The sequence below is a fragment of the Bradyrhizobium genomosp. III genome, assembly GCF_000261705.1.
GTDB lineage: Bacteria > Pseudomonadota > Alphaproteobacteria > Rhizobiales > Xanthobacteraceae > Bradyrhizobium > Bradyrhizobium ottawaense.
Genome location: NZ_AJQF01000063.1, coordinates 1 through 52,666 on the forward strand (window position 1 = coordinate 1; position 52,666 = coordinate 52,666).

Annotated in this window: 45 protein-coding genes; 34 read left to right on the forward strand and 11 right to left on the reverse strand. The window is 64.3% G+C overall.

Translation table 11 applies throughout. The features are described 5' to 3' along the window. The 10 genes from ntrB to IC66_RS0106120 all read left to right on the forward strand — a co-directional run. A partial coding sequence (gene ntrB, locus IC66_RS0106075) for a nitrate ABC transporter permease (protein ID WP_038947010.1) occupies positions 1–653 on the forward strand: 653 nt, incomplete at its 5' end. A 13-nt stretch (positions 654–666) separates the two neighbouring features. Then, positions 667–1,461 (forward strand): ABC transporter ATP-binding protein, encoded by a 795-nt coding sequence (locus IC66_RS0106080; protein ID WP_028144312.1) that lies wholly within the window; start codon positions 667–669, stop codon positions 1,459–1,461. Positions 1,462–1,797: 336 nt separating this feature from the next. Next, a complete protein-coding gene (locus IC66_RS0106085; protein WP_038947011.1) occupies positions 1,798–3,177 on the forward strand; it encodes an MFS transporter in 1,380 nt (459 codons plus the stop codon). Between the two features lie 122 nt (positions 3,178–3,299). Continuing rightward, positions 3,300–3,728 carry a globin family protein gene (locus tag IC66_RS0106090; RefSeq protein ID WP_038947012.1) on the forward strand — a complete coding sequence of 143 codons (429 nt, stop codon included), beginning with the start codon at positions 3,300–3,302 and terminating at the stop codon, positions 3,726–3,728. 10 nt (positions 3,729–3,738) lie between these two features. Further along, complete coding sequence (locus tag IC66_RS0106095; RefSeq protein WP_081494327.1) at positions 3,739–4,956, forward strand: NAD(P)/FAD-dependent oxidoreductase; 1,218 nt, start codon at positions 3,739–3,741, stop codon at positions 4,954–4,956. Positions 4,957–4,984: 28 nt separating this feature from the next. Beyond that, positions 4,985–7,690: a nitrate reductase gene (locus tag IC66_RS0106100; RefSeq protein ID WP_038947014.1), complete on the forward strand. Its 2,706-nt coding sequence runs from the start codon at positions 4,985–4,987 to the stop codon at positions 7,688–7,690. Positions 7,691–7,925: 235 nt separating this feature from the next. Further along, a complete protein-coding gene (locus IC66_RS0106105; RefSeq protein WP_049806468.1) occupies positions 7,926–8,822 on the forward strand; it encodes an SMP-30/gluconolactonase/LRE family protein in 897 nt (298 codons plus the stop codon). Positions 8,823–8,830: 8 nt separating this feature from the next. Beyond that, positions 8,831–9,670: an aldo/keto reductase gene (locus IC66_RS0106110; RefSeq protein ID WP_028144307.1), complete on the forward strand. Its 840-nt coding sequence runs from the start codon at positions 8,831–8,833 to the stop codon at positions 9,668–9,670. A 187-nt stretch (positions 9,671–9,857) separates the two neighbouring features. Then, a complete protein-coding gene (locus IC66_RS0106115; RefSeq protein ID WP_028144306.1) occupies positions 9,858–10,799 on the forward strand; it encodes a DMT family transporter in 942 nt (313 codons plus the stop codon). Positions 10,800–10,933: 134 nt separating this feature from the next. Next, entirely contained in the window at positions 10,934–11,938 is a 1,005-nt protein-coding gene (locus tag IC66_RS0106120) for a zinc-binding dehydrogenase (RefSeq protein WP_157158022.1), read from the forward strand. A gap of 143 nt (positions 11,939–12,081) precedes the next feature. Here IC66_RS0106120 and ppk2 read toward each other — a convergent pair whose 3' ends face one another. Both ppk2 and IC66_RS0106130 read right to left on the reverse strand, forming a co-directional pair. Continuing rightward, positions 12,082–13,002, reverse strand: coding sequence for a polyphosphate kinase 2 (gene ppk2, locus IC66_RS0106125; protein WP_038947017.1), 921 nt, complete (start codon positions 13,000–13,002; stop codon positions 12,082–12,084). Positions 13,003–13,081: 79 nt separating this feature from the next. Continuing rightward, positions 13,082–13,543 (reverse strand): Lrp/AsnC family transcriptional regulator, encoded by a 462-nt coding sequence (locus IC66_RS0106130; protein WP_028144303.1) that lies wholly within the window; start codon positions 13,541–13,543, stop codon positions 13,082–13,084. 136 nt (positions 13,544–13,679) lie between these two features. Here IC66_RS0106130 and IC66_RS0106135 point away from each other — a divergent pair, with 136 nt between their 5' ends. Both IC66_RS0106135 and IC66_RS0106140 read left to right on the forward strand, forming a co-directional pair. Continuing rightward, positions 13,680–16,043, forward strand: a complete 2,364-nt coding sequence (locus tag IC66_RS0106135) for a transketolase (RefSeq protein ID WP_038947018.1) — start codon at positions 13,680–13,682, stop codon at positions 16,041–16,043. Positions 16,044–16,253: 210 nt separating this feature from the next. After that, positions 16,254–17,684: an aldehyde dehydrogenase family protein gene (locus IC66_RS0106140; protein ID WP_028144301.1), complete on the forward strand. Its 1,431-nt coding sequence runs from the start codon at positions 16,254–16,256 to the stop codon at positions 17,682–17,684. A gap of 186 nt (positions 17,685–17,870) precedes the next feature. On the opposite strand, the gene IC66_RS0106145 is transcribed toward IC66_RS0106140, so the two are convergent. After that, positions 17,871–18,848: an SMP-30/gluconolactonase/LRE family protein gene (locus IC66_RS0106145; RefSeq protein WP_038947019.1), complete on the reverse strand. Its 978-nt coding sequence runs from the start codon at positions 18,846–18,848 to the stop codon at positions 17,871–17,873. A gap of 89 nt (positions 18,849–18,937) precedes the next feature. Between IC66_RS0106145 and IC66_RS0106150 the strand changes: the two genes are divergently transcribed. Both IC66_RS0106150 and IC66_RS0106155 read left to right on the forward strand, forming a co-directional pair. After that, positions 18,938–19,762 carry an NAD-dependent epimerase/dehydratase family protein gene (locus IC66_RS0106150; RefSeq protein WP_038947020.1) on the forward strand — a complete coding sequence of 275 codons (825 nt, stop codon included), beginning with the start codon at positions 18,938–18,940 and terminating at the stop codon, positions 19,760–19,762. A gap of 315 nt (positions 19,763–20,077) precedes the next feature. After that, positions 20,078–20,491 carry a hypothetical protein gene (locus tag IC66_RS0106155; protein ID WP_038947021.1) on the forward strand — a complete coding sequence of 138 codons (414 nt, stop codon included), beginning with the start codon at positions 20,078–20,080 and terminating at the stop codon, positions 20,489–20,491. A 21-nt stretch (positions 20,492–20,512) separates the two neighbouring features. Here IC66_RS0106155 and IC66_RS0106160 read toward each other — a convergent pair whose 3' ends face one another. Then, on the reverse strand, positions 20,513–21,196 hold the full coding sequence (locus tag IC66_RS0106160) for a GntR family transcriptional regulator (RefSeq protein WP_038947022.1): 684 nt from the start codon (positions 21,194–21,196) through the stop codon (positions 20,513–20,515). A 174-nt stretch (positions 21,197–21,370) separates the two neighbouring features. Between IC66_RS0106160 and IC66_RS0106165 the strand changes: the two genes are divergently transcribed. The 4 genes from IC66_RS0106165 (at position 21,371) to IC66_RS0106180 (ending at position 26,321) form a co-directional block, all read left to right on the forward strand. Beyond that, positions 21,371–23,089 carry an IlvD/Edd family dehydratase gene (locus IC66_RS0106165; protein ID WP_049806469.1) on the forward strand — a complete coding sequence of 573 codons (1,719 nt, stop codon included), beginning with the start codon at positions 21,371–21,373 and terminating at the stop codon, positions 23,087–23,089. Between the two features lie 61 nt (positions 23,090–23,150). Then, positions 23,151–24,158: a TRAP transporter substrate-binding protein gene (locus tag IC66_RS0106170; protein ID WP_038947024.1), complete on the forward strand. Its 1,008-nt coding sequence runs from the start codon at positions 23,151–23,153 to the stop codon at positions 24,156–24,158. Between the two features lie 247 nt (positions 24,159–24,405). After that, positions 24,406–24,984, forward strand: coding sequence for a TRAP transporter small permease (locus IC66_RS0106175; protein ID WP_038947025.1), 579 nt, complete (start codon positions 24,406–24,408; stop codon positions 24,982–24,984). Then, positions 24,981–26,321, forward strand: a complete 1,341-nt coding sequence (locus tag IC66_RS0106180; RefSeq protein WP_038947027.1) for a TRAP transporter large permease — start codon at positions 24,981–24,983, stop codon at positions 26,319–26,321. The genes IC66_RS0106175 and IC66_RS0106180 overlap by 4 nt, the downstream gene beginning before the upstream one ends. Here the strand turns inward: IC66_RS0106180 and IC66_RS0106185 are convergent. Together IC66_RS0106185 and IC66_RS0106190 are read right to left on the reverse strand one after the other, a co-directional pair. Next, the gene (locus IC66_RS0106185) at positions 26,314–26,889 is read right to left on the reverse strand and encodes a histidine phosphatase family protein (protein ID WP_038947028.1); all 576 of its coding nucleotides are present in this window, start codon (positions 26,887–26,889) and stop codon (positions 26,314–26,316) included. The genes IC66_RS0106180 and IC66_RS0106185 overlap by 8 nt on opposite strands. Further along, on the reverse strand, positions 26,886–27,680 hold the full coding sequence (locus tag IC66_RS0106190; protein ID WP_038947029.1) for an enoyl-CoA hydratase/isomerase family protein: 795 nt from the start codon (positions 27,678–27,680) through the stop codon (positions 26,886–26,888). The genes IC66_RS0106185 and IC66_RS0106190 overlap by 4 nt, the downstream gene beginning before the upstream one ends. Before the next feature lie 227 nt (positions 27,681–27,907). Here IC66_RS0106190 and IC66_RS0106195 point away from each other — a divergent pair, with 227 nt between their 5' ends. Continuing rightward, a complete protein-coding gene (locus tag IC66_RS0106195) occupies positions 27,908–29,128 on the forward strand; it encodes an NAD(P)/FAD-dependent oxidoreductase (protein ID WP_038947031.1) in 1,221 nt (406 codons plus the stop codon). On the opposite strand, the gene rbsK is transcribed toward IC66_RS0106195, so the two are convergent. Beyond that, positions 29,129–30,043, reverse strand: coding sequence for a ribokinase (gene rbsK, locus IC66_RS0106200; protein WP_038947032.1), 915 nt, complete (start codon positions 30,041–30,043; stop codon positions 29,129–29,131). A 17-nt stretch (positions 30,044–30,060) separates the two neighbouring features. Next, positions 30,061–30,954 carry a sugar kinase gene (locus tag IC66_RS0106205; RefSeq protein WP_038947033.1) on the reverse strand — a complete coding sequence of 298 codons (894 nt, stop codon included), beginning with the start codon at positions 30,952–30,954 and terminating at the stop codon, positions 30,061–30,063. A gap of 222 nt (positions 30,955–31,176) precedes the next feature. Here IC66_RS0106205 and IC66_RS0106210 point away from each other — a divergent pair, with 222 nt between their 5' ends. The 10 genes from IC66_RS0106210 (at position 31,177) to IC66_RS47605 (ending at position 41,750) form a co-directional block, all read left to right on the forward strand. Continuing rightward, entirely contained in the window at positions 31,177–32,025 is an 849-nt protein-coding gene (locus IC66_RS0106210) for a VOC family protein (protein ID WP_038947034.1), read from the forward strand. A 214-nt stretch (positions 32,026–32,239) separates the two neighbouring features. Further along, positions 32,240–32,947, forward strand: a complete 708-nt coding sequence (locus tag IC66_RS0106215) for a TetR/AcrR family transcriptional regulator (RefSeq protein ID WP_193375303.1) — start codon at positions 32,240–32,242, stop codon at positions 32,945–32,947. Between the two features lie 310 nt (positions 32,948–33,257). After that, positions 33,258–34,067, forward strand: a complete 810-nt coding sequence (locus tag IC66_RS0106220; protein WP_028143463.1) for an ABC transporter permease — start codon at positions 33,258–33,260, stop codon at positions 34,065–34,067. 54 nt (positions 34,068–34,121) lie between these two features. Beyond that, positions 34,122–35,114 carry an ABC transporter substrate-binding protein gene (locus tag IC66_RS0106225; RefSeq protein ID WP_028143462.1) on the forward strand — a complete coding sequence of 331 codons (993 nt, stop codon included), beginning with the start codon at positions 34,122–34,124 and terminating at the stop codon, positions 35,112–35,114. A gap of 151 nt (positions 35,115–35,265) precedes the next feature. Continuing rightward, positions 35,266–36,108: an ABC transporter ATP-binding protein gene (locus tag IC66_RS0106230; RefSeq protein ID WP_028143461.1), complete on the forward strand. Its 843-nt coding sequence runs from the start codon at positions 35,266–35,268 to the stop codon at positions 36,106–36,108. Positions 36,109–36,238: 130 nt separating this feature from the next. Beyond that, complete coding sequence (locus tag IC66_RS0106235; protein WP_038947036.1) at positions 36,239–37,636, forward strand: hypothetical protein; 1,398 nt, start codon at positions 36,239–36,241, stop codon at positions 37,634–37,636. Next, positions 37,633–38,784 carry a Gfo/Idh/MocA family protein gene (locus IC66_RS0106240; RefSeq protein WP_038947037.1) on the forward strand — a complete coding sequence of 384 codons (1,152 nt, stop codon included), beginning with the start codon at positions 37,633–37,635 and terminating at the stop codon, positions 38,782–38,784. Before IC66_RS0106235 ends, IC66_RS0106240 begins: the two co-directional genes overlap by 4 nt. A 136-nt stretch (positions 38,785–38,920) precedes the next feature. Continuing rightward, positions 38,921–40,111 carry a dihydrodipicolinate synthase family protein gene (locus IC66_RS0106245; protein ID WP_028143458.1) on the forward strand — a complete coding sequence of 397 codons (1,191 nt, stop codon included), beginning with the start codon at positions 38,921–38,923 and terminating at the stop codon, positions 40,109–40,111. Beyond that, positions 40,111–40,974 (forward strand): sugar phosphate isomerase/epimerase family protein, encoded by an 864-nt coding sequence (locus IC66_RS0106250; protein ID WP_038947038.1) that lies wholly within the window; start codon positions 40,111–40,113, stop codon positions 40,972–40,974. The genes IC66_RS0106245 and IC66_RS0106250 overlap by 1 nt, the downstream gene beginning before the upstream one ends. 602 nt (positions 40,975–41,576) lie before the next feature. Beyond that, positions 41,577–41,750 (forward strand): hypothetical protein, encoded by a 174-nt coding sequence (locus IC66_RS47605; protein ID WP_193375304.1) that lies wholly within the window; start codon positions 41,577–41,579, stop codon positions 41,748–41,750. A gap of 184 nt (positions 41,751–41,934) precedes the next feature. Here IC66_RS47605 and IC66_RS0106255 read toward each other — a convergent pair whose 3' ends face one another. The 3 genes from IC66_RS0106255 to IC66_RS0106265 all read right to left on the reverse strand — a co-directional run bounded on the left by IC66_RS0106255 (position 41,935) and on the right by IC66_RS0106265 (position 46,520). Further along, the gene (locus IC66_RS0106255) at positions 41,935–43,305 is read right to left on the reverse strand and encodes a Spy/CpxP family protein refolding chaperone (RefSeq protein ID WP_244429086.1); all 1,371 of its coding nucleotides are present in this window, start codon (positions 43,303–43,305) and stop codon (positions 41,935–41,937) included. Positions 43,306–43,890: 585 nt separating this feature from the next. After that, positions 43,891–45,105, reverse strand: coding sequence for an ornithine--oxo-acid transaminase (gene rocD, locus IC66_RS0106260; RefSeq protein WP_038947040.1), 1,215 nt, complete (start codon positions 45,103–45,105; stop codon positions 43,891–43,893). Between the two features lie 194 nt (positions 45,106–45,299). Continuing rightward, on the reverse strand, positions 45,300–46,520 hold the full coding sequence (locus tag IC66_RS0106265) for a cytochrome P450 (protein WP_038947041.1): 1,221 nt from the start codon (positions 46,518–46,520) through the stop codon (positions 45,300–45,302). A gap of 105 nt (positions 46,521–46,625) precedes the next feature. Between IC66_RS0106265 and IC66_RS0106270 the strand changes: the two genes are divergently transcribed. The 5 genes from IC66_RS0106270 to IC66_RS0106290 all read left to right on the forward strand — a co-directional run. After that, the gene (locus IC66_RS0106270) at positions 46,626–47,168 is read left to right on the forward strand and encodes a phosphonopyruvate decarboxylase (protein WP_028143453.1); all 543 of its coding nucleotides are present in this window, start codon (positions 46,626–46,628) and stop codon (positions 47,166–47,168) included. Continuing rightward, positions 47,165–47,755: a thiamine pyrophosphate-dependent enzyme gene (locus tag IC66_RS0106275; protein WP_028143452.1), complete on the forward strand. Its 591-nt coding sequence runs from the start codon at positions 47,165–47,167 to the stop codon at positions 47,753–47,755. Before IC66_RS0106270 ends, IC66_RS0106275 begins: the two co-directional genes overlap by 4 nt. 161 nt (positions 47,756–47,916) lie before the next feature. Then, positions 47,917–48,603 carry a TetR/AcrR family transcriptional regulator gene (locus tag IC66_RS0106280; protein ID WP_028143451.1) on the forward strand — a complete coding sequence of 229 codons (687 nt, stop codon included), beginning with the start codon at positions 47,917–47,919 and terminating at the stop codon, positions 48,601–48,603. Position 48,604: 1 nt separating this feature from the next. Further along, positions 48,605–49,798 (forward strand): efflux RND transporter periplasmic adaptor subunit, encoded by a 1,194-nt coding sequence (locus tag IC66_RS0106285; RefSeq protein ID WP_028143450.1) that lies wholly within the window; start codon positions 48,605–48,607, stop codon positions 49,796–49,798. 70 nt (positions 49,799–49,868) lie between these two features. Next, a partial coding sequence (locus IC66_RS0106290) for an efflux RND transporter permease subunit (protein WP_038947042.1) occupies positions 49,869–52,666 on the forward strand: 2,798 nt, incomplete at its 3' end.

Here is a 52,666-nt window from a genome sequence, read left to right on the forward strand (position 1 = left end):
CGAAGGAGCTGATCCTCGATCCGTTCTTCGACCATGGCGGCATCGACAAGGGCCTGTTCTGGCATCTCTCCGCCAGTCTCCAGCGCGTCGCCTTCGGCTATTCGCTCTCGGCGATCGCCGGCATCGCGCTCGGCGTGCTGGTGGGGCAGTCGGTCTGGGCGATGCGCGGGCTCGATCCGCTGTTCCAGGTGCTCCGCACCATTCCGCCGCTGGCCTGGCTCCCGCTGTCGCTCGCGGCCTTCCGCGACGGCCAGCCTTCGGCGATCTTCGTCATATTCATCACCTCGATCTGGCCGATCATCATCAATACCGCGGTCGGCATCCGCAACATCCCGCAAGATTATCGCAACGTCGCCGCGGTGGTGCAGCTCAACCCGCTCGAGTTCTTCGCCAAGATCATGATCCCGGCGGCGGCGCCTTACATCTTCACGGGCCTGCGCATCGGCATCGGGCTGTCCTGGCTCGCCATCATCGCCGCGGAAATGCTGATCGGCGGCGTCGGCATTGGCTTCTTCATCTGGGACGCATGGAACTCCTCGCATATCAGCGAGATCATCCTGGCGCTGTTCTATGTCGGCATCGTCGGCTTCGTGCTGGACCGCCTGATCGCGGGTCTCGGCAAGTTCGTCACCCGCGGCACCGCGCTGAACTGAGAGGAGAGGGCACATGACCGCTTATCTGAAGCTCGACCACATCGACAAGGTCTTTACCCGCGGTGCCGCCACCACGGAGGTGCTGAAGGAGATCAATCTCACGATCGAGAAGGGTCAATACGTCTCGATCATCGGCCATTCCGGCTGCGGTAAGTCGACCCTGCTCAACATCATCGCGGGGCTGACCAACGCCACCACCGGCGGGGTGCTGCTGGAAAACCGCGAGGTCAACTCGCCGGGGCCGGACCGCGCCGTGGTGTTCCAGAACCACAGCCTGTTGCCGTGGCTGACCGTCTACGAGAACGTCAGGCTCGGCGTCGACAAGGTCTTTGCCAGGACCAAGTCCCGCGCCGAGCGCGACGCCTGGGTCATGCACAATCTCAATCTCGTGCAGATGGCCCATGCCAAGGACAAGCGTCCTTCCGAAATCTCCGGCGGCATGAAACAGCGCGTCGGCATTGCGCGGGCGCTGGCGATGGAGCCGAAGGTGCTGCTGCTGGATGAGCCGTTCGGCGCGCTCGACGCGCTGACCCGCGCTCACTTGCAGGACTCGGTGATGGCGCTGCATCAGAAGCTCGGCAACACCATTTTAATGATCACTCACGACGTCGACGAGGCCGTGCTGCTGTCCGACCGCATCGTGATGATGACCAATGGGCCGAGCGCGCGGATCGGCGAGGTGCTGGAGGTGCCGCTGGTGCGCCCGCGCAAGCGGCTCGAGCTGGCCACCAACACCACCTATCTGAAGTGCCGCCAGCGCGTGCTCGAATTCCTCTACGAGCGTCATCGCTTCGTCGAGGCCGCGTAACGAAGAGTTAACGCAAGCGGATGCCTGCGCACAAATAATCGACATCTAGCTCAATCCTTGTGCGTCGCACAAGGATTGAGCGAATCGCAAATTTAGCGTGCGGAAAAGCCCTGCCAGAATTTCTGGCAATGCGAATAACGTCCTGAAATCCCTGTATTTCCAGTGTGCGCGCAACTGGCACGGAAATTGAAATGTCTTTGCGCGACGCCAACGACGACGTCCCTCAACATCATCAATCAGCATCGTGAACTCGCCACCGGGGTGAAGCCTCGGAGCGCGCCTCCATGTGAGGCGGAGCCTGCAACGACGCAGCGGTGAGCCTGGAAGGGATACTCAATGACGAAGAATCCTACTTGGATTTCAGACTGGCGCCCCGAAGATGAGGCGTTCTGGAATGCGACCGGCAAGACGATCGCGCGACGCAACCTGATCTGGTCGATCGTGGCCGAGCATATCGGCTTCTCGGTCTGGCTGATCTGGAGCATCGTCACTACCAAGCTGCCGCAGGCAGGCTTTCACTACACCACCGACCAGCTGTTTCAGCTCATCGCTGTGCCGGGGCTCATCGGCGCCCTGATACGCTTTCCCTATACGTTCGCGGTCACGACGTTCGGCGGCCGCAACTGGACCATCTTCAGCGCGGCGATCCTGTTCATCCCGACCTTGTCGCTTGCCTATTTCGTGAGCCAGCCTGATACGCCGTTCTGGCTGATGCTGCTGATCGCCTCGACCGCAGGTCTCGGCGGCGGCAATTTCGCCTCCAGCATGACCAACATCTCCTTCTTCTTCCCTGACCGGATGAAGGGCTGGGCGCTCGGCTTGAATGCAGCCGGCGGCAATATCGGCGTCTCCAGCGTGCAGCTGCTGACCCCGATCCTGATGACGCTCGCCGTCTTCAACCTGTTCCAGGCAACCCCCGTCGACGGCATCTTCCTGCAGAATGCTGGCCTGATGTGGGTGCTGCCGATCGCGATCGCGGTGTTCGGTGCCGTGTTCTTCATGAACAATCTGACTACGGCGAAGTCGTCGGTGAAGAACCAGCTTGCGATCGTCAAGCGCAAGCACACCTGGATCATGGCGTATCTCTACATCGGTACGTTCGGCTCCTTCATCGGCTATTCGGCTGCGTTTCCGCTGCTGATCAAGACCCAGTTCCCGCAAATCACGATTGCGATCGCGTTCCTGGGGCCGCTGGTCGGCTCGCTGTCGCGTCCGCTCGGCGGCTGGCTCGCCGACAAGATCGGTGGCTCCATCATCACCTTCTGGAACTTCATCGCGATGGCAGGCGCAACGGTGGGCGTGCTCTACTTCGTCGGGCAAAAGGATTTCATCGGCTTCCTGTCGATGTTCCTGATCCTGTTCGTGACGACGGGCATCGGCAACGGGTCGACCTATCGCATGATCCCCTCGATCTTCCGCGAAGAGAACCTGTTCAGGGTGCGCGGCAAGGGCGAGGCGGCGCGTGCGCTCGCACTGAATACGGCGAGCATCGAGAGCGGTGCAGCGGTCGGCTTCATCGGCGCGATCGGTGCCGTCGGCGGTTACCTGATCCCGACCGGTTTCGGCAAGTCGATCGCCCTGACCGGCGGCCCGCAGCTCGCGCTCGCGATCTATCTCGCCTTCTACGCCAGCTGCCTCGGCTTGACCTGGTGGTTCTACCTGCGTCGCGGCCCGCAGGGTGAGGGCGCCTCAAGCCTCGCCGAGGCGCGGGTCTGACACTTGGCACGAATGTCGCTTCTCCCCGTACGCGGGGAGAAGACTCTCTGATGACGTTTGACCCATGAACCTTGTTCGCAACGAAGCGCACCAAGGCAAACCGAAACAGACAGGAGAACCACATGACGCCCGAACAGATCACTCTCATCCAGCAGAGCTTCGCCAAGGTCGCGCCAATTTCGGAAGCTGCCTCCGTGTTGTTCTACGACCGCCTGTTCGAGGTGGCGCCGTCCGTGCGCGCGATGTTCCCTGAGGATATGACCGAGCAGCGCAAGAAGCTGATGGGGATGCTCGCCGCCGTCGTCAGCGGCCTGTCGAACCTGGAGACGATTCTTCCCGCGGCCTCCGCGCTCGCCAAGCGTCACGTCGCTTACGGCGCCACGGCCGAGCACTATCCCGTGGTCGGTGCGACCTTGCTGTGGACCCTGGAGAAGGGTCTTGGCGAGGCCTGGACGCCCGAATTGGCAAAGGCCTGGACCGACGCCTACGGCGTTCTGTCCGGCTTCATGATGTCCGAGGCCTACGGCGCGCAAGCGCAGGCCGCTGAATAGGAGATGCCTCGTGAGTGAACCGCTGGTCATCGTCGGTAACGGTATGGCGGCCGCGCGTCTGGTCGACGAGCTCGCCAAGACCTCGCTCGGCCGCTACGCGGTCGCGGTGATCGGCGAAGAGCCGCGGCTCGCTTACAATCGCGTGCTGCTCTCCTCCGTGCTGGCCGGCGAGACCGGCTCGCACGAGATCGAGCTGCGGCCGGCCGACTGGTGGCGCCATCGTGGCGTCACGGTCCGCTATGGCTATCGCGTCACCGAGATCGACACCGGCCGCCGCGAGCTCAAGATCGAGGGCGAGGAGAGCATGGAGTATTCCAAGCTCGTGCTCGCCACCGGATCGACGCCGCTGCGGCTCAATTTGCCGGGCGCCGATCTCGCCGGCGTGCACACTTTTCGCGATACGCGCGACGTCGACCTTTTGCTGACGCTGGCCGCTGCGAAGAAGCGTGTCGTCGTGGTTGGCGGTGGCCTGCTCGGACTTGAGGCAGCCTACGGCCTTGCCAAGGCCGGCGCGCCGGTAACGCTGCTGCATCTGATGGACCGGCTGATGGAGCGTCAGCTCGATGGGCCGGCCGCCGACCTGCTCAAGATGCTGGTCGAGCGCAAGGGCATCCGCATCCTGCTCAGTGCCTCGACCGCCCGCATCCATGGCGATGGCCATGTCGAGGCCGTCGAGCTTGCCGATGGCAGCCGCATCGAGGCCGACGCGGTGATCTTCGCCGCCGGCATCAAGCCGAACGTGGCGCTTGCCAAAGACGCCGGCATCGCGGTCAACCGCGGCATCGTCGTCAACGATTTGATGCAGACGGCATCGCCCGACATCTTCGCGCTCGGCGAATGCGCCGAGCATCGCGGCACCTGCTATGGCCTGGTCGAGCCCGCCTATGAGCAGGCGCGGGTGCTGGCACGGCATCTGGCCGGCCGGCCCGCCGCCTACCAGGGCAGCGTGGTCTCGACCAATTTGAAGGTCTCCGGCGTCAGCGTGTTCTCCGCCGGCGACTTCATGGGCGGGGAGGGCAGCGAGAGCCTGGTGCTGACCGACCGCAGGCGCGGCACCTACAAGAAGCTCGTGATCGCCGACGGCCGGCTCACCGGCGCGGTGCTGATCGGCGATACCGTCGATGCGCTCTGGTATCTCGAGCTGATCCGCAATCGCGACAAGGTGGCGGCGATCCGGACCGACATGATGTTTGGTCGCGCGTTCGCGCGTTCTCCCAAGGCGGCTTGATAGAGCCGGCGTGACAGGGCAGCTTGATATGACGGTGATCGATCCCACGCTTCGTGCCACCAAGACGACCTGTCCCTATTGCGGCGTCGGCTGCGGCGTGCAGGCGACGCCGGACGGCATGGGCGGGGCGGCGATCGCTGGCGATCCTGACCATCCCGCCAATTTCGGCCGACTGTGCTCGAAAGGCTCAGCGCTCGGCGAGACCGTTGGCCTCGAAAGCCGTCTGCTCTATCCGATGATCCGCTGCAAGGGCGTGCTCGAGCGCGTCGCCTGGAGCGATGCGCTCGATCATGTCGCCCATCGCATGCAGCACATCGTGGCGCGAGATGGCGCCGATGCGGTCGCGTTCTATCTGTCCGGCCAGCTCCTCACCGAGGATTATTACGTCGCCAACAAGCTGATGAAGGGCTTTGTCGGCACGGCGAATGTCGATACCAACTCGCGGCTCTGCATGTCGTCCTCGGTCGCCGGCCATCGCCGCGCCTTTGGCGCCGACACAGTCCCCGGCTGCTACGAGGATCTCGATCAGGCCGATCTGCTGGTGTTCGTCGGCTCGAACGCGGCCTGGTGCCATCCGGTGCTGTTCCAGCGCATGCTGAAGAACCGCGGGGAGCGTGGCGCGCGCATGATCGTGATCGATCCGCGCCGCACCGACACTGCAAGCGATGTCGATCTGTTCCTCGGTCTCAAGCCCGGCACCGATACCGCGCTGTTCTCCGGCCTGTTTGTCCATCTCGCCGACAGCGGCGCGCTGGACCAGGACTACATCGCGCAGAACACGAGCGGTTTCGACGATGCCTTGGCGCGTGCGCGCAGCATCGCCGGCAGCGTCACTGCGACGGCGCTCGCGACGGGCCTCTCGGAGCAGGATGTCGCCACCTTCTTCAAGATGTTCCGCGACACGGACCGCGTCGTCACGCTGTATTCGCAGGGCGTCAACCAGTCGGCACAGGGCACCGACAAGGTCAACGCGATCCTGAACTGCCACCTCGCGACGGGACGCATCGGCAAGCCCGGCGCCTCGCCGTTCTCGCTCACCGGCCAGCCCAACGCGATGGGCGGCCGCGAGGTCGGCGGTCTCGCCAATATGCTTGCCGCGCATATGGGCTTCACGCCGCCCGACATCGATCGTGTCAGGCGGTTCTGGAAGGCGCCGCGCATCGCCACCCATGAGGGGTTGAAGGCGGTGCAGCTGTTCGAGGCCATCCATCGCGGCGAGGTCAAGGCGCTCTGGGTGATGGGCACCAATCCCGCGGTGTCGCTGCCCGATGCGGACTTCGTGCGCGAGGCGTTGAAGAAGCTCGAGCTGTTCGTGGTGTCCGAGAACGTGCTCTCCAACGACACGGTCGATGCCGGTCCGCATGTGCTGCTGCCGGCGCTCGCCTGGGGCGAGAAGTCGGGCACCGTGACCAATTCCGAGCGCCGCATCTCGCGCCAGCGCTCGTTCCTGCCGGCGCCGGGCGAGGCGCGCCCCGATTGGTGGATCCTCAGCGAGACCGCCAAGCGCCTCGGCTTCGGCGACAGCTTCAACTACAAATCCGCCGCCGAGATCTTCCGAGAGCACGCCGCGCTCTCGGCGTTCGAGAACGAGGGCAGCCGCGATTTCGATATCGGCGCGCTGACTTCGCTGTCCGACGACGCCTTCGACGCCTTGAAGCCGGTGCAGTGGCCGGTGCGCGAAGGCGAGACGTCCAGCGAGCGCTTCTTTGCAAAGGGCGGCTTCTTCACCAATGACGGCAAGGGCCGCTTCGTTGCGCCGGAGGTACCGTCGCTGCGCGGCGAGACCGGTGCCTCGCGCCCCCTCAGGCTCAACACCGGACGCATCCGCGACCAATGGCACACCATGACGCGCACGGGGCTCAGCCAGCGCCTGGGCGCGCATCTGCCGGAGCCCTTCGTCGAGATCCATCCTGATGATGCCGGCAAATACGGCATCGTTCACGACGGCTTTGCCCGCGTGAGCACCGACTACGGTCAGTGCATCCTGAAGGTCGTCGTCAGTGACGGCACTCAGCGTGGCACATTGTTCGCGCCGATCCATTGGAGCGCAATGAATGCCTCGCATGGCCGCGTCGGAGCGCTGGTGCAGTCCTTCACCGATCCGTTCTCGGGGCAGCCGGAATCCAAGGCGACGCCGGCCGCGATCGCGCCTTACGAATTCGTCTTCCGCGGCTTTGCGCTGTCGCGGAAGCAGCTCGATCTGCCGCCGAACCTGTTGTGGACCCGCGTCACGGTCACCGGCGGCTTTGGCTATCTCTTTGCCGACAACGCCGACCTCTCGCGTTGGCCGGCCTGGCTCGAGAGCGTCGCCGGCGAGGACGTCGCCGACTATCGCGACTTCGGCGGCGGGGTCTATCGTGCGGCGTCGTTCGCGGGCGATCGCATCGAGACCTGCCTGTTCGTCGGCCCTGGGCATGATGCGGGCGACTGGGAGGTGGTGAAGAGCCTGTTCGTGGCCGACCTCGTCACCGACGATCAGCGCCGCATGCTGCTGTCAGGCAAGTCCGGCGAAGGCGCCGCCTCGACCGGGCCGGTCGTCTGCGCCTGCTTCGGCGTCGGCCGCGGCACCATCTGCGAGACCATCGCGGCCGGCGCGCGCTCGGCTGCCGAGATCGGCGCCAAGCTCAAGGCCGGCACCAATTGCGGCTCCTGCATTCCGGAACTGAAGCGCCTGATCGCAGCGACGGACACGGCGCCGGTGAAGCAGGCGAAGGTCGCGGGCGCGGTGGGGTAGGCCTCGTGCCTCGGACGCAGCGCAGCGCGTAGCGGTGCGCTGCAGAGCCGGGGCCATCTAGCAGCGAGTGTTTGGCCTTTCTGGGTCCCGGCTCTGCGCAGCAGCGTTTCACGCTGCAGCGCGTCCGGGACGCGAGGGTGGCGTGGACGCGGCCATTCCCGGCCCAATCGACGGGCCCTCGATTGTGCCCTATGGTGCCGCGTGCTCCCCCTCAACACGTCCAAAAACAACAATGATGTACCTGGAAACGCCGCCGCGCCTGATCGAGACGAGGCTTTTCTCCGCGATGCCCGAAAAGTTCCGCCGCAAGGGCGTGCGGACCGATTGGGCTGATGCCAACCGGCCGAATGTGCCGACCGACAGCTTCATCGAAGGACCGTCTTTCGACAGCGACGGCAATCTCTACATCGTCGACATTCCCTTCGGCCGCATCTTTCGCATCGCGCCTGATGGCGAATGGTCGCTCGTGATCGAATATGAGGGTTGGCCGAACGGACTGAAGATCGCATCTGATGGGCGCATCCTGGTGGCCGACTACAGGCACGGCATCATGGAGCTCGACCCCAACGCCGGTCGCATCAAGCCCGTCCTGACCGCGCGCAATTCAGAATCTTTCCGCGGTTGCAACGACCTGCATCTTGCTTCCAACGGCGACATCTATTTCACCGATCAGGGCCAGACCGGCCTGCACGACCCCAGCGGTCGCGTGTATCGTCTCGCATCGAATGGCCGGCTCGATTGCCTGATCGACACCGGTATCAGCCCGAATGGCCTGGTGCTCGACCCAACAGAAACCGTGCTGTTCGTCGCGATGACGCGCGACAACGCGGTGTGGCGGTTTCCGTTCATGAAGGACGGCAGTGTGTCCAAGGTCGGCCGCTTCTGCTCGCTGTTCGGCACCAGCGGTCCCGATGGCTTGACCATGGACGCCAGGGGTCGCCTGTTCGTCGGCCATGCTTCGCTCGGCCACGTCTTCGTGTTCGCGCCGAACGGCGAATTGCTTGCGCGGATCAAGTCGTGCGAGGGGCCGAATTGCACCAATGTGGCGATCGGTGGCGAAAGCGGGAATCGGCTCTATATCACGGAGTCGTCGACTGGCAGCGTGCTGGTTGCGGATATCGGCGGACTGTGAGCTCTAACATGAACACAAAATTCTTCGGCAAAGCCGGCGCCAAAGTCTCCGTCATCGGGCAGGGCACCTGGTATCTCGACCATGGCGACCGCAAGCGCGCGATTGCGGCGCTTCAGCGCGGGCTCGATCTCGGCATGACCCACATCGACACCGCCGAGATGTATGGCGATGCCGAGCTCGTCATTGCCGATGCGATCACGGGCCGCCGTGATGAAGTGTTCCTCGTCTCCAAGGTGTTGCCGAGCAACGCGTCGCGCCGCGGCACCATCACCGCCTGCGAGCGCTCGCTGAAGCGGCTGAAGACCGATCATCTCGATTGCTATCTCCTGCACTGGCGCGGTTCCTATCCGCTCGAAGACACCGTCGCCGCGTTCGAGGAGCTGGTGAAATCAGGCAAGATCAAATCCTGGGGCGTGTCCAATTTCGATGCCGATGATCTCGACGAAATTCTCGACGTCGCGGGCGAAGGTCGTATCGCCTGCAATCAGGTGCTCTATCATCTGAAGGAACGCGCGATCGAGCATGCGGTGATCCCGTGGTGCGAGCAGCATGGCGTCGCCGTCGTCGCCTACTCGCCGTTCGGTCACGACGATTTTCCGGATGCGCGCAGCAAGGGCGGTGCCGTGCTGGAGCGCATCGCAGAGGCGCGTCGCGTGACGCCGCGTCAGGTCGCGCTCAGCTTCCTCACCCGTGCGACTACGGTGTTCGCGATTCCGAAGGCCTCGTCCCCCGAACATGCCGGCGAGAATGCGGCGGCCGGTGATCTCGCGCTAACGAAAGACGAGATTACGGCGCTCGATGCGGCGTTTCCGCGCGGGCCGAAGCCGCGCAGCCTGCCCATGCTGTAATGCACAAACGCCCATTATTAACGGAGCATTGACGCGCGCGGCGGCCTGCGCATATCGGCATCCTGTTTTCGGAAGTTGTGAACGCGGCGCATTTGTCGTTTTTTACCACCGTTCTCGATTCGCATTTTCCCGGGTTCCAGCCGTGACACCGCCGCCCGCCGCAGCCGCAAGGCTCGACAGTATCCCCATGCCCGTGCCGGAGAAGAAGCAGACGGCTCGCCGCGCGCCCGCGCGTGTCGACCATCCCTTCAAGGGCATTGCGCTGGTGCTGCTGTCGACGATCTTCCTCGGCTGCTCCGACGTCACCGCGAAATATCTGTCGACCAGCCTGCCGTCGATCGAGATCACCTGGATCCGCTTCGTCACGTTCGCGCTGATGTTCACGCCGGTGATGCTGCCGGGCTCTCCGCTCCATGCGATGCGCACCGAGCGGCTCGGCCTGCAACTGATGCGCGGTGCCGCGCTGCTCGGCTCCTCGCTGTTCTTCATCACCGGCCTGCGCTTCCTTCCCATCGCGGAAGCCTCCGCGACGGGCTTCGTCTCGCCGCTGTTCGTCACTGCGCTCTCGATCGTCTTCCTCAGCGAGACGGTGGGCATGCGACGCTGGATCGCGACCGCGATCGGCCTGACGGGCGTGCTGATCATCCTGCGGCCGGGCTCGAGCGCGTTTCACGCCGCCGCGTTCTTCCCGATCGTCTCTGCGTTCTGCTGGGCCGCCGCGCTGATCCTGACGCGGATGATGAGCGGGCGTGAAGCCGTGCTCACCACGATGGCGTATTCTGCGCTCACGGGCGTTGCGATCCTTTCCGTGATGGTGCCGTTCGTCTGGGTCACGCCGAGCTGGACCGCGATCGGGCTCGGCATCGTGATCGGCGTCGCCTCCACCGTCGGCCAGTGGATCATCGTGCTGGCCTATCGCTATGGCGATGCCTCGGTGCTGGCGCCGTTCTCCTACACGCAGCTGCTGTGGGTCAGCATTCTCGGCTTCTTCATCTTCGGCGAGGTCCCCGATCTCTGGACGGTCGTCGGCGCGGCCTTCATCGTCGCCAGCGGCCTCTACATCGCTCATCGCGAGCGTATCCGCCGCGCCCAGTTGCTGGTGCTGGAAGAGCGTTCCCCGAACCCCTGACGCAAGTTCGTGCGCCCTGTTACGTGCTATCAACGGCTCCAACAATGCGGGAGGAGCCGGATGCGCGCTGCGATTTTCAGGAACGGTGAGATTGTCGTCGACAAGATGGCCGATCCGAAGCCGGGCCCGGCCAGGTGCTGGTCAAGACGCTCGCCTGCGGCATCTGCGGCTCCGACCTGCATGCGCGCCAGCATGCGCCGCGGATGGTGGAGATGGCCAGGAAGACCGGTCGCACGCCGATGGATCTGTCGCGTGACGTCGTGTTCGGTCACGAATTCTGCTGCGAGATCATCGATTACGCCCCCGGCACGGAACGCAAGTTCAAACCGGGGACGCATGTCTGCTCGCTGCCCGCGCTGGTGACGCCGGAGGGCATCAAGGGGATCGGCTACTCCAACGACTTCGTCGGTGGCTATGCGGAGCAGATGGTCTTGAGCGAGCCGCTCCTGCTCGAAGTGCCCAACGGTCTTGCGCCGGAACATGCGGCCTTGACCGAGCCGCTCGCAGTCGGCGTTCACGCCGTGGCGAAAGCCAACATCCGGGGCGGCGAGGTGCCGCTCGTCATCGGTTGCGGCCCTGTCGGGCTCGCGGTGATCGCGGCGCTGAAGATCAAGGGGCTGCACCCCATCGTCGCCGCCGACTATTCGCCGGCGCGCCGCGCGCTCGCGGCAAAGCTCGGCGCCGACATCGTCGTCGATCCCAGGGTGTCGCAGCCCTATGCGACCTGGGCCGAGCACGCGCAGATGTCGGACGCCGAGAAGGCGGCGAGGCCACCGTTCCAGGCCATGCTGCCGGCGCTGAAGCCCGCGATCATCTTCGAATGCGTCGGCGTGCCCGGACTGCTGCAGCAGGTGTTCGAAGGCGCGCCGCGCGATGCAAGGATCGTTGTGGTCGGCGTCTGCATGGAGACCGACAAGAGCGAACCCATGCTCGGCATCATGAAGGAGCTCAACGTCCAATACGTGCTCGGTTATACGCCGGACGAATTCGCAGGCTCACTTCGGCTGATCGCGGAAGGGCAGGTGGATGCGGCGGCGATGGTCACGGCCGAGGTCGGCATCGACGGCGTCGCCAAGGCCTTCGCCGATCTCGCCAATCCTGAAGCCCACACCAAGATCATCGTGCAGCCGTGGCGATGACGGTACTGCGTAGGGTGGGCAAAGACGCAGAGCGCCGTGCCCACCATGCATCCGCGTTCCTGGTGAGATTGGTGGGCACGCTTCCGCCGTCGCTCTTCGAGCTATGGCGGACAAGCCGCTTTACTCACCCTACGAAACCTCTGTCAATACTTCGCCGGCACGTACATCTCCGGCGGGACCGGCCCGCGGTGGTAATCGGGGTTCCGCACGCGCGCCGGCAGCACCACCGGGACCCGCGCGACCTCCTGGTATGGCATCTGGCTCAGCAGATGCGCGATGCAGTTCAGCGGCGCGCGCTTCTTGTCGACGGCATCGACGATCCACCACGGTGAATCCGGAAGGTGCGTATGCTCCAGCATGGTCTCCTTGGCCTTGGTGTAGAGCTCCCAGCGGCTGCGGGCCTCGACGTCCATCGGGCTCAGCTTCCACTGCTTCAAGGGGTCCTTGATGCGCATGGTGAAGCGGAACTGCTGCTCGTCGTCGGTGATCGAGAACCAGTATTTGACCAAAATGATGCCGGAGCGGATCAGCATCCGCTCGAACTCCGGCACCGTCTGGAAGAACTCCTGGTATTGCTCGTCGGTGCAAAAGCCCATCACGCGCTCGACGCCGGCGCGGTTGTACCAGCTGCGATCGAACAGCACGATCTCGCCGCCGGCCGGCAGATGGGACACGTAGCGCTGAAAATACCATTGCGTGCGCTCGCGCTCGCTCGGTGCTGGCAGCGCGGCGACGCGGCAGATGCGCGGATTGAGGCGCTGGGTGATGCGCTTGATCACGCCGCCCTTGCCGGCGGAGTCGCGGCCCTCGAACAGCACCACGACCTTCTTCTTCTCGCTCTGGACCCAGTCCTGGAGCTTGACCAGTTCGCCCTGGAGCCGCAGCAACTCCCGGAAATAGAGCTTGCGGTCGACCGCCGGGCCCAGCGTATCGGTCTCCTCCAGGAGCTCGTCGAGACGCGCATCGTCGAGCTCCATCTCCAGCTCTTCGTCGAGATCGTCGGTCATTTCCCGAATAATGCGCTCGCGTTTGGCCATTTCAGGGGTGCGGTCGGATGCGGTCATGGGTCCTTCTCTCGGCTCGGGTGCCAGTCGCCGAGGACCATCGGTGGCGTCTATTGCACCCATGTGACAGCCGCCGCTATCACACCGGCAGAGCGATCGAATACTTCACCTGGCTCAGCGCAAAGCTCGACTCGATCGAGGCGATGCCGTCGAGCCGGGTCAGCTTGGTCTTGAGGAAGGTCTCGTAGGAGGCGAGGTCGGCTGCGACGACGCGAAGCAGGTAATCGCGGTTGCCGGTCATCAGATAACACTCCAGCACCTCGTCCCATTTCGAGATCGCGCGCGCGAAGCGGTTGAGATCCTCCTCCTTCTGCCGCGCCAGCTTGATCGAGATGAAGACGCTGACATGCAGGCCGAGCGCCTTCTGGTCCACGGTCGCAACGTAGCGGCTGATGACGCCGCGCTCCTCCAGCAGCTTGACCCGGCGATGGCAGGGCGAGACCGAGAGGCCGACCTTGTCGGCGAGTTCCTGCATGGTCAGCCGGCTGTCTGCCTGAAGCAATGCGAGGATCTTTCGGTCGATGGCGTCTAGCTCTGGCATTGGGATAAAACCTGCATATTTTGGGTAGTTATTAGTATGATATCCCAATATCATCAGGTATTGCGCGAAAAATTGAGAAGTTTGGCGCCCCTCGCAGGCGTATCATCGCCCCACCTGTTTTCCGGGAGCCTTTGCCATGCCCGTCGATACCGCCCGCCTCGACACCTTGACCGCGCTTAGCCGCAAGGCGCTGTGGCTGTCGTCCTGGACCATCCACCACGCCAACCACATCCGCCCCAATGCCGACGGGTTGAAGGTCGGGGGACATCAGGCCTCGTCCGCCTCGCTCGCGACCATCATGTCGGCGCTGTATTTCCACGTGCTGCGTCCCGAGGACCGCGTGGCGGTGAAGCCGCATGCGAGCCCGGTGTTCCACGCCATCCAGTATCTGTTCGGCCGGCAGAGCCGCGAGAAGCTGGAGAACTTTCGCGGCTTCAAGGGCGCGCAGTCCTATCCCTCGCGCACCAAGGACGTCGACGACGTCGATTTCTCCACCGGCTCGGTCGGCCTCGGCGTCGCGCAGACGCTGTTCGCCTCGCTGGTGCAGGATTACGTCAAGGCGCATGGCTGGATGAAGGATCGCCGCGAAGGGCGGATGATTGCGCTGGTCGGCGACGCCGAGATGGACGAGGGCAACATCTGGGAGGCGCTTGCCGAAGGCTGGAAGCACGGCCTGCGCAACACCTGGTGGGTGGTCGACTACAACCGCCAGTCGCTCGATGCCGTCGTGCGCGAAGGGCTCTGGGAAAAGTTCGAGACCATGTTCCGCAATTTCGGCTGGGACGTCGTCATCGTGAAATACGGTCGCCTGATGCGCGAGGCCTTCGCCGAGCCCGGCGGCGAGGCGCTTAAAGCTTGGATCGACAATTGCCCGAACGCGCTTTACGCCGCGCTCTGCTTCCAGGGCGGCGCCGCGTTCCGAAAGCATCTGCACGACGAGATCGGCGACCAGGGGCCGATCACGAAACTGATCGACAGCCGCAGTGACGAGGAATTGCTGGCGCTGATGTCGAACCTCGGCGGCCACGACATGGCGAGCATGCTGGACGCCTTCGAATCCATCGATCACGATCGCCCGGTCTGCTTCATCGCCTACACCATCAAGGGCGTCGGCCTGCCGTTCCAGGGCCACAAGGATAATCACGCCGGCCTGATGACGGTCGCGCAGATGGAGAAATATCGCGACAGCCAGAACATCCGGCCCGGGCATGAATGGGAGAAGTATGAAGGCCTCGCGCAATCCGCCGCCGAGCTCGATGCCTTCCTCGCGCGCGTGCCGTTCAACCAGGACGGCCGCCGCCTGACCGCACCGGTCGTCGAGGTGCCCCAGCAGCTCGCCTTCAAGCCGTCGCCGCAGATGTCGACCCAGCAGGGCTTTGGTCTCGTCTTGAACGAGATCGCGCGCAGCGACGGCGAATTGGCGAGGCGCATCGTCACGACCTCGCCCGACGTCACGGTCTCGACCAATCTCGGTCCGTGGGTGAATCGCCGCGGCCTGTTCGCGCGCGCCGAAAAGGCGGATTTATTCCGCAGCGAGAAAATTCCCTCCACCTTCAACTGGGACTTTTCGCCCAAGGGCCAGCATCTCGAGCTTGGGATTGCCGAGATGAACCTCTTCATCATGCTCTCGGCGCTCGGGCTGTCGCACCAGATCAACGGCGAGCGGCTGCTGCCGGTCGGCACGCTCTACGATCCCTTCATCGAGCGCGGGCTCGATGCGCTGAACTACGCCTGCTACCAGGACGCGCGCTTCATGGTGGCGGCGACGCCGTCAGGCATCACGCTCGCACCCGAGGGCGGCGCGCACCAGTCGATTGCAACGCCTCTGATCGGCATGGCACAGGACGGGCTCGCCTCGTTCGAGCCGGCTTTCGTCGACGAACTCGCCGTGATCATGGCTTTCGGTTTTGAGCACATGCAGCGCGATCCGGGCGAGGGCGGCTCGGTGTATTTGCGCCTCTCGACGCGCAGCATCGAGCAGGTGCAGCGGATCATGACGCCGGAGCTTGCGCAGGGCATCACCGACGGCGCCTATTGGCTGCGTAAGCCTGGCCCCAATGCCGAAGTCGTGATCGCCTATACCGGCGCGGTGGCGCCGGAAGCGATCGAGGCCACGGGCTTCGTCGGCGAGAGCCGGCGCGACATCGGCCTGCTCGCGATCACCTCGGCGGACCGCCTCCATGCGGGTTGGACCGCCGCACGGAAATTGCGGCGGGATCGCCGCGGCGTGCAGCATCTCAGCCACATCGAAAAACTGCTGGCGCCGCTGCCGCGCGACTGCGGCATCGTGACCTTGATCGACGGCCATCCGTCCGCGCTCGGCTGGCTCGGCAGCGTCCGCGGCCACCGCGTCGAGGCGCTCGGCGTCGAGCAGTTCGGCCAGACCGGCACGATCGCGGACCTTTATCGGCACTACGGCATCGACGCGAACGCCATCATCGATGCGGCCGAAAGCCTCACCACCGGCGCGCCGGTGCTGCATCGGAAGATGGCGGTGTAACTGAAAAAAATCGGTTGTCATTCCGGGGCTCGCGCCAAGAGGGCGCCCGGAATGACGACCGGACAGAGCCTTGCCTCGCCCCGTCTCTCCGCCCATATTCCGCGCGTCCGCCGCAACGCTGGCCCCGCATATGGCGGGTTCAATTGCCGGCGCTTTCGTGCAAGGATGCCTGCTGAAACGCCCCCACATGCCCCCAAGAAGAGGTTAACGATGGTCAATCGCATGCAATTCTACATCGACGGCGCCTGGGTCGATCCCGCCGTCAAGAAGTCGACCGCCGTGGTCAATCCCGCGACGGAAGAGGCGATGTACGAGGTTGCGCTGGGCTCCAAGGCCGACGTGGACAAGGCGGTTGCTGCCGCCAAGCGCGCCTTCGCAACCTTCTCCCAGACCAGCCGTGATGAGCGCGTCGCGCTGCTCACCAAGGTCATCGAGGTCTACAAGGGCCGCCTCAAGGAGATCGGCGCCGCCGTGTCCGACGAGATGGGCGCACCGCTGCCAATGGCAGAGAAGCTCCAGGCCGGCGCCGGCCTCGGCCATCTCATGACCACGCTCGACGTGCTCAAGAACTATCATTTCGAGGAGCCGGTCGGCACCGCCATGGTGCTGCGCGAGCCGATCGGCGTGGTCGGCATGATCACGCCCTGGAACTGGCCGCTCAACCAGATCGCCTGCAAGGTCGCGCCCGCGCTCGCCGCCGGCTGCACCATGATCCTGAAGCCGTCGGAGTTCACCCCGACCTCGGCGCTGATCTTCGCGGAGATCCTCCATGAAGCCGGCGTGCCCAAGGGCGTGTTCAACCTCGTCAACGGCCTCGGCCCCGAGGTCGGCGCCGCCATGAGCGAGCACCCCGACATCGACATGATCTCCTTCACCGGCTCGACCCGTGCCGGCATCGACGTGGCCAAGCGCGCCGCGCCGACCGTGAAGCGCGTCAGCCAGGAACTCGGCGGCAAGTCGCCGAACGTCATCCTCGAAGGCGCCGACCTCACGAAGGCGGTGACTGGCGGCGTGATGCACATGTTCAACAACTCCGGCCAGTCCTGCAACGCACCCTCGCGCATGATCGTGCCGCTGTCCAAGATGAAGGACGTCGCCGCGATCGCGAAGGCCGTCGCCGACAAGACCAAGGCCGGTGATCCCCGCGCCGAAGGCACCACCATCGGTCCAGTCGTCAACCGCGGCCAGTGGGATAAGATCCAGGGCCTGATCAAGAAGGGCATCGACGAGGGCGCAACGCTCGTCGCCGGCGGCCCGGGCCTGCCCGAAGGCGTCAACAAGGGCTTCTATGTCCGCCCGACCATCTTCGCCGACGTCACCCCCGACATGACGATTGCTCGTGAAGAAATCTTCGGACCGGTGCTGACCATCATCGGCGCCAAGGACGAAGCCGAAGCCGTGCAGATCGCCAACGACACGCCGTATGGCCTCGCTGGCTACGTCACGGGTGCCTCGGTCGAAGACGCCAAGCGCGTCGGCCGCCAGATCCGCGCCGGCAACGTCAACCTCCAGGGCGTGCCCAACGACCGCACCGCGCCGTTCGGCGGCTACAAGCAGTCGGGCAACGGACGTGAGTGGGGCAAGTACGGCCTCGAGGATTTCCTCGAAGTGAAGGCCGTCGCCGGCTTCAACGCGGCGTAAGTTTTTAGCGGTTGAACAAATGACGCCGGAGCGGGCAACCGCTCCGGCGTTTTTGTTTTGGGCGGCGTGTCGCGACACGGCGAGGTGCCGTAGGGTGGGCAAAGGAGCGAAGCGACGTGCCCACCATCACGCCACAAGCGAGCAGTGGTGGGCACGTTTCGCTTTGCCCACCCTACGAGTGCGGCGCTAGCCGCCGAGCGCACCCTGCGTGTTCACATACAACGCGTAGATCGACTGGCTCGCCGCCATGAACAGGCGGTTGCGCTTGACGCCGCCGAAGCAGAGATTGGCGCAGCGCTCGGGCAGCGCGATGCGGCCGATCATCACGCCGTCGGGCGCGAACACCACGACGCCGTCGAGTTCGGGATCGCCCATGCCCCAGCCACACCAGAGATTGCCGTCGATGTCGCAGCGCATGCCGTCCGGCGTGCCGGGACCTGCGTCGATGTGGACGCGCTTGTTGGAAATCTTGGTGCCGTCGGGCGAAACGTCATAGGCGAGGATCTTGCGGTTCGGCACGCCGCGGGATTCCACGACGTACAATATCCTCTCGTCCGGCGAGAAGCACAGCCCGTTCGGCCCGAGCACGCCCTCTGCGACGATGGTCGCCTTGCCGGTCGCGGGATCGAGCCGGTAGACGTTCGGGTCGATCTCGGGCTCGGCCTTGTAGCCCTCGTAATTGCCGAGCAGGCCGAAGGTCGGGTCGGTGAACCAGATCGATCCGTCCGATTTAACAACGACATCGTTCGGCGAGTTCAACCGCTTGCCGTTGAATTGATCCATCAGCACGGTGATGCTGCCGTCGTATTCAGTGCGCACCACGCGCCGCCCGCCGTGCTCGCAGGTGACGAGCCGGCCCTGGCGGTCGCGCGTGTTGCCGTTGGCGAAATTGGAGGGCTTGCGGAACACGGAGACCGCGCCGGTCTCTTCCTCCCATTTGATGATGCGCTGGTTTGGGATGTCGCTGCAGAGCAGATAACGCCCGTCGCCGAACCACACCGGTCCCTCGGCCCAGCGCAGGCCGGTCGCCAGCCGTTCCACCGCCGACAGTTTCAACCAGTATTTTTCGAAGCGGGGATCGAGCGCCATGATCGCGGGGTCGGGGTAATAGGTCGCCGGCCGCCAGCCTGGCCGTTCCTGGGTGTGGGACGATGCCTCATTCATGTCGGTTCTCACGTTTCGTTCCCTCTGGACAATCCTGCTATCATTAGGGACACGTGACGGCAAATCGGTCACCAACGGTGAGGGAAGACATGCCGCGTATTTTGATGACGGGAGCTTCGGGCGGAATCGGCACGAGCCTGCGAAAACTGCTGCCGCCGATCTATTCGGATCTCCTGCTGTCCGACATCAAGCCGCCCGCCGATCTCGGCGCGAACGAGAAGTTCAAGGCAGCGGACCTCGCCGATCTCGCGCAGTGCGAGGCGATATGCGAGGGCGTCGACGGCATCATCCATTTCGGCGGCTATTCGGTCGAAGGCACCTGGGACCAGATCCTCCAGGCCAACATCATCGGCGGCTACAATCTGTTCGAGGCCGCGTACCGCAAGGGCGTCAAGCGCGTGGTGTTCGCCTCGTCGAACCACGCCGTCGGCTTCTATCCGCGACACCACAGGATCGGCGCCGACGTGACCCCGCGCCCCGACGGGCGCTACGGCGTCAGCAAGGTGTTCGGCGAAGCCGTCGGCGCGCTCTACGCCGACAAGCACGGACTGAAGGTGACGTGCCTGCGCATCGGCAATTTCGGCGACATGCCGCTCGACCAGCGCCGGCTCGCCATCTGGCTCAAGCCCGATGACCTCGTGCAGCTCTGCCGCATCGGGCTCGAGCATCCCGACATCCATTTCGAGGTGTTCTACGGCGCCTCCCTCAACGAGCGCGCCTGGTGGGACAACCACCGCGCCTATGAACTCGGCTATCGCCCCACCGGCCGCGCCGAAGATTTCCGCGAGCACGCGATGGCCGAGCAGGCCAAGCTGAAGCCGGATCCGGTCGGGGATTATTTCCAGGGCGGCACGTTCTGCAGCATGGAGTTCGATGCGGACCCGAGCCGGATCATCGATTGGAATAAGCGCTGACGCCTGACGCGCACGCAGGTGCGCTCCCTCGCCCCGTTCTTACGGGGAGAGGGTTGGGGTGAGGGGCGTTTCCGCGAGGACGGTGAAAGTCGGGGGCGCAGTACTCACCACCGTCATTGCGAGCGCAGCGACGCACTCCAGCGTCTTTCCGCGGAGGGATACTGGATTGCTTCGCTACGCTCGCAATGACGTGTTGAAGGAATGATGCCCGTCAGCAAGCATGTGACTCGCGGCGACCGCCATTGATCCAGATCAACCTCACCGCGGACATCATCCGGCTTTCGTTTCGTGCGATCGGAATTGAGAGCCACGACAATGAGAATCAAATTGTCAGCCGTCGCGATGATCGCGACGATCGTATCAGGCCCCGCGCAAGCTGCAGCGCTCACCGATGCCGAGGCGACGTTCCTAGACCAGCTGGTCATCGCCTCCGTGGTGCTCGAGCAGCGGTGCGACGGTTACGAGGTTGATGGCAGCAGCAGCGTTCAGCTCGGCGCCCGATTGCTCGGCAGTCCGGATGCGGCGATGGCCATGATCGACGCCTATGCTGCGGCCATCAAGGCCCGCGATGGCGAGAGCTACGATCCCCGCAAATTCCGTCCCGAGGTGTCCGATGCGGCCCGCAAAACCTTCAGGCGCGTCCGCACAGATCTGATCAGAAACCCGAAAAGGGCTTGCGCCGATTATGGCGAGGCGAGCATAGATCGCGGGCTACTGAGGCGGTACTGAATATCCGTGTGGCGTCACGCGCTAGCGTCGCGTCTCCCCTCCAATCCTCGCCAGATAATCCTTCTTGCTGAACTGCATGTGATCCACGCACAGCTGCGCCAGCGCCCAGCTGTCGCGCCCCATCAGCAGCTCGATCATCATCTCGTGCTGGCGCCGCGATTGCGCGAGCCCTTCGCGGTCGGCGAGGTTCTTCGCGCGCATTGGCAGGGTCAGGTTCATGTAGTCCTGGAGCGAGCCCACCAGATAGGGATTGCCGCAGGCGGAGAACAGCGCGAGGTGGAAGGCGTCGTTGGCCTCGTGGATGCCGCGCAGATCCCGCAAATCGGCCTTCGCGCAATATTGCCGTTGCAGGGCGGAGAGCTCGTCGATCAGGGCTTGCGGCGCGGGCAGGGGGATCATCAGCGCGGCCTGCCGGGTCAGCATCTCCCTGACCTCGTAGATCTGACGGACCTCCTCGGCCGAATAGAACCGCACGGTCGCGCCGACATTCTTCTCGCGGCGGACGATGCCGCGGCGTTCGGCATCCACCAAGGCTTGGCGCACGAAGTGCCTGGAGGTGCCGTAGCGCGACATCAGCGCGTCCTCGGTGAGGCGCGCGGCGGGCGCGAGGCGGCCGAAGATGATGTCCTCCTCCAGCCGCGCGACGACGTCGTCCGGATCGTCGTGCCGGACCGGCATGCTGTCTGCGGTGCGAATGTCGGACATGCCCTCGGTCTCCCGGCGTCTGGCCGGCTAGCCCTGTGGAGCAGGGAAGTGGCAGATTGTCAATAATTCGAGACGAAGAGGCGGCCATTAGGCGGAAAACGCGACCATATGGACCAAACTTATTGACAATCGAGGGGCGGGCTGTACCACAATGGCAACTGAAGGAGTGGCATGATGACGAGTGGTTTGCGCAAGGGTCTGACGAGCTATGGCGATGCCGGCTTCTCGCTGTTCCTGCGCAAGGCGTTCATCAAGGCCATGGGCTATTCCGACGACGCGCTGGAGCGCCCGATCGTCGGCATCACCAACACCTACAGCGACTACAATCCCTGCCACGGCAACGTCCCGCAGATCATCGAGGCCGCCAAGCGCGGCGTGATGCTGTCGGGCGCGATGCCGTTCGTGTTTCCGACCATCTCGATCGCCGAGAGCTTTGCGCATCCGACCTCGATGTATCTGCGCAACCTGATGGCGATGGACACCGAGGAGATGATCCGGGCCCAGCCGATGGATTCGGTGATCGTGATCGGCGGCTGCGACAAGACGCTTCCGGCGCAGGTGATGGCCGCGATCAGCGCCGACCTGCCGACCGTGGTCATTCCGGTCGGGCCGATGGTGGTCGGCCATCACAAGGGCGAGGTGCTGGGCGCCTGCACCGATTGCCGCCGTCTCTGGGGCAAGTATCGCGCCGGCGAAATCGACGATGTCGAAATCGAAGCAGTGAACGGCCGCCTCGCGCCGTCGGTCGGCACCTGCATGGTGATGGGCACGGCCTCGACCATGGCCTGCATGATCGAAGCCATGGGCCTGTCGCTGCCGATGAGCGCGACGATCCCGGCGCCGCATGCCGAACGTTTCCGACTTGCGGAAGCGAGCGGCAAGGTTGCCGCCGAAATGGCCAAGACCAAGGGGCCGAAGCCGAGCGAGCTTCTGACACCCGCGTCTTTCAAGAACGCGCAGGTCGTGCTCCAGGCGATTGGCGGCTCCACCAACGGCCTGATCCATCTGACCGCGATGGCGCATCGCTCGCCGCATCGGCTCGATCTCGGAGTGTTCGACCAGATCGGCCGGGAGGTGCCGGTGCTGGTCGACCTCAAGCCGTCGGGCGAGCACTATATGGAGCATTTCCATCACGCCGGCGGCGTGCCGAAGCTGCTGGCGCAACTCGGCGACCTCGTCGATCTCGATGCCAAGACGATCTCGGGCCAAACGCTGCGCGACGTCGTCGCCAATGCGGAGGACGTGCCGGGCCAGGACGCGATCCGCTCGCGCGACAATCCGATCAAGACGGAAGGCGGCCTCGCCGTCCTGCACGGCAATCTCGCGCCGCGCGGGGCCGTCATCAAGCAATCGGCCGCGAGCCCCAAGCTGTTGAAACACACCGGCCGTGCCGTCGTGTTCGAATCCGTCGAGGACATGACCTTGCGCGTCGACGATCCCGATCTCGACGTCACCGCCGACGATGTGCTGGTGCTGCGCAATGCCGGCCCCAAGGGCGCGCCCGGCATGCCTGAGGCTGGCTATCTGCCGATCCCGAAGAAGCTCGCGCGCGGCGGCACCAAGGACATGGTGCGCATTTCGGATGCGCGCATGAGCGGCACCGCGTTCGGCACTATCGTTCTCCACATCACGCCGGAATCCGCCGTGGGCGGGCCGCTGGCGCTGGTGAAGAACGGCGACATGATCAGCCTGGATGTGGCCAAGCGCAGCATCGAGCTGCTGGTCGATGCAGCCGAGCTGGAGCGCCGGCGCGCTGCGTTGAAGCCGGCGGCTGCGCCCGATGAAGCGCGGCGCGGCTATGCCTGGCTGTTCAATGAGACCATCATGCAGGCCGACGAGGGCTGCGACTTCGATTTCATGCAGAGGACTGGGAAGACGACTGAGAAGGGTTGATCGACCACTCGATCGAGCGCTCAGACCGCACAAGCGGCGGGCGATACAACAGGGGGAAACGATGATTGCACGATCCATGCCAGGATTCTTACATGGGTTGGCGGCTGTGGCTGCCGTGCTGTTCGTGACCGTGGCGGGGGCACAGGAGGTGAAGCATTATCGCTTCGCCTACGACCAGCCGCGCAACACCGGCTATTCCATCGCGGGTGACCTCTTTGCCGACAAGCTCAAGGAATTGAGCAAGGGCACCATGATCATCGACCAGTATCCCGGCGCGCAGCTCGGGCAGGAGCCGCAGGTGCTCCAGCTCGTCAAAGCCGGCGACGTCGAATTCGCGATCATCTCCTCCGCCAACACCGCGACGATCTCGCCGCAGGCCGGCGTGATGTCCCTGCACTTCCTGTTCCGCGACGAGAACCACGTGATCAAGGGGCTGGCCGATCCGAAAGTGTTCGAAGCGCTCAAGACCCTGATCGACGAGACCACGCAGGGCCTGCACGTGATCGCGACGGGATCGCAGGGCGTGCGCCACATGTACTCGAAGCGGGAAATCCACAACGTCGGCGACGTCAAGGGCCTGAAGGTCCGCGTGCAGGCGACCGCGACCGAGGACACCATGTTCCCGGCCTATGGCGCCCAGACCGTGCACATGCCGTTCGGCAGCGTCTACACCAGCCTGCAGACCGGCGTCGTCGACGTCGCCGAGAACAGCATCAACGTCTACCTCGTCAACAAGCACTACGAGGTCGCGCCGGTCCTCAACATCACCGAGCACGAGGCCAACAACGCGCTGGTGTTCATCTCGGACAAGCTCTGGCAGAGCCTCTCGGCCGAGCAGAAGGGCTGGGTGCAGACCGCAGCCAACGAGATCAGCACCAAGGAGCCGGCAAAGGCGTTCGAGCTCGAACGTACCGCGGCCGAGAAGTTGAAGAAGATGGGCGTGAAGATCGTCGACAACGTCGACAAGAAGACCTTCACGACGATCGCCGATCCCTATCTCGACAAGCTCGCCAAGGAGCTCGGCCCGCATGCCGAGAAGATCAAGGATTTGATCCGGTCGATCAACTAACGTGATGCCGGAAGACGGTGCGCTCCCTCTCCCGCTTGCGGGAGAGGGTAGGGGAGAGGGTGTCTCCGCGGAGTACCCCAATGAGGAGGCAGCCCTCACCCGGCGCTCCGCCATAGCCGAGGCTTCGCCTCGGCGTGTCCTAGAAGAAGGGCCGCCGTAGGCGGCCTATGCCTCTCCCGCAGGCGGGAGAGGTTCACTCAGCCAGCAGCCGCCGATTCGCACTAGGCCCGGGACGACGAGGACATTGATGGCCATCGCCGACAAACTGCTCGTGCAACGCCAGCGCCACCTGAAATGGCGCTGGCTCGACTGGCTCGAGCTCGCGCTGATGATCCTCTGCGGCGTGCTGTGCTTCGGGTTCTCGCTATCGGTGACCGCCGACATCGTGACGCGCACCATCGGTCATCCCTGGCTGTGGCTCCAGGAGGTGACCTCGACGCTGTTCATCTACGCGATCTTCGTCGGCACGGCGGCTGCGACCCGGCGCAACGACCACCTCTATCTCACCGCCATCTCAGAGGCCTTGCACGGCACCTCGCGCATGATCGTCGAAGTCATCATCCGCATCGTCGTGCTCGGGGTTGCGTTCTGCCTGATCTGGTACGGCTACCAGAACTATCTCCGCGGCTTCGGCAGCTTTCGCCTGCCGTCGGGAACACCGATCGCCTCGCTCTATGCAATCATCCCGCTGTCGGGCGTGCTGATCGGCCTGTTCACCATCGAGCAGCTGGTCAACGGCCTGCGCAACGGCTTTGATCATCCCGAGCCGCCTGAGGAAGATGGAACGCCCATCGTCACCGATGCGCAGGCGAGGGCGCAGCTATGAGCGCTCCTGTTGTCCTGGCGTTGATGACGGTCTGCTTCCTGTCGTTCGGCTATCTCGGCGTGCCGGTGCCGTTCTCGCTGATGGCCGGCGTCTTCATCGGCGCGATCCTGTCCGACGTCTCGCTCGCCGCCATCATCCAGAAGATCTTCGACGGCGTGGATTCCGAGGCGTTGCTGGCGATCCCGTTCTTCCTGCTGGTCGGCGAGCTCATGAGCTCGGCGAACGTGGTGGTGCGAATAGCCAACCTGTCGGTGTCGCTGGTCGGGCATATCAGGGGCGGACTGTCGCAGGTCGTGGTGGTCTTCAGCATGTTCTTCTCGGAAATGTCAGGCTCGACCACCGCCGACGTCGCCGTGATGAGCCGCGCGCTCGGCGGGCCGATGAAGCGCGAGGGCTACGAGCCCGCCTTCATCGCCGCCATCATCGCCTCGGCCTCGACCATTGCCGCACTGGTGCCGCCGAGCATCACCGCCGTGGTCTACGGCGCGGTCGGTAACGTCTCGATCGCCGGCCTGTTCATGGCGGGCGTCGTACCGGGCCTCATGATCGGCTTCGGCCTGATGATCTACTGCTACTTCTTCGGTCCCTCGGGCCTACGCAAGCCGCGCGCCCCGCTTCGGCAGGTGGTGTTCGCGGCCGGCGATGCGGCCCTGCCGCTGATGATCCCGGTGATCCTGTTAGGGGGCATTTTGACCGGCTGGTTCACGCCGACGGAGGCGGGCGTCGTTGCCGTGGTCTGGATCGTGCTCGTCGTGATCCCCGCGCTCAATCGCGGGCACATCAAGAATATCCCTTACGATTTCTGCATTGCCGGACTGATCTTCTCGCTGCCGCTGGTCACCATCGGCGCGGCCAATGCCTTCGGCTGGATGCTCGCTTATCTGCGGGGCGCGAGCTACATCGCCGACGTTATCACCTCGATGGCAGGTAACGATCCGCATCTGATCATGCTGCTGATGGTGCTGCTCTTCACCATCGTAGGCGACTTCATCGAGCCGGTGCCGACCATCATCATCTTCATGCCGCTGGTCAACACGCTGACGGAGGCGGGTGACATCAATAGCGTCCATATGGGCGTGGTGCTGATCGCCACGCTCGCTTTCGGCCTGATCACGCCGCCTTACGGGCTGGTGCTGCTGATGGCGTCGAAATTCGTCGGCATAAGTTTCGCGAAAGCGCTACGCGCTGCGTTGCCGATTTATCTGGTGTTCCTGGGGACGATCGCATTCGCGATCTACTTCCCGAGCGTGGTGCTGTGGCTGCCGCAGAAGGTGCTGCCGGAATCGGTCGGCTGCTTCAAGTCGCCGGCGGGGACGGGCTATATCTGTCCTAAGTAACGACTTGCTCGATCCGCCATTGCGCCTGCTCGCGCACGTAACGGAACGGCGTGCCATGGCTATTCTTGAAGTAGCTGCCGCATAGCGCGTTCGCCATGCCCTGCATCACAGCGTCGTGGCAGACGAACAGCAAATTATCGTCGGGGTGACCGTCGAGCCAGGCCGAGACGCAAGCCAGCGACCGTTCCGTCATGGCGTCCCAGCTCTCGCCGTCGGCTGGCAGGATCGAGACGAGGCCCGTCGCCGACTTGACCCCGTGCTTGATCATGAGGTCGCGAACGGGCAGGCCCTCGAAGCTTCCGAAGTCGAACTCGATGATGCCGTCGTCGATCGCCAGCGGCACCGAGATCGCGGCCGCGATGATCTCGGCCGTTCGTGCCGCGCGGGCCAAGGGACTTGCAACGATTCGGCTGATGCCGGCGCCGCGCAGCATGTCCACGGCCTCGTGCGCCTGCCGGAGGCCGTCCTCATTCAGCGGATTGTCGGTCCGCCCCTGGAATCGTCCCTCGCGATTCCAGTCGGTCGCACCATGACGAAGGCCGTAGAACGTACGCGCTGGAGTCGTCACTTCGACTTGCTCGTGAACTTCTTCACGGCGATGCGGAATTCTTCCGTGTTCATGGCCATGATGATCTTGTGCTCCTCGGCATCGAGCTGCTGCTTCACCGGCGTGGTGGCGGCCTGGTAGACCAGCTGTTTGGTGCCGGCGATTGCGGCCGGCGGGTTCTGCGCCAGACGCTCGGCGAGTTGTCGCGTGGCCGCCTTCAGTTCGGCGGCCGGAACGGTCTTGGCGACGAGGCCCCATTCATAGGCCTGCTGCGCGGTAAAATTGTCCTCGGACAGGAAGATCTGCAGCGCCCGGCGGGAGCCGACTGTGCCGACGATGCCGACCGTCGAACCGCCGTCCGGCGACACTCCGATCTTGGCATAGGCGGGCGTGAACTTGGCGTCATCAGCGGCGATGCAGAGATCGGTGACGAAGGCGAGGCCCATGCCAGCGCCGGCGGCCGAGCCGTGGACGCTCGACAGCGAGATCTTTGGCATGCGCCTGACGATCTCGATGAAGGCGTGATAGTGCTTCAAGAGCTCGCCGACCACAGGTGTCACCGTGCCCGCTTCAGCGGCGGCACCAATCGTCTGCAGATCGCCGCCGGCCGAAAACGCACGGCCTTCGCCTTCGAGCACGACGACCCTGATGGCGTCAGCGGCTTCGATATAGGCCGCGAGCTGCTCGAGCTTCTGCGCGATCGCGAGGTTGATGGAGTTGAACGCGGCGGGACGGTTGAGCGTGATGGTCGCGATCGGGCCGTCGATTCGCAGTAGGGCGGGATCATCAGGCAGGGAGATGGGAGCTGGCATCTGAGAAAATCTCCGGCAGGGGTGGTTGCTGCAACTAAATCGCAGAAGGGCAGGGGTGACAATCCCCGGCCGCCGCCCTTGCGCGGGGCGAAACGATAGGCTCAAATGGGGGCGCCTTCGCCAAGAGACGGACACGAGCGCCGGCTCCTCGTAAGGCCAGCAACCAAAATCAGCGAGAGAGGAGACGACATGGGTTACGCTCGTGTCTTCCGGAAATGGGCCGTCCAATGAGCGACGGTCCGGTGATCATCGTCGGTGCCGGCCATGGCGGCTATCAGGTCGCGGCATCGCTGCGCCAGGCGGGCTTTTCCGAGCGCATCGGCCTGATCAATGACGAGGCGCATCTGCCCTATCAGCGGCCGCCTTTGTCCAAGGCCTATATCAAGGGCTCGGCCGGGCCGGAGAGCCTGATGTTCCGCCCCGAAAAATTCTACCAGGACCAGAAGATCGAGTTGATCGCGGGCCGCGCGGTGTCGATTGACCGCGCCAGCCACAAGGTGCTGCTCGCCTCGGGCGAGACGCTGGCCTACGGTCACCTCGTGCTGGCCACCGGCGCGCGCAACCGGCTGCTCGACCTGCCCAACGCCAATCTGCCCGACGTGAAATATCTGCGCATCCTCGACGAGAGCGATGCGCTGCGTGCGATCATGCCCTCGAAGACACGGGTCGTGGTGATCGGCGCCGGCTTCATTGGTCTCGAATTCGCGGCCACCGCGCGGATCAAGGGCCTCGAGGTCGACGTGCTCGAGCTTGCCCCGCGCGTGATGGCGCGGGCGGTGACGGCGGAGGTCTCGGAGTATTTTCAGGCGCGGCATCGCGAGGCTGGCATCCGCATTCACCTCGGCGTGCAGGCCACCTCGATCGAGGCAGAAGGCGGCAAGGTCACCGGGGTCTCCCTGAGCGACGGACGGCATCTGCCCGCCGACCTCGTCGTGGTCGGCGTCGGTGTGCTGCCGAACATCGAGCTTGCAGCTGAGGCCGGGCTGCCGGTCGCCGCCGGCATCATCGTCGACGAATATCTTTCGACGGCCGACCCTGATATCTCCGCGATCGGCGACTGCGCGCTGTTCGCAAGCCCGCGCTTCGGCGGATCGCTGCGGTTGGAATCGGTGCAGAATGCCACCGACCACGCCCGCTGCCTCGCGGCGCGGCTGACCGGCGACAAAAAGCCCTATGACAGCCATCCCTGGTTCTGGAGCGACCAGGGCGATGACAAGCTCCAGATCGCCGGCCTCACCACCGGCTATGACCGCGTCGTGCTGCGTGGCAGCGCCGCGAACAAGGCGCTCTCCGCGTTCTGCTACAAGGGTGAGACGCTGCTCGGTATCGAATCCATCAACCGCGCCGGCGATCACATGTTCGGCCGACGGTTGCAGGGCATGAATCGCTCGATCACGCCGGCGCAGGCCGCGGATGACAGCTTCGATTTGAAGAGCGCGCTGGCGTGATCAGCCAGCGCGGAGCACCGCCGCCACTTCCGCGGCCGTCGGCATCGACGGCCCGGCGCCCATGCGCTGCACGCTGATCGAGGCGGCGGCGTTGGCGAAGGCGAGGGCGGCGCGCAAGGGCACACCGTCGGCCAGTTGCGCGGCGAGCGCGCCGACAAAACAATCGCCGGCGCCAGTGGTGTCGACCGCCTTCACGGCACGCCCGGGCACGGCGACCTCTTCGCGACCGGCAAGCGCGAGCACGCCGCGCTTGCCGAGCGTTACGCAGATGCTCTGGTCCGCGCGCGCCTGAAGGTTTCGCGCGACATCGAGGATTTTCGCGGGCTCGTCGCTGTCGGAGAGCTCGGCGCCGGCGAGGAAGCCGAGCTCGGTCTCGTTCCGCACGAGGATGTCGACCAGCGCGAGCAGCTCACCGGACATCTTCTGCGCCGGCGCCGGGTTGAGCACGGTCACGACGCCGGCCTGGCGCGCGCGCCGGAAGAACGCGGCGATCGTTGGCAGCGGAATCTCGAACTGGCTGACGGCGATATCGCCCTTCGCCAACGGCACGTCCGCGACATCACCCGCGCCGACCTGCGCATTGCTGCCGGGAATGACGACGATGGTGTTGTCGGAGGCCGCGACCGTGATGATCGCAGTGCCGGTGTGGGTGTCGGCGTCGCGCACCGAACCGAGATCGATGCCTTGCGCGCCGAGGAACGCCCTCAGCTCAGCGCCAAAGGAATCCTTCCCCAGCCGCCCGATCAGCGTGGTCCGGGCGCCGAGCCGTGACGCCGCCACCGCCTGGTTCGCACCCTTGCCGCCCGGAAAATACAGTACCTGCTGACCCGCGACGGTCTCGCCAACGCGCGGGTGGCGATCGGCGGTCGCCACCACATCCATGTTGATGCTGCCGGCGACGAAGACACGCCCCATAATTGCCCCTGCGGAATTTAAACCCTGACCTCGAACTCATGCCGGACCTTGGCGATGTCGACAAGCGTCGGCAGGCCGGCCTCGTTGCCGAGGCGCTGGATCTTGAAGGTCGAGGCGGCCCGGGCAAAATCAAAATGCTCGCGCCAGCTTTTGCCGGGGTGGGCGAGGTAGGAATAGACATAGGCGCCGTGGAAAACGTCGCCGGCGCCGTTGGTGTCGATCACGCGCTCGCGCGGGATCGGCATCGCCGGCATCACCTGCACCGTCCCGGTTTCGTCGTACCAGAGCAGGCCCTTCTCGCCCATGGTAATGCCGCCGATCCTGCAGCCGCGGCTCTTGAGATAGTCGAGCATCTTCTCCGGCGTCAAATCCATCTGCTCGCACAGGCGCTCAGCGACGATGGCGACGTCGATAAATTCCAGCAGCTCATGGGTGTTGGTGCGCAGGCCGCCGCCGTCGAGCGAGGTCAGGATGCCGGCCTCGCGGCAGACCTTGGCGTAGTGGAGCGCGGCATCGGGCTGGTGGCCATCCACGTGCAACGCGCGGCAGCCGCCGAGATTGAGCATCGGAAAGGGATGGATGTGCTCGTCGTCGCGGCAGCGGACGATGGCGCGTTTGCCGTCCTTGGGCATGATGAAGGAGAGCGAGGACTGGTTCACCTTCCGTCCGTGCAGCGAGATCGCGTATTTTGCGCACATGTCCTGGAACATGCGTCCCAGCCAGTCATTGGCCGCGGTGGCGATCAGGTCAGGCACGATGCCGAGCTTGGCGCAGCAGAACGCCGCCGTCACCGCGTTGCCGCCGAAGGAGACTGCGTAGTCCGAGGCCACGTGCTTTTCGTCGCCGGTCGGCATGTGGTCGGTGATGAAGACGACGTCGATATAGGTCTGTCCGATGAAGAGAGCCTGCATTGCTTGTCCGTCATGCGCTTTGTGGTCCAGGCCGGCCGCTTACTGTAGCACCGGTTCCGCTCAGGGATCGCTGAAATTATTCGCAAATTTGCCGCCCCAAGCGCTTGAGGTCAGCATGGGGCCGGAATACGACCATCACCGGGCAATGCCAAGCCCGGACAAACGCCGTGTTTCGGCGCATTGGTTCCAGGTCAATAAAAGGGTCGATCAAAAGGGGGACATATGATCACCGGCCTCGATCACGTCGTCGCTCTGGTCAGGGATATCGGTGCAGCCAAGGCGGCCTACCAGACGCTGCTCGCCCGCGCGCCGGCCTGGCAGAACTCCGGCGAGGGCGCCGACCGCGTGCTGTTCACCCTCGAGAACATGACGATCGAATTGATGGCGCCGAGCGGTTTCAGCGTGACCGCGGACCGGATGCGCGCGCTGCTCGACGACCAGGAGGGCATGCTCGCCAGCCTGTGCTTTCGTGTCGCAGACATGAGCAGGATGCACCGGCGACTGGAGCGGGTGGCCTTGAAGCCTGATCCCGTCACCGAGGTGGAGAGCAGCGACGCCGAATCGGGAGCCGTCCTGCATTGGAAGCGCACGCGCGCTGCCACGGAACTCACGCGCGGCGTGCGCATGTTCTTCCTCGAGCTTGCCGACGAGCGCCCGCTCTCGGTCGCGACCGACGTCGCGCCGATCGACGCGCTCGACCACGTCGTGGTCACCACCGAGGATTCCGAACGCGCCGCGGCGCTCTACGGCGCGCGGCTCGGCCTCGATTTGGCGCTCGACCGCTCGCACCAGGATTGGGGCCAGCTGATGTTCTTCCGCTGCGGCGATCTGATCGTCGAGGTGGTCCGACGGCCGGTCGCCGGCGGCGACCTTGCGCATGACCGGCTCTGGGGCCTGAGCTGGCGGGTCGCCGACATCGACGCCACGCGCGCCCGCCTGATCGCCGCCGGCCTCGACGTCACCGAGGTCCGCAACGGCCGCAAGCCCGGCACGCGAATCATGACGGTGCGCAACGGCACCTGCGGCATTCAGACGGTCCTGCTGGAGCGCTCGCCGAAGCCGGTGGAGTGAAAGCGCCGCTTTCTCCGTTCGAAGACTCCCATAGGGTGGGCAAAGCGAAGCGTGCCCACGTCTTTGCCCAATTGATGCGAAGACGTGGGCACGGCGCAAGAGCGCCTTTGCCCACCCTACGAAACCGGCTTGCTTGGCTTTCACTGTCGCGAAACTATGCGGCGGGCTGCCCGCGTGTTACACGCGTACCGACAGCACCCAGCGAGCACCCGGTTTGGCGAAGGCAAAGCGAACTCTGAAATGGCAGCGCGATCCCGAGGGGATGCGACTGCGCATTCTCGAAGCCGCCAAGCAGGAGTTTTCCGCTCACGGGCTCGCCGGCGCTCGCGTCGACCGCATTGCGGCCAAGGCCGGCGCCAACAAGCGCATGCTCTACTACCACGTCGGCAACAAGGACGAGCTTTACCTCGCGGTGCTCGAAGGCGCCTATGACAAGATCCGCAGCGAGGAGCGCGGGCTCGATCTCGAGCACCTCGAGCCGCCCGAGGCGATCCGGCGCCTGATCGAGTTCACCTGGAATTACTTCCTGCGCAATCCCGAATTCCTGTCGCTGCTTCAGACCGAGAACCTCGCGCGCGCACAGCACCTGAAGCGCTCGACCAAGGTCAAGTCGATGCACTCGCCCTTCGTCGAGATGATCCGCACCGTGGTCCGGCGCGGCGTCGACAGCGGCGACTTCCAGGTCGCAGTCGATCCGGTGCAGCTCTACATCTCGATCGCAGGGCTCTGCTTCTTCTATCTCTCGAACTCGGCGACCCTCAGCGTGATCTTCGGCCGCGACCTCCTGGACAAAAAGGCCAAGGACGAGCGGCTGGCGCACATGGTCGGCCTGGTGCTGGCCGCGCTGACCGGGCAGTCGGTCGCGCTGTTCGAGATCGCGAAGGCGCCGAAGTCGCGCGCCACGGTGGCGCAAACGGTTTAGGGCTGTCCGCTCGTTGGTGGATATTGCATCCACCGTTTCCTCAATCTCCGCCGTCATTGCCCGCGAAAGCTTCGGTTCAGCGGTGCGCTGCGGAGCGGGGGCCCATGCAACCGCGGAGCACGCGGCCTTTGGGTCCCGGCTGTGCGCCGCAACGCCAATGGCGTTGCAGCGCGTCCGGGACACGAGAGTGTCGGGTCCGCATTCCTCAGCCCCCGGAACCGGCACAAAACGTCACAGGGAAAGCTCTGGACAGTATTTATCCAACGGGTTAATTTCTCTCCACAACGAAGAAGACTGCCGGGAGTGAAAATTGGCCGAGCCGAAGCCGCAAAATGCGATCTCCAAGGTGCTGAATGCGGCCTGGGTTCGGCCGTTCTTGTTCCTCGTCTTCATCGTGGTGGCCTGGGATCTGGCCATCCGGCTGTTCCGAATCCCTGCCTACCAGATCCCGTCGCCTCTCGACGTCGTCGCGGTGCTGCGTACCGACTGGCCGGAATTGCTGCGCCAGTCCTGGCCGACAACCTATGCGACGGTCTGCGGTTTCGCGCTGTCCGCTCTGTTCGGCATTCCCGTCGCGATGCTGATTGCGGGTTCGAAGACGGTGGAGAGCTACATCTATCCGCTGCTGGTGTTCTCGCAATCCGTGCCCAAGATCGCGATCGCGCCGCTGTTCGTGGTCTGGTTCGGCTTCGGCATCATTCCAAAGGTCATCTCGGCGTTCCTGCTCGGCTTCTTCCCGGTGGTGGTCTCGGCGGTGCAGGGCTTCAAGTCGGTCGATCCTGACATGGTCGATCTCGCCCGCGCCATGCAGGGCAGCCGCTTCCAGGTGTTTTGTGCGGTGAATCTGCCGCACGCGCTGCCGGCGATCTTCTCGGGTCTCAAAGTGTCGGTGACGCTCGCGGTGGTCGGCGCCGTCGTCGGCGAGTTCGTTGGGTCCAATTCCGGCATCGGCTATGTGATGCAGCGCTCGATCGGCACGTTCGACCTGCCGACGATGTTCGCGGCCCTGGTGATCCTCGCGCTGCTCGGCGTGATCCTGTTCTGGATCGTCGACCGGATCGAGAAGCTGGTCATTCCCTGGCATGTCAGCCAGCGCGAGGACGTGATTTTCGCCTCTTAACTAAAGCACAACGGCCACCAACGGCCGAAACAACAACGGCAAGGGAGAGTGACGATGAAGCGGTTGATTGGGGCTGCATCAGTGGCGCTGATGGTTTTTGCGGCCGTGCCGGCGCAGGCGGCCGACAAGGTCGTGCTGATGTTGAACTGGTACGTCTACGGCGAGCACGCGCCGTTCTATTACGGCAAGGCCAAGGGCATCTACGCAGCCGAAGGCATCGAGCTCGAAATCCAGGAAGGCCGGGGCTCGGCTGCGACCACACAGGCCGTCGCCGCCAAGACCGCCGATTTCGGCTATGTCGACGTTCCCACCATGATGCGCGCCGCCATCAAGGGCGCGCCTGTCGTTGCAACCGGCGTGCTGCTGCAGACCTCACCGATGTCCGCCATGGGTTTTGCTGACAAGAACATCAAAAAGCCCGAGGACATCAAGGGCAAGACGGTGGCGATCACGCCGGCCGATTCCATGACCCAGATCTGGCCGCTGTTCCTGAAGAAGACCGGCCTGAAGGAGAGCGACTTCCAGACCGTCGCAGGCGACGGCCAGACCAAGCTCAACGCGGTCATCAACGGCCAGGCTGATCTGCTGCTCGGCTACGTCATGGACCAGTCGATGAAGATCAAGGACGCCACCGGCAAGGACGTCTACCCGATCAAGTTCGCCGACTACGGCATCAACATGGTCTCCTCGGGCATCATTGCCAATGCCGACTATGTGAAAGCCAATGCCGATCTGGTCCGTCGCTTCATGTCGGCGACGACCAAGGCGGTGGAAGCCGCCGAGAAGGAGCCGAAGGCCGCCGCACAGTCGATCCTCGATGCCAACCCCAAGGGCGGCAAGATCGACACGCTGACGCAGGGCTTTGAGCTGACGATTCCGCTGTACCGGACCGCGGAGACCAAGAGCAAGCGGCCGTTCCAGGTCACCGACCAGAACATGACGGACTCAGTCAATCTGATGGTCGAATATGGCGGGCTCGATGCCAAGGCCAAGGACAACCCGAAGGCCTTCTACACCAACGACTATCTGCCGAAGAGCGGCTCGTGAGCGATCAATATTCGCTGTCGTCCCTGCGAACGCAGGGACCCATTACCACCGGCCTCGATTGTTACGAAAGGTCTCACTCCGCGTGCCCGGACGCGCCGGCACGGCGTATGGGTCCCTGCGTTCGCAGGGACGACGGGGGGAGAGCGCTGCGATGAACCCTGCGACCAAACCAATCGACGTCCAGCCGGCCGCGCATCTGAGACTGGTGAACGACCGGGCCGGTGATGCCTCGGGCATCAAGCTCTCCGGCGTGTCCAAAACCTACCGGACGCGCGACGGCGATGTGCCGTCGCTGCGTCCGCTCGACTTCCACATCAATGACGGCGAGTTCTTCGTCGTGGTCGGGCCATCCGGCTGCGGCAAGTCCACGCTGCTCAAGCTGATCTCGGGCTTGCTGCCGCCGACCGCGGGCGAGATCCTGGTCGAGGGCGAGAAGGTGACGACGCCGCACGGCAATGTCGGCATCGTCTTCCAGAACGCGTTGCTGCTGCCCTGGCGCAACATCCTGTCCAACGTCATGCTGCCGATCGACATGAAGCGGCTGCCGCGGGACGAATATCTTGCCCGTGCCAAGGCGCTGTTGAAGCTGGTCGGGCTCGAAGGCTTCGAGAAGAAGCTGCCCTGGCAGCTTTCCGGCGGCATGCAGCAACGTGCCTCGATCTGCCGCGCGCTGGTGCACGACCCCAAGATCATGCTGATGGACGAGCCGTTCGGCGCGCTGGACGCGCTGACGCGCGAGCGCATGAATGTCGAGTTGATGCGGATTCAGCGCGAAACCAGGAAGACGGTGCTGCTGATCACGCATTCGATTCCGGAAGCCGTGTTCCTCGCCGACCGCGTCCTCGTCATGACCGAGCGTCCCGGCGCGGTCGCTGCGATCTACGACGTGCCGCTGCCGCGCCCGCGCTCGCTCGACGTGATGGCCGATCCGGTGTTTACCGAACTCGTGCAGCGCATCCGCAAGCATTTCTTCTCGCAAGGGGCATTGGACTAGAGACGATGGGAGAAGCTCTACTTCCCAGAGCGTCATGGCCGGGCTTGTCCGGGCCATCCGCGTCCTGCCCCGCGCGACGAGGAACGTGGATGCCCGGGACAAGCCTGGGCATGACGACCTTTCCAGGACCATCCCCGTGCGCCTGAAGCTGCGAGACATCGCCTTCTTCGAACGTCCCGTGCAGTTCGCGCGGCCGTTCCGCTTCGGCGCGATCACGATCAACGCGACGCCGCAGCTGTTCGTGCGCGCCGAGATCGAGGTCGAGGGCAGGGGCGTCGCGGTCGGCGCCAGCGCCGAGCTGCTGGTGCCAAAATGGTTCGACAAGCGGCCGGAATTGTCGCCGGCGCAGACGGTCGATGGCCTGCGCCGCTCGCTGGAGATTGCGCGCGGGCTCTATTTGGCACGGACCGGATTCTTGACGGCGTTCGATCTGCATGCCTCGTGCATCGGTGCGCAGGTCGCGACGTGTGCGAAAAAGAACATTCCGCCGCTCGCCGCGGCTTACGGTCCGGCGGAGATCGACAAGGCGATCCTCGATGCGTTGCTGCGCGCCGCCGAAACCAGCTTCTTCGATGGAATGGCCGGCAACATCGCCGGCATCGATGCGCGACTCTCACCTGACCTCGTGGGATTGGACATCACCACCTTTCTCTCCGGCCGGGTACCGCTGGAGCGTGTTGCCATCAGGCATACCGTAGGCCTTGATGATGCCGTCGAAGGCGAGCGCGGCGTCGCCGATGCCCGCGAGAACTCCGGTGCACGATACTTCAAGCTGAAGCTGTCGGGCGATCCCGCAGCCGACGCGGCGCGGCTCTCCCGCATCGGCAAGGAGCTCGCTACGCTGGGACACGACTACAAGGTGACGCTCGACGCCAACGAGCAATATGCCGACCTCGCTGCGTTGCAGGCGCTGATGGACCGGCTCGATCACGACGCAGCGCTACGCCCGATCGCCACGCGCTTGCTCTATGTCGAGCAGCCGATGCCGCGCGACATCACGAGGCAAACGCCGCTTGGCGCATTGGCCGCGCACGGTTTCATCATCGACGAGGCCGACGATTCCTACGATGCCTTCCCGGCAGCGCGGGCGCTCGGCTATTGCGGCATTTCCTCGAAATCCTGCAAGGGGCTCTACAAGTCCATCATCAACGCGACGCGCGCCGCGAAATGGAGCGCGAACGGCGAGAGGTTCTTCGTCACCGGCGAGGACCTCACCTGCCAAGCCGGCCTCGCCGTGCAGCAGGACCTCGCGCTCGGCGCCTTCCTCGGTGTCACCCACGCCGAACGCAACGGCCATCACTATGTCGACGGCTTTGGCGACACGCCTCTCGCTGAAGCGCAGGCGTTCGCCGCCGCGGATCCCGATCTCTACGCCGATACCGGGCAGGGCATCCGGCTCTCCATTCACGACGGCGATCTCCTGACGGGATCGCTTCATGCAACGGGCTTTGCGACGTCGGTCCATCCGGACTGGTCGGCGCTCCTCCCGCTCGAACAGCCAAGATCACTTCAGGAGCATTTGACATGACCACCCAACGCCTCGGCCTCATCATGAACGGCGTCACCGGCCGCATGGGGCTCAACCAGCATCTGATCCGCTCGATCGTCGCGATCCGCGAGCAGGGCGGTGTACGGCTGAAGAACGGCGACCGCGTGATGCCCGATCCGATCCTGGTCGGCCGCAGCGCCGAGAAGGTCGAGGCGCTTGCCAAGCGCTACAACATTACACGTTGGACCACCGACCTCGATGCGGCGCTCGCCGACAAGAACGACACCATGTTCTTCGACGCCGCGACCACGCAGGCGCGCCCGGGCCTGTTGACCCAGGCGATCAATGCCGGCAAGCACGTCTATTGCGAGAAGCCGATCGCGACGAACTTCGAGGAGGCGCTCGAAGTCGTCAAGCTCGCCAATGCCAAGGGTGTCAAGCACGGCACGGTGCAGGACAAGCTGTTCCTGCCAGGCCTGAAGAAGATCGCCTTTTTGCGCGATTCCGGTTTCTTCGGCCGCATCCTCTCGGTGCGCGGCGAGTTCGGCTATTGGGTGTTCGAAGGTGGTTGGCAGGAAGCGCAGCGGCCGTCCTGGAACTATCGCGACGAAGACGGCGGCGGTATCATTCTGGACATGGTCTGCCACTGGCGCTACGTGCTCGACAACCTCTTCGGCAATGTCCAGAGCGTGGTCTGCATCGGTAACACCGACATCCCCGAGCGTTTCGACGAGCAGGGCAAGAAGTACCAGGCGACCGCGGATGATTCCGCTTACGCGACCTTCCAGCTCGAAGGCGGTGTCATCGCCCACATCAACATGTCCTGGGTGACGCGCGTCTATCGCGACGACCTCGTCACCTTCCAGGTCGACGGCACGCATGGCTCGGCGGTCGCCGGGCTCAGCGACTGCATGATCCAGGCGCGGCAGGCTACCCCGAGGCCGGTCTGGAATCCCGACGAGAAGCGGCTGCACGATTTCTACGGCGACTGGCAGAAGCTGCCTGACAACGTCAGCTACGACAACGGCTTCAAGGAGCAGTGGGAGATGTTCATCCGCCACGTCTACGAGGACGCGCCCTACAAGTTCACGCTGCTCGAAGGTGTCAAGGGCGTGCAGCTTGCCGAATGCGCGCTCAAGAGCTGGAAGGAACGGCGTTGGATCGACGTCGCGCCGATCAAGGCGTGAGATCGAATAGATAGAGTCCCGATGTCTGCCAAGCCGTCGTTGCGAGCGGAGCGAGGCAATCCAGAGTCTTTCCGCAGAGGAGCCTGGATTGCTTCGTTGCTCCGCTCCTCGCAATGACGGGGAGAGGTCCGAAATCATGAACAAGCCCGTCCAACCCATGTCATCATTGTCGCTGAAATTGCCGAAGGCCGATCGCTCGATCGAGACCTACCGCCTCGCGGCCTCGCGCACGTTCCCCGCAAAGCTCGAAGGCCCCTTGAACCGCATCGCCTTCTCGGCCGTGCACACGGTCGTCGATCCCTTCGCCGACAACGATCCCTGGCTGTCGGCTGCCGTCGATTGGGACAGGACCATCGCCTTCCGCGAGCACGTCTGGGATCTCGGTCTCGGCGTTGCCGAAGCCATGGACACCGCTCAGCGCGGCATGGGGCTGGACTGGCCGACCTCGCTGGAGCTGATCACGCGCTCGGTCGCCGCCGCCAAGCGCCGCAACGCGCTGGTGTTCTCCGGTGCGGGCACGGACCATCTCGCGGTCGAGGATGCCAGGAGCCTCGACGACGTGATCCGCGCTTACGAGGAACAGATCTCGGCGGTGGAGAAGGTCGGTGGCCGCATCATCCTGATGGCATCGCGCGCGCTGGCGAAACTCGGCCGCAACGCCGATGACTACGCCAAGGTCTATGATCGCGTGCTGTCGGGGGTAGCGCAGCCCGTGATCATCCACTGGCTCGGCGACATGTTCGATCCGGCGCTGACGGGTTATTGGGGCACCGGGGATCTCGACAAGGCGATGGACACTGCGGTCGCCATCATCAACGGCAACGCCGCCAAGGTCGACGGCGTAAAAGTGTCGCTGCTCGACAAGCAGCGCGAGATCGACATGCGCCGGCGCCTCGACAAGCGCATCAAGATGTACACCGGCGATGACTTCAATTATGCGGAGCTGATCGCCGGCGACGAGCAGGGTTTTTCGCACGCGCTGCTTGGTATTTTTGACGCCATTGCGCCGGCGGCATCCTACGCACTGTCGCGACTGGCGGCTGGCGACGAGGCCGGCTTCCATGACGTGCTGGGGCCGACAGTGCCGCTGTCGCGTCACATCTTCAAGGCGCCGACGCGGTTCTACAAGACCGGCGTGGTATTCATGGCGTATCTCAATGGCCACCAGGACCATTTCACCATGGTCGGGGGACAGGAGAGCACGCGCTCCACGTTGCATCTGGCCGAGCTGTTCCGTCTGGCCGACAAGGCCGGCCTGCTCGCCAACCCTGAACTCGCGACGCAGCGGATGAAGACCGTGCTCGCCACCCACGGTATCGAATCCTGATGCGCGATTTTTCGTCCGACCACCGCTGGCTGTCGCTGAACACGGCGACCGTCCGCAAGCAGGGTGACCTGGTCGAGATCATCAACGCCTGTGCAAAGCAAGGCATCCGCGCCATCGATCCCTGGCGCGATCAGGTCGCATCCGTCGGTCTCGAGCGCGCCGCGCGCGCGGTGCGCGATGCCGGCCTCGAGCTCTCAGGCTATTGCCGCGGCGGCATGTTCACCTCGGACGCATCGCGCAGAGGCGAGGTGCGCGACGACAACAGGCGCTGCGTCGATGAAGCCAAGGCGCTGAGCGCGCCCTGCATCGTCCTCGTCGTCGGTGGCCTGCCGCAATATTCCAGGCCGGGCAGCGAGGTGTCGAAGGACATCGCGGCAGCGCGCGGGCAGGTCGAGGAAGCTCTCGCCGATATGCTCGACTATGCCAGGCAGGCAAACCTGCCGCTGGCGATCGAGCCCTTGCATCCGGCTTACGCGGCCGACCGCGCCTGCGTTAACACCACGAAGCAGGCGCTCGATATCTGCGACCGGCTCGATCCCGCTCGCAGCGGCATGCTCGGCGTCGCGCTCGACGTTTATCACGTCTGGTGGGACCCGGAGCTGATGAGCCAGGTCACGCGCGCCGGCAAGGATCGCCTGCTCGCGTTCCATGTCTGCGACTGGCTGGTGCCGACAAAGGACATCCTCAACGACCGTGGCATGATGGGCGACGGCGTCATCGACATCAAATCAGTGCGTGCGGCGGTCGAAGCGGAGGGCTTTGCTGGCTATTCCGAGATCGAGATCTTCTCCAACGCCTGGTGGAGCAAGCCAATGGGCGAGGTGCTGCAGACCTGCATCGCGCGTCATAAGACGGTGGTGTAGAGTTACCACGAGTGCGGCCCATACGGGCTTGCGAGCTGTTGCAGCGCGTTGAAGCGGGCCTTCTGCTCGCTGTCGGCGTCGCATAGAACTCGTCCAGCGCAAGTTCGCCCCGCTGGCGAAGCAGCGAACTGGTCGGAGTACCACCAAAGATGTGGTGGACTACCATCAGCTTTCAGGCAGAATGTCATCATGCCGATGCCGCAGCCTCGCCACAGTCTGTGCCAGATCGGATGCGGTAATCAGTGGCATCAACGATCAGCAGGGACGGCGGATGTACCCATGCCTGTTGATCTTGAATGGCCCCGACGTGCAACCGTCGGGGCCATTGCCGTGATCGGCGTGACATAGCTGGCGAGCTTTGCGAAGGCACCAGCGTGCTTTATTGCGGCGAAAGACCGCCAAGGACAATCTGCAATTCAATGCGCGGGGCCAAACTGGTTTGCGATCGAATTTGCCGGGCACGGCCGTTCGCTGAAAAGTCGGACGATTGCGCTATCATTGATTCACCGTCAAACACCGGACTATCACCCGTCAATTCGATCTGCGAAGCTGTGACAACACAAATGCGCTTGCAAACAAGCAAGCGTGAAGGAGGGTCCGCAGTGGATAAGGTGCAGCGTTTGCGTGCGATGAGCTCACTGTGCCGCCAACAGGCCGCGTACAACAGCATGAACAGATGGAAGCTGCTCGCAGAAGCGGAATACTGGGATCATCTGGCTAATCTCGAGTTGTCTTCTCACTTCCAGCAATGCAATGCGATCCCAAGCGCGAACTAGGCTGGGCGGAAGACGATTTCCTCGTGAGGTCGGAAACGAGGCTGTCGCTTGCGTTACGTGCCGCCGCACTCTCACAGGGAGTGCGCGGTAGGGACATGCATGGCGAGCTTTGAAGCAGGACGATTACGTCACCCCGCTCGTTCGACCGCGGCGCAAATTGCAACGAGAGAACGCGATGCCGTCCTCACGGCCCCGCGACCTGTTGCAGCGTGTTGAAGCGCGCCTTCTGCTCGCTGCTCAGCGTGGCATAGAACTCGTCCAGCGCAGGCTCTACCAGCTTGGCGGCCGTCAGCATCGCCTCGAGCCGGTGCTGCATCGCCTCCAGCCGTCCGACCGGCGTCAGCGGCACATCGTTCGGGCAAGCCGCTTGCAGGCCTTCAACGCCTTTGGCTGTCGCTTCACTGAGGCGGTCGAGCGCCTCCTTCTGCTTGCCGGCTGGGTGGAGCACAGCCTCGATCCTTTGGATCGGCAGCTGGGTCAGGCCGGATTTCGGATCGCCGCAGCCCTCGACGTTCGCTTGCTGCTGCGGCGGGTGTTCGCCGACATTCGGACCGAGCGCATTGAAGCTGGCCTGCTGCTCGTCACTGAGCGAGTTGTAAAAATTCTCCAGTGCCGGTCGCACGATCTTGACGGCTTCCAGCGTCGCGCTGATGCGGTTCATCATCGCGCGCAAGCGACCAGGGGGAGTCAATGCATAAGTCTCCGCGCAGGAGTCCTTGAACACGCCGGCGGCGTTGGCCGCCGCGGTCTTCAATTCGTCGAGCAGTGCGCGTTGCTCCGGCGCCGGCCGCACCGCTTTCGCGATATCGGCAAGCGGCCAGGCGGTGACGCCCTTGTCCGGTGTACCGCACAATTGCTGTAGCGTTTGCGGGCTCACGCTCGCGCGCGGACGGGCGCGGCTGCCGCCACCGGCTTGCGGATAGTCATACGGGTTGGCGCTGGCATAGGCGGAATAGGGGCCGTCACCACCCCAGAACACGGTGTCGACGAAGTCGTCATAGGCGTATGCCCAATAACCGGGCTCGTAGCCATAGGACCAGAACGTGTAGTTGAAAATGTCGGAGTAAGCGTAAGGCCAGAACACGGGCCCAAGCCACGCCACGAACACCGCGGGATGGCGGTATCGCCAGGCCTGCCGGGGAGCCCAGCCGCTCTGGCGGGTGGTGAGCGCTGCCTGCGCTTGCGCAGGGGCCTGCTCGCGGAAGCGCTCGGCAAATCGCCCGCGCTCGGCCGCCTGCACGGCGGCGGCAGTGGCGGCTCGCCCAACTGTGGTGGACTCGGGGCCCAGCCGCTGCAGGCGCGCCTGATCGCGCTGCTGCATGCCCTGTTCGCGCTGGAGCAGGCGGTTCTGCGTCTGCAGCGTCCGCTCCTGTGCACGTTGCGCCCGCACGCCTTCCGGCTTCTGCGACTGCAATTGCTGCACGCGCTGTTGCATCCGATCGATGCGGCTCTGCCGTTCCGAGCTCTGGCGTGTGAGCATCTCGCGCTGCCGCTGCTGCACGATTTGCTCTCGCTGCTGGATCTGCTGCTGATGTTGCTGCGCGCGCTGCTCCATCCGCTCCTGTCGCGGCGGCCGCGCGCTCCCAGCCGATGGCGCGCTTGGACGCGAGGGGGCGGCGATATGCGGCGTCGACCGCGGGGCCATGGCCGGACGTTGTGGCGCTGCCGGCGCCCGGTGGAATTCAGGTCGCGGCGCCGCCACGTGCGGGGCTGCTCGCGGCGGTGGTGCTGCAAAACGGGGGCCCGGACGCGGCGGCGGTGCGGCGATGTGGGGCGCCGGGTGCGGCGCCATGGCCGGTCGCTGCGGCATGGCCGGTGGATGGAATGCCGGGGCGGCGGGACGTGCCATGGCTGGCGGCGCCGCCGGACGTGCCATGGCTGGTGGTGCTGCTGGCCGTGCAGGCGCTGCGGCTGGACCGGCAGGTCCGCCCCTTCCATGTCCCTGGCCGGGTCCTTGGGCGAACGCGCCGACGCTCGTCGCCAGCACAGAGACACCAACTAAAGCAGCCGTAAGGCAAGCGCCATGCGGAAGCATGATTGTCGCTCCCAGCTCGTAATCGCCCACGACGTTCAACGCGCAGCTGGCGGAATCGTTCGTTGCTGGCCGCGGCCGGCATTGCGATCTTCCGACGCAGGCCGCTCAGGAGAAATCCTGCGTCAGGGTGGTGGCGAGCCGCTCCAGCGCCCAGTCGACCTGGTCGCTTGTGATCACCAGCGGCGGAGCGATGCGGATCGTTTGCTCGTGGGTATCCTTGGCGAGGATGCCCATGCCCTGAAGCGCCTCGCAGTAGCGGCGGGCGCGGCCGGCCTCGGGATGCAGTTCGACCGCCAGCATCAAGCCGCGTCCGCGCACCTCGCGGATCGTGTTGGCACGAATGTCTTTCAAACCTTCCAGAAAGCGCGCGCCCTGCCTGGCCGCGTTCTCGATCATGCCTTCCTCGGTCAGCACGCGCAGCGCCGCGCGCGCCACCGCGCAAGCAAGCGGATTGCCGCCGAACGTCGAACCGTGCTGGCCGGGCCTCAATGTCCCGAGCACGTCGTTGTTCGAGAGCACGGCCGACACCGGATAGAAGCCGCCGGACAAGGCCTTGCCTAGCAGCGTCACGTCCGCCTCGATTCCCTCGTGCTGTTCGGCGAGGAGCTTGCCGGTGCGGCCGAGCCCGGTCTGGATCTCATCGAGCACCAGCATCACGTTGTTGGTGGTGCAGAGCTCCCGCACCTCACTGAAATAGCCGGCCGGAGGAAGGATGACACCGGCTTCGCCCTGGATCGGCTCGACCAGAAAGGCGACCGTGTTTGGGGTGATTGCCTCCGCCAGTGCCGCGGCGTCGCCGAACGGGATGATCTTGAAGCCCGGCGCGAACGGCCCGAAATGTGCGCGCGTGTCGGGGTCGGTTGAAAAGCCGACGATGCCCAGCGTGCGTCCGTGGAAATTATTGGCGCAGACGATGATCTCGGCGTGGCCGTCCGGCACGCCCTTCACCTCATAGCCCCATTTGCGCACCGACTTGATCGCGCTTTCGACCGCCTCGGCGCCGCTGTTCATCGGCAGCACCTTGTGGGAGCCGGTGAGCGCCGCGATCTCTTCGTAGAAGGGGGCGAGCTGGTCGTTGTGGAAGGCCCGCGAGGTCAGCGTCAGCCTGTGCGCCTGTTCCACCATCGCCGCCAGGATTTTGGGGTGGCAGTGGCCCTGGCTGACCGCCGAATAGGCCGAGAGGCAATCGAGATAGCGGTTGCCTTCGGTATCCCAGACCCAGACACCTTCGCCGCGCGACAGGACGACCCCGATCGGCTCGTAATTGTGGGCCCCAAAGCGTGCTTCCGTTGCGACGAAATCAATGACCGACGCGCTCATCTGTCGTCACTCCATTGCTGCGCGGGGCGGTGCCAACCGACTGCACCGCCGGCCTCAGCTTGATCTGGGTATCAACTTGCCGCCTTGGAAGTCTTCATCCCCTCCGGTGGCGAAGCCCGATCTGATTTGCCAAAAGTATCAGAGGGTTCTCTACTGTGCATGGGGTTGTTTTCGCAGTTTTTGGTGTCGAGTCCTCAGCGAAGCGCACACGGCACGCTCAAAAAGCCTCGAAACCGCACCCGTCCGCCCCGCACCGGCTGGCCGCTCACGGCGTAGTCCGGGAAGCGCGCCAGGAAGCGCGAGATCGCAATCGCGCCTTCGAGCCGCGCCAGCGCCATGCCGGCGCATTGATGCGCGCCGGTGGCGAAGGCGAGATGCCGGTTCGGCGTGCGGGCGATGTCGAAGCTTTCAGGGTCCGGAAACTGCGCAGGATCGCGGTTGGCCGCCCCGATGCACAGCGTCACCGACGTGCCGGCATCGAGCGTGACGCCGCCGAGCTCGACCTTTTCCGTGGTCATGCGGTTGCCGAGCTGGTTGGAGCTCTCGTAGCGCAGCATCTCTTCGACGGCGGTCTTGATCATGTCGGGACTGCCGATCAGCCGCCGCTTCTGGTCGCGATTGCGGTCCAGCGCCACGAGGCCGTTGCCGATCAGATTGGTGGTGGTCTCGTGGCCGGCATTGAGCAGGAAGATGCAATTGTGCAGCAGCTCCTTCTCGGTCAGCCGCTCGCCATTCTCCTCACCCTGGATCAGGCGCGTCAGAACATCGCGCTCGGGATTGCCCGGCTTGTCGCGCCGGCGTGCCACCAGCGTCTGGAGATAGCTGAGAAAATCCGTCACCGCCTTGTTGCCGCGGGCGGCGACCTCGGGCGACACCACAGGTTCGAGCGCACCAAGGATCGCCAGCGACCAGTCGCGCAGCGGCCCGCGTTCCTCATGAGGCACGTCGAGCAGATTGCCGATCACCTCGATCGGGATGGACGCCGCGAAATCCTCGATCAGCTCGCAAGCCCCTTTGGCCGCGACGGCGTCGAGCAAGCCGTCCACCAGCTTGACGATGTCAGACTCCATGCCGGCGATCGCGCGCGGCGACAGCGCGCCCATGATCAGGCGACGTACGCGGGTATGCGCCGGCGGATCGTTGAAGACGAGGCTGGTGGTGTGATGTTCGTAGAGCGGGGTGTCGCCGTATTTCGGCGCGAACTCGCGCTTCTTGTCCGAGCTGAACGACTTGGTGTTCTTGTAGGTGGTGACGAGATCGTCATAACGGGTCAGGAACACGGTGCCGTTCGGCAGGCGCTTGACCGGCTCGTTCTCCCGCAGTGCACGATAGGTCGGGTAGGGGTCGTCGTAAAATTCCGGCGTCAGCTTCTCGAGGTCGAAGCTTGCCGCCAGCGCCTTCGCATCTGCGTTCATCCCGTTATACTCGCCGGTTAAAGCCGTTATGCCGTTTTTGTTGTTCTGGTCGGCGCATGCATGCGTCTACAGTCTTCCCACCTTGCTAGCCGACCGGACAGGAAAATGCACGCACGCGCTGACGCTGCCGACACGGCGCCGAATTGGCCCGACGATATTTTCGCGACCCTGCAACGCTTCGATATCAGGCAGGTGCCTTACGTGCCGGATGCCGGCCATTCGAGGCTGATCCAGCGCGTGCTGGCCTCATCCACCATGCGCGGCATTCCGCTCACGACGGAGGAGGAGGGCGTGGCGCTTCTCGCCGGCGCCTGGGCCGGCGGACAGCGCGGCGTCTTGCTGATGCAGTCGAGCGGCGTCGGCAATTGCATCAACATGCTGTCGCTGATCCCGATCCTGCGCTTCCCCTTCCTCACGCTGGTGACCATGCGCGGCGAGTGGGGCGAGTTCAATCCGTGGCAGGTGCCGATGGGATCGACCACGCAGGGCGTGTTCGAACTGTCGGGTGTCCAAGTGCTGCGGGCCTCGAACGCAGCCGAGGTGCCGGCCGTGCTCGAAGCCGCTGCGTCGCAAGCCTACAACGCGCTCACGCCTACCGCCGTCCTTCTGTCGCAGCGCCTGATCGGCGCCAAGGTTTTCACCAAATGAGCAAGGCCAATCTCCTCGACCGTCGGCAGGTGGTGTCCACGTTGCTCGCGAACCGCAAGGACGTCGTCGCGATCGGCGGCCTCGGGGCCTCGACCAACGACATGTGCGCGGCCGGCGACCACGCCCGCAATTTCTACCTTTGGGGCGGCATGGGCGGCGCCGCGATGATCGGGCTGGGGCTCGCCCTAGCGCAGCCAAAACTGCCGGTATTGGTCATCACCGGCGACGGCGAGATGCTGATGGGCATGGGCAGCCTGGCCACCATCGGGCTGCAAAAGCCTCCCAACCTCTCGATCGCAGTGCTCGACAACGAGGCCTACGGCGAGACGGGCGGCCAGACCAGCCACACCTCGGCCGCCGCGGATCTCGTCGGCGTCGCCAGGGCCTGCGGCATTGGGGATAGCCGGGCGGTCACGACCATGGCCGAGGTCGAGGCCTTTGCCAAAGCCGTTCACGACGTCTCTGCCGGGCCGCGTTTTGCCAATATGAAGATCGACAGCGCCAGCCTGGAGCGGATTTTGCCAAGCCGGGATGGGACTTACATCCTCAACCGGATCCGCGGCGACCTCGGCTTCCAGCCAATCTAGGGCGGGCCCTGTCCAGTCCCACCGGCGCCCAAGTCCTGCGCGCGGGCCGTGCAGGCGGGGGCAATTTCGACTAAATTAACAACGCATTCAGGTTGCGATGCAACATAGTGCTTGACTTTTGCGTGGGTGAGTGCTTACTCACTAGCATGAGCTCATTGCGTATGACGAGCGACCTGAGGCGTCAATTGATCCTCGGAGCCGCGAAACGCTGCTTTGCCCGACATGGCTATACCGGCACCACGACCAAGAGCGTGGCGGCCGCCGCTGCCATTTCCGAGGCGTTGCTGTTCAAGCATTTCCCGTCCAAGGCGGCTCTCTACGCCGAAATCCTCAGCGACGAATGCGAGGCGGACCCGGCGCTCACCGAGCTTCTCGAGCGGGAGCCTTCGACCGCCACGCTGGTCGAGGTGATCCGCGGCATGGTCGAGCATTTCCTGCACATCGCTGATGGTCCCGATCAGGAAGAGGCCCAGCGCCTGCGGCTGATGGCCACCAGCCACTTGGATGATGGCGAATTCGCCCGTTTGCTGTATGCCAAGATCGAGACGCTGATCGGGGCGATTTTCGTCTCCTCGCTCGAACGTGCCGTTGCCGCCGGGGACGCGCGGCTATGCAGCGGCGATCCGCTCAATCTGTTCTGGTTTGCGCATCACTCGGTGATGACTGCGGCGCTGACCAGGCTGCCCGCCACGCCTTGCCTCGCTTACGGCAAGGCTGAAGACCTCGAGCGGCAGCTGTGTGAGTTTCTCCTGAGGGGTATCGGACTTAACGACGCCGCAATTGCTTCGCATCTGGGCCACAATCAGGCCGCGGATGCCGGCAAGGCGGCGATTGCAGAGAGTGCATGACATGAACATCGTAACCGAACACAAGATTTCGGGCGAACCGATCGACAACAAGGCTCCCAAGCGTCCGGTCCGGCCGGTGCTCTGGTTCATCATCGTCGGCACGCTCCTGGCGGTGCTGGTCGGCGGCCTCGTCTGGTTCAACTATTTCCGCGGCCAGATGATCAAGCAGTTCTTCGCCAACAACAAGCCGCCGCCGACCGCTGTCAGCGCGGCAGAGGCCAAGTCCGAGGTGGTGCCGAACTTGCTCACCGCGGTCGGCGGCCTCGTCGCCGTGCACCAGGTCGACGTCAGTGCCGACGTCAACGGCCGCGTCACCGAGATCAAGTTCGCGCCGGGCACGCGCGTCGAAGCCGGCACGCCGCTGGTCCAGCTGTTCGACGCGCCGGAGCAGGGCGACCTTGCCAATTACAAGGCCCAGGCGACCGTCGCGCAGCTGTCGCTTGATCGTGCCAAGCAGCTGGCCGCGCGCCAGTTCGGTCCGCAGGCGACCGTCGATACCGCGCAGGCCGCCTACGACCAGGCGCAGGCCGGCATCGCCAAGACCGAGGCGCTGATCTCGCAGAAGCTGGTGCGCGCACCGTTCTCCGGTGATCTCGGCGTCCGCAAGGTCGAGGTCGGTCAGTATCTGACGGCGGGTACGGCGATCGTGTCGTTGACCGATCTGTCGGAGCTGTGGGCCAACTTCACCGTGACGGAAAAGGATTCCGGCAGCCTCAAGGTCGGCCAGACTGTCAAGTTGAAGGTCGATGCCTATCCGGGCCGCATCTTCGAAGGCAAGATCACCACGATCGAACCGCAAATCTCGACCGACACCCGCAATATCCGCGTGCAGGCGACGATCGCCAATCCGGAGAAGATCCTGAAGCCCGGCATGTTCGTGACCACCACGGTGGTGCTGCCGGACAAGCCGGCCGTGATCACCGTTCCGGAGACGGCGGTCGACTACACGCTGTACGGCGACTCGGTGTTCGTGATCACCGAGAAGAAGGAAGCCGACGGCAAGACCAGCCTGTCCGCGGTGCGCACCTTCGTGCAGACCGGCAACCGGGTCGAAGGTCGCGTCGAAATCATCAAGGGCGTGAAGGCGGGCGACAAGGTCGTCGCCGTCGGCCAGCTCAAGCTGCAATCGGGCGCGGCGGTGTCGATTTCGACCGACCCGGCTCCGCAGATCCCGGCGCAGCCGCCGCGCTACTGACCCTCTGCATTCAAGTGATCCGGCTCGGCCGGATCACTTTCCTTGAGATACAGAAATCGAGATCGCCGCGATGCGCTTCACCGACATTTTCATCAAGCGACCGGTCCTGTCGGTCGTCGTCAGCCTGCTGATCCTGCTGATCGGCCTGCGCGCGGCGATGGTGCTGCCGATCCGGCAATATCCCAAGCTTTCGAACACGGTCATCAACATCACGACCGTCTATCCCGGCGCGTCCGCGGACCTGATCCAGGGCTTCATCACGACGCCGATCGAGCAGGCCGTCGCCTCGGCTGAAGGCGTCGACTACATGACCTCGTCCTCGGTGCTCGGTACCTCGACGATCCAGGTGTACATCAAGCTGAATTTCGATCCGAACCAGGCGCTCACCGAGGTGCTGGCCAAGACGAATTCGGTCAAATATCTGATCCCGAAGGAATCCAACGACCCGATCGTGACCAAGACCACGGGCCAGACCACGGCCGTGATGTATCTCGGCTTTTCGTCCGAAGAGCTGTCGGGCTCGGCGATCTCGGATTATCTGACGCGCGTGGTGCAGCCGGTGTTGTCGACGGTCGACGGCGTCGCCTCGGCCGACATTCTCGGCGGCCAGACCTTTGCAATGCGGCTGTGGCTCGATCCCTTGAAGATGGCGGGCCGCAACGTGTCGCCGGCCGACGTCGCCGCGGCGATCCAGGCCAACAACTTCCAGTCCGCGGCGGGGCAGACCAAGGGCTATCTGATCGTTTCCAACATTTCCACGAACACAAGCCTCACTGACGTCAACCAGTTCCGGAAGATGATCGTCAAGGCCAAGGACGGCGGCTTCGTCCGGATGGAGGACATCGCCACGGTCGAGCTGGCCGCGCAGAGCACGGATGCGAGCGTCGCCTTCAACGGCGAGCATGCGATCTTCATCGGCGTGAACGCGACGCCGCAAGGCAACCCGCTGACTCTGGTCAAGGGCGTGCGCGCGCTGTTCCCGGAGCTCGAGCGCAATCTGCCGCCGTCGATGAAGATGAAGGTTGCCTACGATTCGACCAAGTTCATCCAGTCCTCGATCGACGAGGTCGAGAAGACGCTGGGCGAAGCCGTGATCATCGTGATCGTGGTCATCTTCCTGTTCCTGGCCTCGCTCCGCTCGGTCATCATTCCGGTTGTCACGATTCCGCTGTCGATGATCGGCGTCTGCACCCTGATGCTGGCGCTAGGCTTCAGCTTCAACCTGCTGACGCTGCTGGCGATGGTGCTGGCGATCGGCCTCGTGGTCGACGACGCCATCGTCGTGGTGGAGAACATCCATCGCCATCTGGAGGAGGGCAAGACGCCGGTCCAGGCGTCGCTGGAAGGGGCGCGTGAAATCGTCGGCCCGATCATCTCGATGACCATCACGCTCGCCGCGGTGTACGCGCCGATCGGCTTCCTTGGCGGCCTCACCGGTTCGCTGTTCCGCGAGTTCGCTTTCACGCTTGCGGGATCAGTGATCGTGTCGGGCGTGATCGCGCTGACGCTGTCGCCGATGATGTGCTCGGTGCTGCTCAAGAACACCGAAGAAGGCCGCTTCGCCAAGCTCGTCAACAAGGTGTTCGGCGCGCTGACGCGATGGTACGGCCGCAGGCTCGACCGTTCGCTGGATTACAAGGCGATTACCGGCCTGTTCGCGATCACGATCCTCGGGCTCGTCGGCTTCCTCTATATGCACACCTCGAAAGAGCTGGCGCCTGAAGAAGACCAGGGCATCGTGTTCGCGGTGACCAAGGCGCCGAAATACGCCAATATCGATTATGTCGATTTCTATGGCGAGAAGCTCGACAAGGAATTCGAGAAATTCCCCGAGACCGATCTGCGCTTCGTGCTGAACGGCATCAACGGTCCGCAGGGCGGCATCGCCGGCATGCTGCTCAAGCCCTGGGACGAGCGCAAACGTTCGGCGATCCAGCTGAAGCCGCTGGTGCAGGCCGAACTCTCCAAGATCGAGGGCGTGCAGGCGTTCGCGTTCAACCTGCCGCCGCTGCCGGGCGGACCGGGCGGTCTGCCGGTGCAGATGGTGATCAATTCCACCGCGGGTTTCCAGACGGTCTTCGAGCAGATGGAGAAGCTGAAGGACTCTGCGCGCAAGAGCGGCATGTTCATCGTCTCCGACAGCGATCTCGCCTACAACCAGCCGAACGTGGAGGTCACGATCGACCGTACCAAGGCGCAGGATCTCGGCGTCAACATGCAGAACCTCGGCAGCACGCTGGCCGTGCTGCTGGGCGGCAACTACATCAACCGCTTCAATCTCGAGGGCCGTTCCTATCAGGTGATCCCGCAGGTGCCGCGCAGCAGCCGGCTGTCGCCGGAATCGCTCGGTGGCTATTACGTGACGACCAACACGGGCCAGCAGCTGCCACTGTCGACCGTGGTCTCAGTCAAGACCAAGACCGCCCCGAATTCGCTGACCCACTACAACCAGCTCAATTCGGCGACGTTCTCGGCCGTGCCGATGCCCGGCGTGACGGTCGGTGCGGCGGTGGACTTCCTCGAGGGCGAGGCGAAGAAGCTGCCGGCCGGCTTCAGCCACGACTATCTCGCGGACTCCCGGCAGTACGTGCAGGAAGGCAATCAGCTCGCGATCACCTTCGGCTTCGCGCTGATCATCATCTTCCTGGTGCTGGCTGCGCAGTTCGAGAGCTTGCGTGACCCGTTGGTGATCATGATCTCGGTGCCGATGGCGATCGTCGGTGCGCTGATCCCGCTGTTCTTCGGCGTGGCGACCATGAACATCTATACCCAGGTCGGTCTGCTCACCCTGGTCGGCCTGATCACCAAGCACGGCATCCTGATGGTGGAGTTCGCCAACGAGCTCCAGGTCAACGAGCGGCTCGACCC

Coding starts and splice junctions, on each gene's coding strand:
- IC66_RS0106170 (WP_038947024.1), top strand. CDS start 23,151: ATGATTGCACGATCCATGCCAGGATTCTTACATGGGTTGGCGGCTGTG.
- IC66_RS0106130 (WP_028144303.1), bottom strand. CDS start 13,543: ATGCCAGAGCTAGACGCCATCGACCGAAAGATCCTCGCATTGCTTCAG.
- IC66_RS0106230 (WP_028143461.1), top strand. CDS start 35,266: ATGAACCCTGCGACCAAACCAATCGACGTCCAGCCGGCCGCGCATCTG.
- IC66_RS0106265 (WP_038947041.1), bottom strand. CDS start 46,520: ATGAACGCAGATGCGAAGGCGCTGGCGGCAAGCTTCGACCTCGAGAAG.
- IC66_RS0106210 (WP_038947034.1), top strand. CDS start 31,177: ATGATCACCGGCCTCGATCACGTCGTCGCTCTGGTCAGGGATATCGGT.
- IC66_RS0106150 (WP_038947020.1), top strand. CDS start 18,938: ATGCCGCGTATTTTGATGACGGGAGCTTCGGGCGGAATCGGCACGAGC.
- IC66_RS0106275 (WP_028143452.1), top strand. CDS start 47,165: ATGAGCAAGGCCAATCTCCTCGACCGTCGGCAGGTGGTGTCCACGTTG.
- IC66_RS0106145 (WP_038947019.1), bottom strand. CDS start 18,848: ATGAATGAGGCATCGTCCCACACCCAGGAACGGCCAGGCTGGCGGCCG.
- IC66_RS0106190 (WP_038947029.1), bottom strand. CDS start 27,680: ATGCCAGCTCCCATCTCCCTGCCTGATGATCCCGCCCTACTGCGAATC.
- IC66_RS0106270 (WP_028143453.1), top strand. CDS start 46,626: ATGCACGCACGCGCTGACGCTGCCGACACGGCGCCGAATTGGCCCGAC.
- IC66_RS0106240 (WP_038947037.1), top strand. CDS start 37,633: ATGACCACCCAACGCCTCGGCCTCATCATGAACGGCGTCACCGGCCGC.
- IC66_RS0106180 (WP_038947027.1), top strand. CDS start 24,981: ATGAGCGCTCCTGTTGTCCTGGCGTTGATGACGGTCTGCTTCCTGTCG.
- IC66_RS0106140 (WP_028144301.1), top strand. CDS start 16,254: ATGGTCAATCGCATGCAATTCTACATCGACGGCGCCTGGGTCGATCCC.
- IC66_RS0106080 (WP_028144312.1), top strand. CDS start 667: ATGACCGCTTATCTGAAGCTCGACCACATCGACAAGGTCTTTACCCGC.
- IC66_RS0106205 (WP_038947033.1), bottom strand. CDS start 30,954: ATGCAGGCTCTCTTCATCGGACAGACCTATATCGACGTCGTCTTCATC.
- IC66_RS0106175 (WP_038947025.1), top strand. CDS start 24,406: ATGGCCATCGCCGACAAACTGCTCGTGCAACGCCAGCGCCACCTGAAA.
- rocD (WP_038947040.1), bottom strand. CDS start 45,105: ATGAGCGCGTCGGTCATTGATTTCGTCGCAACGGAAGCACGCTTTGGG.
- IC66_RS0106195 (WP_038947031.1), top strand. CDS start 27,908: ATGAGCGACGGTCCGGTGATCATCGTCGGTGCCGGCCATGGCGGCTAT.
- IC66_RS0106155 (WP_038947021.1), top strand. CDS start 20,078: ATGAGAATCAAATTGTCAGCCGTCGCGATGATCGCGACGATCGTATCA.
- IC66_RS0106255 (WP_244429086.1), bottom strand. CDS start 43,305: ATGGAGCAGCGCGCGCAGCAACATCAGCAGCAGATCCAGCAGCGAGAG.
- IC66_RS0106280 (WP_028143451.1), top strand. CDS start 47,917: ATGACGAGCGACCTGAGGCGTCAATTGATCCTCGGAGCCGCGAAACGC.
- IC66_RS0106135 (WP_038947018.1), top strand. CDS start 13,680: ATGCCCGTCGATACCGCCCGCCTCGACACCTTGACCGCGCTTAGCCGC.
- IC66_RS0106090 (WP_038947012.1), top strand. CDS start 3,300: ATGACGCCCGAACAGATCACTCTCATCCAGCAGAGCTTCGCCAAGGTC.
- IC66_RS0106100 (WP_038947014.1), top strand. CDS start 4,985: ATGACGGTGATCGATCCCACGCTTCGTGCCACCAAGACGACCTGTCCC.
- IC66_RS0106085 (WP_038947011.1), top strand. CDS start 1,798: ATGACGAAGAATCCTACTTGGATTTCAGACTGGCGCCCCGAAGATGAG.
- IC66_RS0106250 (WP_038947038.1), top strand. CDS start 40,111: ATGCGCGATTTTTCGTCCGACCACCGCTGGCTGTCGCTGAACACGGCG.
- IC66_RS0106105 (WP_049806468.1), top strand. CDS start 7,926: ATGTACCTGGAAACGCCGCCGCGCCTGATCGAGACGAGGCTTTTCTCC.
- ppk2 (WP_038947017.1), bottom strand. CDS start 13,002: ATGACCGCATCCGACCGCACCCCTGAAATGGCCAAACGCGAGCGCATT.
- IC66_RS0106160 (WP_038947022.1), bottom strand. CDS start 21,196: ATGTCCGACATTCGCACCGCAGACAGCATGCCGGTCCGGCACGACGAT.
- rbsK (WP_038947032.1), bottom strand. CDS start 30,043: ATGGGGCGTGTCTTCGTCGCCGGCAGCATCAACATGGATGTGGTGGCG.
- IC66_RS0106110 (WP_028144307.1), top strand. CDS start 8,831: ATGAACACAAAATTCTTCGGCAAAGCCGGCGCCAAAGTCTCCGTCATC.
- IC66_RS0106285 (WP_028143450.1), top strand. CDS start 48,605: ATGAACATCGTAACCGAACACAAGATTTCGGGCGAACCGATCGACAAC.
- IC66_RS0106245 (WP_028143458.1), top strand. CDS start 38,921: ATGAACAAGCCCGTCCAACCCATGTCATCATTGTCGCTGAAATTGCCG.
- IC66_RS0106115 (WP_028144306.1), top strand. CDS start 9,858: ATGCCCGTGCCGGAGAAGAAGCAGACGGCTCGCCGCGCGCCCGCGCGT.
- IC66_RS0106225 (WP_028143462.1), top strand. CDS start 34,122: ATGAAGCGGTTGATTGGGGCTGCATCAGTGGCGCTGATGGTTTTTGCG.
- IC66_RS0106165 (WP_049806469.1), top strand. CDS start 21,371: ATGACGAGTGGTTTGCGCAAGGGTCTGACGAGCTATGGCGATGCCGGC.